The 55772-nt window shown below is 60.1% G+C and carries 58 protein-coding genes (2 of these 58 running past the window's edge); 8 read left to right on the top strand and 50 right to left on the bottom strand.

Annotated elements, in window-relative coordinates; translation table 11 throughout:
* Positions 1-310: the end of an NAD(P)-dependent alcohol dehydrogenase gene (locus AC3WP4_RS10540; protein ID WP_102614818.1), read on the top strand. The gene continues 743 nt to the left of window position 1, outside the view; the window shows 310 of its 1053 coding nt (coding positions 744-1053); the start codon falls outside the window, past its left edge; it ends in the stop codon at positions 308-310.
* Here the strand turns inward: AC3WP4_RS10540 and AC3WP4_RS10545 are convergent.
* From AC3WP4_RS10545 to AC3WP4_RS10570, 6 genes are all read right to left on the bottom strand, one after another.
* Positions 307-1110, bottom strand: coding sequence for an IclR family transcriptional regulator (locus AC3WP4_RS10545; RefSeq protein ID WP_074878932.1), 804 nt, complete (start codon positions 1108-1110; stop codon positions 307-309). The two genes, AC3WP4_RS10540 and AC3WP4_RS10545, sit on opposite strands and share 4 nt — an antisense overlap.
* A gap of 60 nt (positions 1111-1170) precedes the next feature.
* Complete coding sequence (locus tag AC3WP4_RS10550) at positions 1171-2481, bottom strand: MFS transporter (protein ID WP_102614819.1); 1311 nt, start codon at positions 2479-2481, stop codon at positions 1171-1173.
* 198 nt (positions 2482-2679) lie between these two features.
* Positions 2680-3828, bottom strand: a complete 1149-nt coding sequence (gene dgoD, locus AC3WP4_RS10555) for a galactonate dehydratase (protein WP_008152275.1) — start codon at positions 3826-3828, stop codon at positions 2680-2682.
* A gap of 46 nt (positions 3829-3874) precedes the next feature.
* The gene (locus AC3WP4_RS10560) at positions 3875-4495 is read right to left on the bottom strand and encodes a 2-dehydro-3-deoxy-6-phosphogalactonate aldolase (RefSeq protein ID WP_102614821.1); all 621 of its coding nucleotides are present in this window, start codon (positions 4493-4495) and stop codon (positions 3875-3877) included.
* Between the two features lie 19 nt (positions 4496-4514).
* Positions 4515-5507, bottom strand: coding sequence for a 2-dehydro-3-deoxygalactonokinase (locus AC3WP4_RS10565; RefSeq protein WP_102614822.1), 993 nt, complete (start codon positions 5505-5507; stop codon positions 4515-4517).
* Positions 5508-5698: 191 nt separating this feature from the next.
* Complete coding sequence (locus AC3WP4_RS10570) at positions 5699-6181, bottom strand: GNAT family N-acetyltransferase (protein WP_074878940.1); 483 nt, start codon at positions 6179-6181, stop codon at positions 5699-5701.
* 254 nt (positions 6182-6435) lie between these two features.
* On the opposite strand from AC3WP4_RS10570, the gene AC3WP4_RS10575 reads away from it, so the two are divergent.
* The 4 genes from AC3WP4_RS10575 to AC3WP4_RS10590 all read left to right on the top strand — a co-directional run bounded on the left by AC3WP4_RS10575 (position 6436) and on the right by AC3WP4_RS10590 (position 9215).
* Positions 6436-7089 carry an HD domain-containing protein gene (locus tag AC3WP4_RS10575; RefSeq protein ID WP_102614823.1) on the top strand — a complete coding sequence of 218 codons (654 nt, stop codon included), beginning with the start codon at positions 6436-6438 and terminating at the stop codon, positions 7087-7089.
* Between the two features lie 111 nt (positions 7090-7200).
* Positions 7201-8406, top strand: a complete 1206-nt coding sequence (locus tag AC3WP4_RS10580; protein WP_102614824.1) for an MFS transporter — start codon at positions 7201-7203, stop codon at positions 8404-8406.
* Between the two features lie 100 nt (positions 8407-8506).
* On the top strand, positions 8507-8761 hold the full coding sequence (locus tag AC3WP4_RS10585) for a hypothetical protein (protein ID WP_074878946.1): 255 nt from the start codon (positions 8507-8509) through the stop codon (positions 8759-8761).
* 73 nt (positions 8762-8834) lie between these two features.
* Positions 8835-9215, top strand: a complete 381-nt coding sequence (locus AC3WP4_RS10590) for a Rho termination factor N-terminal domain-containing protein (protein WP_074878948.1) — start codon at positions 8835-8837, stop codon at positions 9213-9215.
* 130 nt (positions 9216-9345) lie between these two features.
* On the opposite strand, the gene AC3WP4_RS10595 is transcribed toward AC3WP4_RS10590, so the two are convergent.
* The 27 genes from AC3WP4_RS10595 to AC3WP4_RS10725 all read right to left on the bottom strand — a co-directional run bounded on the left by AC3WP4_RS10595 (position 9346) and on the right by AC3WP4_RS10725 (position 34269).
* On the bottom strand, positions 9346-10275 hold the full coding sequence (locus AC3WP4_RS10595) for a PfkB family carbohydrate kinase (protein ID WP_102614857.1): 930 nt from the start codon (positions 10273-10275) through the stop codon (positions 9346-9348).
* Complete coding sequence (locus AC3WP4_RS10600) at positions 10268-11734, bottom strand: purine-cytosine permease family protein (RefSeq protein WP_102614825.1); 1467 nt, start codon at positions 11732-11734, stop codon at positions 10268-10270. The genes AC3WP4_RS10595 and AC3WP4_RS10600 overlap by 8 nt, the downstream gene beginning before the upstream one ends.
* 221 nt (positions 11735-11955) lie before the next feature.
* A complete protein-coding gene (locus AC3WP4_RS10605; protein WP_076028212.1) occupies positions 11956-12954 on the bottom strand; it encodes an ADP-ribosylglycohydrolase family protein in 999 nt (332 codons plus the stop codon).
* Positions 12951-13664 (bottom strand): GntR family transcriptional regulator, encoded by a 714-nt coding sequence (locus AC3WP4_RS10610; RefSeq protein WP_074878956.1) that lies wholly within the window; start codon positions 13662-13664, stop codon positions 12951-12953. The genes AC3WP4_RS10605 and AC3WP4_RS10610 overlap by 4 nt, the downstream gene beginning before the upstream one ends.
* A gap of 195 nt (positions 13665-13859) precedes the next feature.
* On the bottom strand, positions 13860-14828 hold the full coding sequence (gene araH, locus AC3WP4_RS10615; protein WP_033056977.1) for an L-arabinose ABC transporter permease AraH: 969 nt from the start codon (positions 14826-14828) through the stop codon (positions 13860-13862).
* Positions 14829-14837: 9 nt separating this feature from the next.
* Positions 14838-16382 carry an L-arabinose ABC transporter ATP-binding protein AraG gene (gene araG, locus AC3WP4_RS10620; RefSeq protein ID WP_074878959.1) on the bottom strand — a complete coding sequence of 515 codons (1545 nt, stop codon included), beginning with the start codon at positions 16380-16382 and terminating at the stop codon, positions 14838-14840.
* A gap of 65 nt (positions 16383-16447) precedes the next feature.
* A complete protein-coding gene (locus tag AC3WP4_RS10625; RefSeq protein ID WP_102614826.1) occupies positions 16448-17452 on the bottom strand; it encodes a substrate-binding domain-containing protein in 1005 nt (334 codons plus the stop codon).
* Positions 17453-17574: 122 nt separating this feature from the next.
* Positions 17575-18393, bottom strand: coding sequence for an SDR family oxidoreductase (locus AC3WP4_RS10630; protein ID WP_074878963.1), 819 nt, complete (start codon positions 18391-18393; stop codon positions 17575-17577).
* Between the two features lie 198 nt (positions 18394-18591).
* Positions 18592-19467 (bottom strand): SMP-30/gluconolactonase/LRE family protein, encoded by an 876-nt coding sequence (locus AC3WP4_RS10635; protein ID WP_102614827.1) that lies wholly within the window; start codon positions 19465-19467, stop codon positions 18592-18594.
* Positions 19468-19612: 145 nt separating this feature from the next.
* Positions 19613-20329 carry a FadR/GntR family transcriptional regulator gene (locus tag AC3WP4_RS10640; protein ID WP_008152308.1) on the bottom strand — a complete coding sequence of 239 codons (717 nt, stop codon included), beginning with the start codon at positions 20327-20329 and terminating at the stop codon, positions 19613-19615.
* A gap of 128 nt (positions 20330-20457) precedes the next feature.
* Complete coding sequence (locus tag AC3WP4_RS10645; RefSeq protein WP_008152312.1) at positions 20458-21018, bottom strand: DUF1285 domain-containing protein; 561 nt, start codon at positions 21016-21018, stop codon at positions 20458-20460.
* A gap of 16 nt (positions 21019-21034) precedes the next feature.
* Positions 21035-21643, bottom strand: coding sequence for a DUF4823 domain-containing protein (locus tag AC3WP4_RS10650; RefSeq protein WP_102614828.1), 609 nt, complete (start codon positions 21641-21643; stop codon positions 21035-21037).
* A gap of 275 nt (positions 21644-21918) precedes the next feature.
* A complete protein-coding gene (locus tag AC3WP4_RS10655) occupies positions 21919-22887 on the bottom strand; it encodes a GTP 3',8-cyclase MoaA (RefSeq protein ID WP_074878968.1) in 969 nt (322 codons plus the stop codon).
* A gap of 139 nt (positions 22888-23026) precedes the next feature.
* A complete protein-coding gene (locus AC3WP4_RS10660; protein ID WP_008152317.1) occupies positions 23027-23665 on the bottom strand; it encodes a TetR/AcrR family transcriptional regulator in 639 nt (212 codons plus the stop codon).
* Positions 23666-24007: 342 nt separating this feature from the next.
* Complete coding sequence (locus tag AC3WP4_RS10665) at positions 24008-24793, bottom strand: TatD family hydrolase (RefSeq protein ID WP_074878970.1); 786 nt, start codon at positions 24791-24793, stop codon at positions 24008-24010.
* 14 nt (positions 24794-24807) lie between these two features.
* On the bottom strand, positions 24808-25164 hold the full coding sequence (locus tag AC3WP4_RS10670) for a PilZ domain-containing protein (protein ID WP_074878972.1): 357 nt from the start codon (positions 25162-25164) through the stop codon (positions 24808-24810).
* Positions 25165-25206: 42 nt separating this feature from the next.
* Positions 25207-26196, bottom strand: coding sequence for a DNA polymerase III subunit delta' (locus AC3WP4_RS10675; RefSeq protein ID WP_102614829.1), 990 nt, complete (start codon positions 26194-26196; stop codon positions 25207-25209).
* Positions 26189-26821: a dTMP kinase gene (gene tmk, locus AC3WP4_RS10680; RefSeq protein ID WP_102614830.1), complete on the bottom strand. Its 633-nt coding sequence runs from the start codon at positions 26819-26821 to the stop codon at positions 26189-26191. The genes AC3WP4_RS10675 and tmk overlap by 8 nt, the downstream gene beginning before the upstream one ends.
* A gap of 19 nt (positions 26822-26840) precedes the next feature.
* A complete protein-coding gene (gene mltG / locus AC3WP4_RS10685; RefSeq protein WP_102614831.1) occupies positions 26841-28106 on the bottom strand; it encodes an endolytic transglycosylase MltG in 1266 nt (421 codons plus the stop codon).
* Positions 28107-28109: 3 nt separating this feature from the next.
* A complete protein-coding gene (gene pabC / locus AC3WP4_RS10690) occupies positions 28110-28925 on the bottom strand; it encodes an aminodeoxychorismate lyase (RefSeq protein WP_074878978.1) in 816 nt (271 codons plus the stop codon).
* Positions 28925-30169, bottom strand: a complete 1245-nt coding sequence (gene fabF, locus AC3WP4_RS10695; protein ID WP_008152330.1) for a beta-ketoacyl-ACP synthase II — start codon at positions 30167-30169, stop codon at positions 28925-28927. Before fabF ends, pabC begins: the two co-directional genes overlap by 1 nt.
* A 109-nt stretch (positions 30170-30278) precedes the next feature.
* On the bottom strand, positions 30279-30515 hold the full coding sequence (gene acpP / locus AC3WP4_RS10700) for an acyl carrier protein (protein ID WP_003442511.1): 237 nt from the start codon (positions 30513-30515) through the stop codon (positions 30279-30281).
* 191 nt (positions 30516-30706) lie between these two features.
* On the bottom strand, positions 30707-31450 hold the full coding sequence (gene fabG, locus AC3WP4_RS10705) for a 3-oxoacyl-ACP reductase FabG (RefSeq protein ID WP_074878980.1): 744 nt from the start codon (positions 31448-31450) through the stop codon (positions 30707-30709).
* 16 nt (positions 31451-31466) lie between these two features.
* Positions 31467-32405, bottom strand: coding sequence for an ACP S-malonyltransferase (gene fabD / locus AC3WP4_RS10710; RefSeq protein ID WP_074878982.1), 939 nt, complete (start codon positions 32403-32405; stop codon positions 31467-31469).
* Between the two features lie 125 nt (positions 32406-32530).
* Positions 32531-33541: a phosphate acyltransferase PlsX gene (gene plsX, locus AC3WP4_RS10715; RefSeq protein WP_074878985.1), complete on the bottom strand. Its 1011-nt coding sequence runs from the start codon at positions 33539-33541 to the stop codon at positions 32531-32533.
* A gap of 4 nt (positions 33542-33545) precedes the next feature.
* Positions 33546-33728, bottom strand: a complete 183-nt coding sequence (gene rpmF, locus AC3WP4_RS10720; protein WP_008152339.1) for a 50S ribosomal protein L32 — start codon at positions 33726-33728, stop codon at positions 33546-33548.
* A 13-nt stretch (positions 33729-33741) separates the two neighbouring features.
* Positions 33742-34269 carry a YceD family protein gene (locus AC3WP4_RS10725; protein ID WP_004371317.1) on the bottom strand — a complete coding sequence of 176 codons (528 nt, stop codon included), beginning with the start codon at positions 34267-34269 and terminating at the stop codon, positions 33742-33744.
* Between the two features lie 106 nt (positions 34270-34375).
* On the opposite strand from AC3WP4_RS10725, the gene AC3WP4_RS10730 reads away from it, so the two are divergent.
* Positions 34376-34954 (top strand): Maf family protein, encoded by a 579-nt coding sequence (locus AC3WP4_RS10730; protein ID WP_102614832.1) that lies wholly within the window; start codon positions 34376-34378, stop codon positions 34952-34954.
* A 247-nt stretch (positions 34955-35201) separates the two neighbouring features.
* On the opposite strand, the gene AC3WP4_RS10735 is transcribed toward AC3WP4_RS10730, so the two are convergent.
* The 3 genes from AC3WP4_RS10735 to rluC are packed head-to-tail and all read right to left on the bottom strand — an operon-like array spanning position 35202 to position 37827.
* Positions 35202-36191, bottom strand: a complete 990-nt coding sequence (locus tag AC3WP4_RS10735) for a S49 family peptidase (protein ID WP_074878989.1) — start codon at positions 36189-36191, stop codon at positions 35202-35204.
* A gap of 24 nt (positions 36192-36215) precedes the next feature.
* Positions 36216-36878, bottom strand: coding sequence for an HAD-IA family hydrolase (locus AC3WP4_RS10740; protein ID WP_102614833.1), 663 nt, complete (start codon positions 36876-36878; stop codon positions 36216-36218).
* On the bottom strand, positions 36865-37827 hold the full coding sequence (rluC, locus tag AC3WP4_RS10745) for a 23S rRNA pseudouridine(955/2504/2580) synthase RluC (RefSeq protein ID WP_074878993.1): 963 nt from the start codon (positions 37825-37827) through the stop codon (positions 36865-36867). Before rluC ends, AC3WP4_RS10740 begins: the two co-directional genes overlap by 14 nt.
* Positions 37828-38527: 700 nt before the next feature.
* On the opposite strand from rluC, the gene rne reads away from it, so the two are divergent.
* Positions 38528-41722: a ribonuclease E gene (gene rne / locus AC3WP4_RS10750; protein ID WP_102614834.1), complete on the top strand. Its 3195-nt coding sequence runs from the start codon at positions 38528-38530 to the stop codon at positions 41720-41722.
* A gap of 179 nt (positions 41723-41901) precedes the next feature.
* Here rne and AC3WP4_RS10755 read toward each other — a convergent pair whose 3' ends face one another.
* From AC3WP4_RS10755 to AC3WP4_RS10810, 12 genes are all read right to left on the bottom strand, one after another.
* Positions 41902-42492 (bottom strand): nucleotidyltransferase family protein, encoded by a 591-nt coding sequence (locus AC3WP4_RS10755; RefSeq protein ID WP_102614835.1) that lies wholly within the window; start codon positions 42490-42492, stop codon positions 41902-41904.
* Positions 42489-43472: an XdhC family protein gene (locus AC3WP4_RS10760; protein ID WP_102614836.1), complete on the bottom strand. Its 984-nt coding sequence runs from the start codon at positions 43470-43472 to the stop codon at positions 42489-42491. The genes AC3WP4_RS10755 and AC3WP4_RS10760 overlap by 4 nt, the downstream gene beginning before the upstream one ends.
* Positions 43472-45793, bottom strand: coding sequence for a xanthine dehydrogenase family protein molybdopterin-binding subunit (locus AC3WP4_RS10765; protein WP_102614837.1), 2322 nt, complete (start codon positions 45791-45793; stop codon positions 43472-43474). The genes AC3WP4_RS10760 and AC3WP4_RS10765 overlap by 1 nt, the downstream gene beginning before the upstream one ends.
* The gene (locus AC3WP4_RS10770) at positions 45790-46260 is read right to left on the bottom strand and encodes a (2Fe-2S)-binding protein (protein ID WP_074879003.1); all 471 of its coding nucleotides are present in this window, start codon (positions 46258-46260) and stop codon (positions 45790-45792) included. The genes AC3WP4_RS10765 and AC3WP4_RS10770 overlap by 4 nt, the downstream gene beginning before the upstream one ends.
* Positions 46261-46504: 244 nt before the next feature.
* The gene (gene murB / locus AC3WP4_RS10775) at positions 46505-47524 is read right to left on the bottom strand and encodes a UDP-N-acetylmuramate dehydrogenase (RefSeq protein ID WP_102614838.1); all 1020 of its coding nucleotides are present in this window, start codon (positions 47522-47524) and stop codon (positions 46505-46507) included.
* Positions 47521-47985, bottom strand: a complete 465-nt coding sequence (locus AC3WP4_RS10780; protein WP_074879007.1) for a low molecular weight protein-tyrosine-phosphatase — start codon at positions 47983-47985, stop codon at positions 47521-47523. The genes murB and AC3WP4_RS10780 overlap by 4 nt, the downstream gene beginning before the upstream one ends.
* Positions 47985-48749 carry a 3-deoxy-manno-octulosonate cytidylyltransferase gene (gene kdsB / locus AC3WP4_RS10785; protein WP_102614839.1) on the bottom strand — a complete coding sequence of 255 codons (765 nt, stop codon included), beginning with the start codon at positions 48747-48749 and terminating at the stop codon, positions 47985-47987. The genes AC3WP4_RS10780 and kdsB overlap by 1 nt, the downstream gene beginning before the upstream one ends.
* The gene (locus AC3WP4_RS10790; protein WP_007945752.1) at positions 48746-48931 is read right to left on the bottom strand and encodes a Trm112 family protein; all 186 of its coding nucleotides are present in this window, start codon (positions 48929-48931) and stop codon (positions 48746-48748) included. The genes kdsB and AC3WP4_RS10790 overlap by 4 nt, the downstream gene beginning before the upstream one ends.
* A 25-nt stretch (positions 48932-48956) precedes the next feature.
* A complete protein-coding gene (lpxK, locus tag AC3WP4_RS10795; protein WP_102614840.1) occupies positions 48957-49967 on the bottom strand; it encodes a tetraacyldisaccharide 4'-kinase in 1011 nt (336 codons plus the stop codon).
* Positions 49967-50398 carry an ExbD/TolR family protein gene (locus AC3WP4_RS10800; protein WP_074879013.1) on the bottom strand — a complete coding sequence of 144 codons (432 nt, stop codon included), beginning with the start codon at positions 50396-50398 and terminating at the stop codon, positions 49967-49969. The genes lpxK and AC3WP4_RS10800 overlap by 1 nt, the downstream gene beginning before the upstream one ends.
* On the bottom strand, positions 50395-51030 hold the full coding sequence (locus AC3WP4_RS10805; RefSeq protein ID WP_046054381.1) for a MotA/TolQ/ExbB proton channel family protein: 636 nt from the start codon (positions 51028-51030) through the stop codon (positions 50395-50397). Before AC3WP4_RS10805 ends, AC3WP4_RS10800 begins: the two co-directional genes overlap by 4 nt.
* A 98-nt stretch (positions 51031-51128) precedes the next feature.
* Positions 51129-53351 carry a DNA internalization-related competence protein ComEC/Rec2 gene (locus AC3WP4_RS10810; protein ID WP_102614841.1) on the bottom strand — a complete coding sequence of 741 codons (2223 nt, stop codon included), beginning with the start codon at positions 53349-53351 and terminating at the stop codon, positions 51129-51131.
* Positions 53352-53485: 134 nt separating this feature from the next.
* Here AC3WP4_RS10810 and AC3WP4_RS10815 point away from each other — a divergent pair, with 134 nt between their 5' ends.
* Complete coding sequence (locus AC3WP4_RS10815; RefSeq protein ID WP_074879019.1) at positions 53486-54004, top strand: DUF2062 domain-containing protein; 519 nt, start codon at positions 53486-53488, stop codon at positions 54002-54004.
* A gap of 82 nt (positions 54005-54086) precedes the next feature.
* On the opposite strand, the gene AC3WP4_RS10820 is transcribed toward AC3WP4_RS10815, so the two are convergent.
* Positions 54087-54866, bottom strand: coding sequence for an ABC transporter permease (locus AC3WP4_RS10820; RefSeq protein WP_074879022.1), 780 nt, complete (start codon positions 54864-54866; stop codon positions 54087-54089).
* A protein-coding gene (locus AC3WP4_RS10825; protein WP_074879024.1) for an ABC transporter ATP-binding protein crosses the window boundary here: on the bottom strand, positions 54863-55772 show its 3' portion. It continues 23 nt past the right edge of the window; 910 of the gene's 933 nt are visible here — the last part of the coding sequence; its start codon lies beyond the right edge, outside the window; the stop codon is at positions 54863-54865. Before AC3WP4_RS10825 ends, AC3WP4_RS10820 begins: the two co-directional genes overlap by 4 nt.

Here is a 55772-nt window from a genome sequence, read left to right on the forward strand (position 1 = left end):
ACAGCACGACCTCAATCCCTACCTCGATACGTTGCGTTTCGACGGCGTGCACATTCTGGTGGGCTTGATCGAGCCGGTCGATCCACCGGTCCACGCCGGCAAACTGGTGATGAGCCGTCGCGTATTGGCCGGCTCCCTGATCGGCGGCATCGCCGAAACCCAGGAAGTGCTGGATTTCTGCGCCGAACACAACATCACCTGCGACATCGAAATGCTCGACATCCGCCAAATCAACGAGGCTTACACCCGCATGATTGCCGGTGACGTGAAGTACCGCTTCGTGATCGACATGGCGACACTGAAAATTTAAACCTTCAAGCCAAGCTCTGCCGACAGCCGGGCCGTGACCCCTTTGATCAGGGGAATCAGCTCGGCCATTTTTTCCAGCGGCATGTACGGCACGGTGCTGGCGATGCTGATACCGGCGACGATGCGCTTGCTGGCATCGCGGATCGGCGCCGCCACGCAACGGATCGACGGTTCGTTATCTTCCAGATCGAAGGCGTAACCGCCCGCCACATACTCGACCATGCGCTGCTGGAACTGCTCCCAGGATTGCTCCGGGTGCTGCGGCCAGAACTGATTTTTCCCACCCACCGGCAAGCTGATTTCGTACAGCCGTTGCCATTCTTCCTGCGTGTCATCGAGCATCAGCGCCTTGCCGATCCCGGTGCGCGCCAACGGCATGCGATGGCCGACCCGCGAACGCATTTCCGGGCCATTGCGCCCCGGATTCTTGTGCAGGTACAGCACTTCGTCGCCTTCACGAATCGCCAGGTGAATGGTGTCGCCGGTCAACGCCGACAACTCATCCAGATACGGCCCGGCCAATGTGACCAGCGGCAATTCTTCACGTGCCTGGAAGCCCAGCTCGATCAACTTTGGTCCCAACAGATAACCGACTTGCGGCACCACGCGCAGATAACGCTCGTCCACCAGGCAGCTGGCCAGACGATGAGTGGTGCTGCGCGTGGTGCCGATCAGCCGGGCGATCTCCTTGAGATCGCGGGCACCGCTGGCCACGGCCTGAACCACACCCAAACCACGAAGCAGTGTCTGGGTGCCGGTCGGGGCGGCGTCCTTGGCGATTTTTGGGGCGTCTTCCTGCATATCCAGCCTTTACCGTTGAGCGAGTGAACGGGCGGCATTATGGTCGCCCGCATGCCGCCACTACAACTTGATACGCTCGACTTTGCCGACCAGCAAGATGTAGGAAAGCGCGCCAATCAATGCCAGAACCGAGATATAGGTGATCGCCGGAGCGAACGAATCACCGGTAGCCAGGAAACCGATGACGATCGGCGTGGTAATCGCCGACAGGTTGCCGATGAAATTGAACACCCCACCGGTCAACCCGAGTAAGCGCGCCGGGGCCAACGTTGACACCAGCGACCAGGTGATCGAAGCCAACCCGTTACCGAAGAACGCCAACGCGAGGAAGGCAATCACCAGCGGTGTCGACTCGACGAAGTTGGCGCCGATGATCGAGGTGGAAATCAGCAGGCCGCCAATGATCGGCAACTTGCGGGCGAAACCCACCGTGTAGCCGCGACGGATCAGCCAGTCGGAGAAGAACCCCGAACAGAGCACTCCGACGAAAGCGGCGAGAAACGGCAGCGACGCCAACAGGCCGGACTTGATGAAGTCCATGCCGCGATATTTCACCAGGTAGGTCGGGAACCATGTCAGAAAAAACCACAACGTCGAGTTGAGGCAGAACTGGCCGAGGTAGATGCCCCAGAGCTTGCGTTTGGTCAGTACGATGCCGAGGTCGATCCAGCTGAATTTGGCTTTGATTTTGGCTTGTTCAGCCTGGATATCCACCAGCCCGCCGCCCTCGCGGATCAGTTCGATTTCGGCGTCATTGGCGCCTTTGAAATCCCGTGGCTCGCGATACACCGCGTACCAGATCACTGCCCAGAGAATGCCCACCGCACCGGTGCTGACGAATACCATGTGCCAGCCATATTGATGCTGCAACCAGGCTAATACCGGCGTCAGGAATGCCAGGCCGACGAACTGCCCGGAGGTATAGAAACCAATAGCCGTGGCGCGTTCGCGCTCGGGGAACCAGGTAGTGACCACGCGGCTGTTGATCGGGTAAGCCGGCGCTTCCAGTGCACCGACTGCCATGCGCAACACGAACAGCGCGATGAAGCTGCCGGCGAAGCCGAGCATCACTGTGGCGATCGACCACAGCAGCAATGCGACGCTGTAAAGAATCCGTGGTGGAACCCGATCCACCAGCCAGCCGCCGGGGATTTGCATGGCGGCGTAGGTCCAGCCGAATGCCGAGAAGATCAGCCCGACGTGGATCGGATCGATGCCCAGTTCGCTGGTGAGTGCCGGGGCGGCGATGGACAGGTTGCTGCGGTCCAGGTAGTTGATCACCACGGTGATGAACAGCAGCACCATGATGAAAAAACGCTTGCGACTGGGCGTCACCAACGACGCCTGCCCGGTGAGGGTTTGCGGTTGCATGAGGAGTGCCTCTTCTTATGTTTATTGAGGTCGATGTGAAATCGGGGTTTGCCGCAAATCTCCCTGTCCATGGAGATCAAACTGTGGGAGCCAGCCTGCTGGCGATAGCGGTGGGTCAGTCACCAAGCATGCTGGGGGTGCCGACCAAATCGCCAGCAGGCTGGCTCCCACAGGGATTCGCGGTGGGTCAGGGGTAACTCACCACTCGGCAAAACTGCCATCGGCATGGCGCCAGATCGGGTTGCGCCAGCGGTGGCCGACGGCCGCACGTTCGATGACGTATTCCTCGTTGATCTCGATCCCCAGGCCCGGGCCATTGGGGATTTTCACGAAGCCTTTGTCGTAGTCGAACACCCGCGGATCCTTGACGTAATCCAACAGGTCATTGCTCTCGTTGTAATGAATGCCCAGGCTCTGTTCCTGGATGAACGCGTTGTAGCAAACCGCATCCAGCTGCAAACACGCCGCCAGTGCAATCGGGCCCAACGGGCAATGCAGCGCCAGCGCCACGTCGTAGGCTTCAGCCATGTTGGCGATCTTGCGGGTTTCGGTGATACCGCCGGCATGAGACGCATCCGGCTGAATGATGTCGACATAACCTTCGCTGAGCACACGCTTGAAATCCCAGCGCGAGAACAGCCGCTCGCCGAGGGCAATCGGGGTGCTGGTCAGCGGCGCCAATTCTTTCAGCGCTTCGTAGTTTTCGCTGAGCACCGGCTCTTCGATAAACATCAGTTTGTACGGGTCGAGTTCCTTCATCAGCACCTTGGCCATGGGCTTGTGCACCCGGCCATGGAAGTCGACGCCGATGCCGACGTTCGGGCCCACCGCATCGCGCACGGCGGCGACGTTGGCCAGGGCCAGGTCGACTTTCTCGAAGGAATCGAGGAACTGCAGTTCTTCGGTGCCGTTCATTTTCACCGCAGTAAAACCACGCTCGACCGCCTCTTTCGCCGCACGAGCGGTGTCCGCCGGGCGGTCGCCGCCGATCCACGAATAGACGCGAATCTTGTCCCGCACCTGACCGCCCAGCAGATCACTGACCGACACACCCAAGGCCTTGCCCTTGATGTCCCACAACGCCTGGTCGATACCGGCCAGCGCACTCATGTGGATTGCGCCGCCCCGGTAGAAACCGCCGCGGTAGAGCACGGTCCAGATGTCTTCGATGTTGCGTGGGTCTTTGCCGATCAGGTAGTCGGACAATTCTTCAACGGCGGCGGCGACAGTGTGGGCGCGGCCTTCGACCACGGGTTCGCCCCAACCGGTTACGCCCTCGTCGGTTTCGACCTTGAGGAAGCACCAACGCGGCGGAACGATGAAGGTGGTGAGTTTGGTGATTTTCATCTATTGCCTCTCTTATTAGATGCAGCGCTCGCAGCGCCAAAAAGTCTTAGCGAAGGGCTTTCCAGGCAGCCACGTAGGCCTTGGCATTTACCGCCACTTCCTCTGGCGTCATGCCCGGTTTGAACAACCCGGAACCGAGGCCGAAACCTTTGACGCCCGCCTCGATAAACACCTGCATGTTGTCCGGCGTGATCCCGCCGACCGGCGCCAGAATCGTTCCCGCTGGCAGCACCGCGAGCCAGGCTTTGACGACTGCCGGGCCCATCTGCTCGGCCGGGAACATCTTCAGCACGTCCGCCCCTTCGGCCAATGCCGCAAAGGCTTCAGTCGGCGTGGCCACACCCGGCGACAGGAACAACCCCGCCGCTTTCGCTGCGCGCAACACCTTGGCATCGCTGTGCGGCATGACGATCACCTGACCTCCCGCCGCTTTCACTTGCTCGACCTGCTCCGGCGTCAACACCGTGCCGGCACCGATCAGGCAATCGGCGGGCAAGGTACTGCGCAGGATGCGGATACTTTCGTACGGCTCAGGGGAATTAAGCGGCACTTCGATGACGCGAAATCCGGCGGCGTAAAGGACTTCGCCGATGGCTGCCGCTTCTTGCGGGCGCAGGCCACGCAAAATCGCGATCAGACCGTTTTGCGCCAATGCTTTCTTGAGCATGTCAGACCTCCAGTCAGGTTTAACGGGATGGGTTGGGTGTGATCAGTCCGGCGGCAACCGCCAACTGCCACAAGCCGCGTTCGGTGGCTTGCTCGGCCAGGGTCACCCGGGTAAAACCACAGGCCTCGAGCGCCCGGCTGTAGCGGGCACAGAGTTGGGCATTACCGATGAGGACGATCGAAGGCAGATGAACGCTGTTGCGTCGGCGACGCTGAACAATCGCCAACGCTGACAATTCATGGCCGATCAACAGGCCGGACAAGTAATCCGGTTGAGCGGTGGCGCCGAGTTCGCCAGTCAACCCAAGGCTGCGGGCACTGAACAATGTCGACAACGGCCCGATCTCGCCATCCGCCGACAGCGCCACCTGCACACCACGATCAAAGGCGTGGCCATCGAAGGACGCGCCCTTTTGCTGGGTGCGCCCCAAAATGCTGTGTTCGCTGAGCACGGCGAAGACTTCGCCGGTCATGAAGGTATCGAAATGCACGATGCAGCCGTCGGCCACTTCCACCCATTTCGAATGACTGCCCGGCAGGCCGATCAACAGATCACTACCCGCCTCGGCCGGTAGATTGTGCAGCACGCCAAGCACCTGAGTTTCTTCGCCGCGCATCACGTTGGGCAAACGCGAACGCTGAATCACGCCCGGCACGATGTGCACATCGACACCGCAAAGACTGCGAACCGTTTGTAGGGAGATTCCGAGATTGGCGACGTTCGCCGGCGTATCGCAGTAAGCCGTTTCACGCCAGCCTTGTGCGCTGCCGACCATGCCGCAAGCGATCACCGGCAAATCGGGCTGCGCGTCGAGCCAGTCACCGCAAGCCTCATCGAAGGCCAGTTCAAAACCGTCGGCACATTCCCGACCCGCGATCATTCGCGGCGTCCTGGGCAGCTGCATGATCCCCGACGACAGCGAACGCTGTTCGAGCACCTGGCCACCCGCGGCGAGTTTGTAAGCACGTAATGAGGTTGTCCCCCAATCGAGCGCGATCAATTGCGCCAGCATCGCTTCACCTGTTTTGTTTATTGGCAGTGAGTGAGCTGGACTATAAACCCGGACGCGCTTAAATCTCAATATATAAATATTGGTCCCATATGTTGAGACGAGATCAAAAAAAGATCGCCGCCTTCGGCAGCTCCTACAAATAGGTGTAGGAGTTGCCGAAGGCGGCGATCTTTAAAGGATGTTGCGTACGATCAATTGCCCTCGGCAAACTCCCGCAATACCGCCCCATCCATCCGATACCGAACCCACTCTTCCTGCGGCTGCGCACCCAAGGATTTGTAGAACTCGATCGCCGGTTTATTCCAGTCCAGCACGCTCCACTCGAACCGACCGCAATCATTGGCGCAGGCGATTTTCGCCAGGTGACGCAGCAAGGTTTTACCGGCGCCGCCGCCACGCTGATCAGGGGTGATGTAGAGGTCTTCGAGGTAAAGGCAGTTGCTGCCGAGCCACGTGGAATAGCTGAAGAAGAACACCGCGAAGCCAATCGGCAAGCCGTCGCGCAGGCAAATCAGGCCATGGGCGGTGGCGCCTTCGCTGAACAGGCTGCGCTCGATGTCGGCGACGCTGGCGATGACTTCGTGGCGGGCACGTTCGTAGTCGGCCAGTTCGGTGATGAACCCGAGGATTTGCGGTGCATCGCTCGGGGTCGCCGGGCGGATCTCGATCGTCATGGACGTGCCTTCGTCAAAAGTTGAAAACGCCATACTAAGTCCGCGAGCGGCGCTCGTCACACTGGAAATTCAAAGCTGATCCAAGGAGCATGTGTAGCAGCTGGCGAAGCCTGCGTTCGGCTGCGTAGCAGTCGTGAAACCTGAACACGCAGTTTTCCTGTAACACCGCATCGTCTGATTTCACGACTGCTGCGCAGCCGAACGCAGGCTTCGCCAGCTGCTACAGGGTTATGTCGCTGCTTAACAGGATGTTTATGAACACTGATGCTTTCGCGCCACTGCAACTTCTCGCTGCACAACTGCTGCCCCACGCGCTGGAGCCGTCGGAAGATGGTGCCCATGATCTTTCGCACTTGCAGCGGGTCTGGCACAACGTGCGTACGCTTCACGCTGAAGAAGGTGGCGATCTTGAGGTGCTGCTCGCGGCCGTGCTTTTGCATGATTGCGTGGCGGTAGAGAAGAACTCACCGCTGCGTTCTCAGGCGTCGCGGCTGGCCGCCGGGAAGGCATCGAAATTGTTGGCGGACATGGCCTGGCCAGACGTAAAAGTCAGCGCGGTTGCCCATGCTATCGAAGCGCACAGCTTCTCCGCCAACATCACGCCAACCACGCTCGAAGCGAAAATCATGCAGGACGCCGACCGCCTCGATTCCCTCGGCATGCTCGGCGTGGCGCGGACCTTTTACATCGCCGGACGTATGGGTAGCGCTTTGTACGACCCAGAGGATCCCGAGGCGAAGGACCGGGAATACGATGACAAACGTTTTTGCCTCGACCATTTCCAGACCAAACTGCTGCACCTGGCGGATGGGTTCCAGACGACCACCGGCCAAACTCTGGCGCGGATTCGTCATGAGCGGTTGAAGGGGTTCATGGTGTTGTTCAAGGAAGAAATCGGCGTCTGCTGAAGGCCTTACTCCGGCCAACACTAACCCTGAAATCAATAACCTCAGACCTAACATCGACGCCTTGCGTGATAGATAGATGAAGCTCTCTTCTATCGGGTCAAGGAACGCCTCATGTCTAGCGCAACACCCCAAGTCTCAAGCAGGTTGTTCGGCCTGTTTTGCCTGGCCAGCTATTTGCTGTCGCTGTCCTATGGCTCGACCTTTTTGCTGTCGCTGTTGATCGGTGCCCGCGGCGGTAACGAGCACGATGCCGGCAGTGTGATTTCGGCGGCGATGCTCAGTACGTTTGCAGCGGTGATCGTCTCCGGCCACTTGTCCGATTTGCTCGGCGCGGCGCGCTCGATTGCGCTGTTCGGCATTCTGCTGGTGGCCGCCAGCCTGGGCTTTGCCCTGGCGCCAGGCTTCGGCAATCTGCTGTTGTTTTTCGGGCTATTGCTGGGGCTGGGTTGGGGCGTGTTCTACACCCTCGGGCCGATCATCGTGGCGAGTCTGGTAACGCCTGCCCAACGCGCGAAATACTTTGCCCTGTTGTCGGGCAGCATGATGACCGGGATCGGCTGCGGCCCCTTGTTAGGCCGCGCCGCCAGTGCCCTCGGGTATCCGGTGACCGCGGCGTTTTACCTCGCGGCACTGGCCAGCCTGATCGGCGTATTACTGTTCTGGCGGTTGGATTCGCAGCTGAAAAAAGCGCCGGCCCACTCGGCAGCGGTGTCGCGAATTTCCTGGCGGGCAGCGGCGCAAGTGCTGTCGTCCAAAGCGGTATTCCCGATCATCATGGTCGGGCTTGGCGGTTGCGTTTTCGGCGGTCTGTCGAGTTTTCAAACCAGCTACGCTGCCGCGCGTTCACTCGACTATTCACTGTTCTTCCTCGGTTTCATGGGCGCTGCGATCAGCAGCCGCATGCTGATCGCCGGTTTCGTGGTCAAGCGCGACCCGTTCCGGGCGTCCTGCCTGCTGTCGGGCTTGATGATGGGTTCGATCCTGATGTTCGGGTTTGTCGTCGACGACGGATTCAGCTACGTGCTGGCGGCGGTGATGCTCGGGGTCGGTTACGGGCTGACCTATTCGGTGATCAACGGCCTGGCGGCCAACGAGACGCCGAACGGCACCACCGCGCAATCCTTGCTGCTGTTCAGCCTGTCCTACTTTATCGGCGTGTTTGGCTTTCCGTTGCTGGCCGGGAAAATCATCGTGGAACAGGGGATGGCGACGCTGTTGCTCACGGTGTTGGCGGTTGCTGTACTGAATTGGCTGATCAGCGTTGGCCGGCTGGCCTGGCGCCGAGCCGTTACCCGCAAAGTGTTGCAGCAGGCCTAGACCGTTCGTCGTTCATCAGGCACCAATCCAAATCGGGGGCGGACCAACTCAGGTAAGGACTCTATTAAATGGACCTATCCACACCCATCAAGAGGTAACCATGAACGTTGATAAAAACCTTGAGAAAGAAGTCCTGACCCGTCTGCTGCATGCCCATCCAAACGGTTTGGGCAAGGAGGTCCTGGACAATTACCGGGGGGAGAGAGTCGTGGCCAGCACCCTCGCCACGCTGCAGGATCGTGGATTGATCCAGCATGGTCATGTGATCTGCAACGAAGAGGGTGAGCATTCTTTGAATCTACCGATCAAGCTTAGTGCCGCAGGGGTTGAAGTGGCCCGCAAGCTGGACGTTTAGCAAGACGAATCAGATCGCAGTCGTGCGCGGCTGCGACCGTTTGACAGACTCTACAAGCAGCAGGAGAAATCCCATGCCTCGTGGAAGCAAAGACAAATACACCGCCGAGCAGAAACGCAAGGCCGAACACATCGAAGAAAGCTACGAGAACAAAGGTGTCTCGAAAGAAGAAGCCGAAGCCCGGGCCTGGGCGACCGTCAACAAGCAGTCGGGAGGCGGTGAGCGCAAAGGTGGGTCCGGACGCAAGAAACTGGCGAGTGCCAAGGCCGAAGATCGCCAGGAATCAGCTCGTCGTGCGGTGGCCAGCCGTGAAGGTCATTCGCGTAACAGCAAGGCTTCGCGCGAAACCCAGACCGTCGACAGCTTGATGAAAGAAGCCCGGGCGAAGAAGATTCCGGGTAGATCGAGCATGCGCAAGCAGGAGTTGATCGAGGCGTTGCGCAAGGCTGGGTAAGGTCAGGGTTTTTTGTTGAATTGGATGGCCCCATCGCGAGCAGGCTCACTCCCACACTGGATCTGTGAACGACACAAACCCCCTGTAGGAGCGAGCCTGCTCCGGGCGGCGTTCCGACGATGGCGGCCGATCAGGCACCGAACGTCCGGCTGATTAACGCATACACCTCAGCCGACCCCGGCGAAGTCGCCGGCCCCCATCGAGTCACCGCCAATGCCGCCGCCGCATTGGCCCGCCGTGCTGCTTCAAACGGTACCAATCCTTGCGCCAACCCAGCCACAAATACCCCGGCATGCGCATCCCCCGCGCCATTGCTGTCCACCGCCTCGACCTTGAATCCCGGCACGTGCTGGCAGTCTCCACGCTGGTTGATCCAGCACCCCTGCGGGCCGTCACGCACCACTATCAACACGTTGGCCGGCAGATGATCGGCCAACCGGTTCAAGGCTTCGACAATGTCCGACGCACCAGTAAACTTCAGCGCCTCGACGCTGTTGCTGGTCCACAGATCGATGCGCGCCAGCAAGGCTTGCATCAACGGCTCATCCGGCGAATCCACCAGCGGGCCCGGATCGAACACCACGTTGATCCCTCGCGGCAAATCCAGCACCCAATCCACCAGCGCCTGGGCTTTGCCGCCATGCAGCAGGCTGTAGCCGCTGACGTAGACATAGTCACCCGCCTCGGCCGGCACGCTGGCCAGATCCTCGGCCGTCAGCTCACCTTCGGCACCGATATAGGAAATGAAACTGCGCTCCGCCGAGGCTTCGGTCAACGCGACGCACAATCCCGTATCCCGTTCGGCGCGGTGAGTGATGCCAATCCGAATGCCTTCAGCCTTCATCGCTTCACGCGCCAGATCACCAAAACGCCCGGTGCCGTGACGACCGAGGTAAACCACCGGCAAGCCATTGCGCTGGGCAGCAGCCATCACATTGAAGCCGCCGCCAGCCTCGAAACTGGCAGATTGCGCCAGCACGTCACCGCCCGAATGCGGCAGTTTATCCACGGCCATGACCAGGTCGATCATGACCTGGCCGGTGTGCAGCAATCTAGGCATGAGCATTCTCAACTAACGCGGCGCGACGATCCTTGGCGCCGCCGAGTACACAGTAAATGCCACCGGCCACCAGGAACGTCACGATCCAGCCGAGGCCGTTATGACCCAGCCAGGAGTCGGACAGGAAGCCGCGGAACCACACGGTTTGTTCGGTCGTGCCTATGGTGGTGAAACTGAAGCCCAGCACGATTGCCAGCGCCCACGCACCAAAGGCGCGCCACTCGACACCGCCGCTGTACCAGTAAGCGCTGCTCGGGCTGACGTCCAGCAGGTCTTTGGGGCTGTAGTAATGACGATGGATCAGGTCAACGACGAAGATCCCGACCCACGCGGTGATCGGCACCGCCAGCAGTGAAATGAAAGTAATGAACGGGCCGTAGAAACTGTCGGCGATCAGCATGAAATAGATTGAACCGGCAAAAATCGCAACGATATCGACGACCACCGCGTAAACACGTTTGACCTTCAGGCCAAGGGTCAGCGTGGTCAAACCGGCCGAGTACACCGACAGGTTGTTCGACAGCAGCAACCCGCCGAACGCGGTGATCAGGTACGGCACGGCCATCCAGGTCGGCAGCATGTCGCGGATCGCGATGATCGGGTCGGTGGCCGAGGCCAGGTCATTGTTGCCCACTGACAGCAGGCCGCCGAGGGTGATCAGCAGCACCAGCGGAATCCCTGCACCAAACGCTGCCGACGCCACCAGGCGCACGGCTTTGACGCTGCGGTGCTGGTAGCGCGACATGTCGGCACCAGCGTTGGCCCAACCGATCCCGGTGCCGGCGGCCATGGTGCCGATGCCGATGATCATTGCGCTCAACGGTGCCGGCGTGGCGTTGAACACCGCGCTCCAGTCGATGGTGGCGCAGAGAAAGCCGCCGACCAGAATGTTCAGCGCACCGAACACGTAGGTTGCCCACTTCTGGATCACCAGCAAGGTGGCGTGACCGAGACCCGACACCGAGAGGGTCAGCAGCACGAAAATCGCAATGAAGATCAACGTCAGCACGGGTGCGCTTTTGGCTTCCACCGGCGAGCCGAACAGGATCGAGCACAGCGACAGCAACACGAACGCGGCGGTGGTGGTGTTGACGGTTTCCCAGCCCAGACGCGACATCAGCGAGACCAGGGTCGGGCCGATGTTGCCGCGTACACCGAAAATCGCTCGCGACAACGTCAGGCTCGGGGCGCGACCACGGCGACCGGCAATGGAGATGATCCCGACCACTGCGAAGGAACCGGCGGCGCCGAGGACAGCGACGATGATCGCCTGCCAGATCGCCAAGCCGCGAAAGGCTACAAGGGTCGCACCCAGCGGCAGGCCGAGGATGGAGATGTTGGCCGCAAACCAGACCCAGAACAGCTGCAGTGGATGACCGTTGCACTCCGCTTCCGGCACCGGCTCGATGCCTCGGGTTTCCAGTTGCCCGGCACTTTGCCCGGTGTTCGATGAACTCATGTGAAATGCTCCTGTTGCCTTTGTTGTGGTTGTGGGCAATTGCGGAAGACGACATAACATTTCGGCGGTCCTGGCCGTGTTTGTGCTTTCCGTTGCGGGTTATCAAATCAAGCAGGCGGCGCGCTCATCGCGAGCAGGCTCACTCCCACAGGTACGGCGTGTACCTCAAGGTTTGCACTATCCCTGTGGGAGCGAGCCTGCTCGCGATGGCGCCAGTGCTGTCAACGCAAGGCCAAGAGCCCCTGCACCAACGGTTCCAGCTCCAAGTCATTGACAGCTTTGACCTTGTCGATCATCGCCGCCGGCCAACTCTCAAGACCCAGGCAGGCCCCAAGCATGGCGCCGAGAATCGCCGCGATGGTGTCCGTGTCGCCGCCCAGGCTCGCGGCCATGCACAGCGCTTCGAACGCATTCATTTCACCAATGGCCACTTGCTGGGCCAGGGCAAACGAGACCACCACCGACTCCTGTGAAGCCACCGAAGTGCCGATCACGTCGTACATCAAATCCGCCAGCAATGCCTTGTCGCTGTCGACACTGATGGTCCGCGCCCAGCTGATGCGCGAGGCGATGCGTCCGCCCGCCACCCAGTTACCGTGGCCTTCAGCTTGCAGAGCGATTTGCTGGCCGAGGTTCAACGCCTCGCCCAGGTCCATGCCGTTGATACCGGCCGAGACCACCGCCGCCACCGCCGCCGCACTGGAAATGCCCAGCGTGGTGTTGTGGGTGACCTGGCAAGCCTGCACGACAGCGTTGATGAAACGCTCAGGGTTGGCGACATCCGCCGCAATCCCCACCGGCGTGATGCGCATCGCCGCGCCATTGGTGGTGCCGTAGCGCCCCGCTTCTTCCGGCGAGTGGCCGGCGAGGATCATCTCGATGGCACGTTTGGTCGAAGGGCCGAGCAAGTCTTGCGAGCCCTTGGCCTGCATCGCCGCTTCCCATTCGATCAGCCGTTGGGCGAGCAGCGCCGGTTCGATCCGACCCTCTCCCTCAACCAGCAGTTGGCCGACCAGAATCGCCTGTTCGGTGTCATCGGTGATCGAGCCTTTGAGCATGTTGGCGGCGATCGGTTGATCGGGGCCTGCGTCTTCCAGGCCAGTGATTTCGCCGAAGCGCACCTTGATCTCGGCACGGCTCAGGGATTGGGTCGGCATGCCCAGCGCATCGCCCAGGGCCAGTCCATAGAACGCGCCCAATGCACGATTGAGCGCGGTCACTTTGACTCTCCAAACTGCAGGTGCAAGCGAAAATGCACCGGGTCGAGCAAGCTTTCGACCTGTTCCATGAAGCGGTTTTTCCGGTCGTAGGTGGTGCGCAACGCCTTGAGGAACACCGTGCCCTCCGGACGACCGAGCAGTTCGGCGTCTTCGGCGTTCAACGGTTCGGCGCCGATCCATTGATCGCCGCGCTCGCCGATATAGCCGTAGGCGGCCAGGGTGATGGTCAGGGAGTTGTCGATAAGGCCGACCCGCGGCAGGCTTTCCAGGCCTCCGGTGGCGGGCATCAATGAGCGTTCAAGGGAGACCAGCTTGCCTTCGTTGGAACGACGGCGACGGTCGAGGGTGATGAATTGGTCGGTGCCGAAACGCGGCAACAGGTCAGGACGGGTGACCGCCTCCAGCCGCAGCACTTCGGTATTGATCAGCGCCCCGCTGTCGGCCAGGGCCTGGGCCCAGCCGCTGCGTTGATCGAGCACCACGCCGTCGAAGGTGACGATGGAGCCCACCCCGCTTTGCGTCGCGATGTAGTTGCGCCGTTTCAACTCAGCCAGGGCTTCGCGCAGCGTGCCGCGGCTGACTTTGAATTCTTGAGCCAATTGATGCTCGCCCGGCAACAGAAAACCGTCCTCCATGAGGCCGCTTTCGATGCGCCGGATGAGTTCGTCGACCACCCGTTGTTTCTTGTCAAATCGTACCTGTCTAATCATGTACAAAGAGATACTCGAAACGGGCTGGGGCGAGCAAGGAATATTTAGGGGAAATGACGGAAGGAATTACACATGATCGTTCCCACGCTCCGCGTGGGAATGCAGCCCGGGACGCTCCGCGTCCTGCCGAAGCGGACGCGGAGCGTCCATTGAGGCATTCCCACGCGGAGCCGGGAACGATCAGTTAGCGGGGGGTTAGCGTTGTTTGAGGCGGTCGATCACTACGGCCAGCAGCAAGATCGAACCGCGAATCACATACTGGTAGAAGGTATCAATATTCTTCAGGTTCATCGCATTCTCGATGATCGCCAGAATCAGCACCCCGGCAATCACATGCCGGATCATGCCGATCCCGCCGCTCAACGACACCCCGCCCAACACACACGCCGAGATCACCGTCAGCTCAAAACCCTGGCCAATCATCGGCTGGCCGGACGTCATGCGCGACGCCAGGATCACGCCGGCCAACGCCCCGATCAACCCGTGCACGGCAAAGATAATGATCTTGGTCCGGTCAACGTTCACCCCGGCCAGCAACGCCGCTTCCTGGTTGCCGCCGATGGCCATGGTATTGCGCCCGTAGGTGGTGTAATTCAGCAACCAACCGAAAAACAGAAAGCAGACGATGGTGATCAGGATCGGCACCGGCACACCCAACAACTGGCCATTGCCGAAGACGAAGAACTGCTCCTGCGACACGCCGACCGCTTTGCCGTTGGCGAAGATGTAAGCCAGGCCGCGAACGATCTGCATGGTCGCCAGCGTGGTAATCAATGCATTGACCCGCAGCTTGGCGATCACGATGCCGTTGATCAACCCGACGATCAGCCCCATGAACAGCGCCGCTACTACACCGAGAAACACGCTGTCGGTGTCGCGCATCACCACCGCTGCAACCACGCCGGCGCAGGCAATCACCGAGCCCACCGACAAATCGAAATGCCCGGACGCCAGGCAATACAACATGGTGCACGCGGCAATCCCCGTCGTCGAAATCGCCAATCCCAGGCCGCGCATGTTCAGTGGCGAGAGGAAGTTATCGATCAGCAAAGTGCAGAGCACGAAGATCCCGACGGCCGCCAGCAGCATCACCCAGTCATCGAGAAAGCGCCGCAGGTCCAGAGGTTTGCGTTGGGTGGGCAAAGCGTTGTTTTGGATTGTCATAGTCACCTCTCAGTTCGCCACGCCGTCAGCGCGTTGGCGCGGCAAAGCCAGTTGCAGCAGGTTGGATTCATTGGCCTCTGCGCGGGACAACTCGCCGCGCATTGCGCCTTCGCAGAGCACCAGGATGCGGTCGGAAATACCCATCACTTCCATCAGGTCGCTGGAGACCACGATCACCGCGATGCCGCTGGCGGCCAGGTTGTGGATGATCTGGTAGATCTCGGCTTTGGCGCCGATGTCGATGCCGCGAGTCGGTTCGTCGAGCAGCAGCACTTTCATCGGCATCGACAACCAGCGGCCGAGAATGGCCTTCTGCTGATTGCCGCCGGACAGGTACATGATTTTCTGCGCCGCGTTGGGCGTCTTCACTTTCAGCGCCTTGATCTGCTTGTCGGCGTTGTCCTTCTCCCACAAGCCGCGCAACAGGCAGCCGAAGGTGGAGTGGGTGCCGCGGGCGCTGATGTTGATGTTTTCGGCGACGCTGGCGAGCGGCAGGATCCCCTCTTTCTTGCGGTCCTCGGGGCACAGCAGAATCCCGGCGGCAATCGCATCGCGGGGTGAACGTAACTTCAGTTCATGGCCCCGCAACTCCAGGCGTCCGGCGGTGTTGCGCTCAAGCCCGCTGAGCATGCGGAACAGCTCGGTGCGACCGGCGCCGACCAAACCGAACAGCCCGAGAATCTCGCCTTTGTGCACCTCGAAACTCACCGGCTCACGCAAACCCGGCCCCAGCAAACCGTCGACCTTGAGCGCCACCGCGCCACGCTGACGGTGGCGGTAATCGTAGATGTCCTGAATGTCGCGACCGACCATGCAAGTCACCAATTGATCGTGAGTCAGTTCGCTCATGTCCTCGAACGTGCGCACGAAGCGACCGTCCTTGAACACCGTCACCGCGTTGCAGATGCGGAACACTTCTTCCATGCGATGGGAGACGTAAAGCACCACTTTGCCTTCGTCGCGCAGGCGACCGATGATCGCCATCAACCGATCGATTTCACGCGCCGACAGGCTGCTGGTCGGTTCGTCGAACGCGATCACATGCGCCCCTCGGGACAAGGCCTTGGCGATTTCCACCAGTTGCCGCTGCCCCAGGGACAGGCGCCCTACTTTCTCTTGCGGATCGATTTCATCGGCCAGGCCTTTGAGACAGGCCAATGCCTGTTGCCGCAACGCACCGCGATTGATCAGGCCGAAACTGGCCGGCAGATGACCGAGGAACAGGTTCTCTGCCACGGTCATTTCAGGGACCAGGTGCAACTCTTGATGGATCACGGCGACGCCACTGCCAATGCTGTCGGCGGTGGACTTGAAGACCATCACTTGCTCGCCGATCTGCAGATCGCCGCTGCTGGGGGTGTAAGCCCCGCCGAGGATTTTCAGCAGGGTCGATTTGCCGGCGCCGTTCTCGCCCATCAAGGCGTGAACCTGGCCCGGATGGGCGACGAAGCTGATGCCATCCAGCGCCTTCACCCCGGGAAAGGTCTTGCCGATCCCGTTGAAGCGCAAGCTGCCGCCGGTATTGTGTTGTTGTATTTTTGATTGCGCGTGCATAACCCACCTCTTCACACAGATCAGGCAGCCCCGTCGCCAGGGCCACCGATGAAATCAACCGCGCCTCAGTTCCAGAGGCCGATCTTTTCCAGTTCCTGCTTGAAGTTCTCGCGAGTGATCAGCGTTACGTCGTCCATCGCGGTGTACTTCGGCGGTTCTTTGCCGGTGGTGACCCACTCGTACATCATGCTGGCGGTGTTGTAGCCCTCGATGTGCGGGCTCGGCAGCATCGAGCCGAAGAAGCCGCTGTTGGCCTTCTCCAATTCGCCAATGGCGTCAGTGCCGTTGATGCCGATGCCGATCACGTTGGCCGCGGCAAAACCGGCGCTCTCGGTGGCGCGCACGCCGCCCAGCACGGTGTTGTCGTTCATGCCGCCGATGATCAGGTTTTTCGCCGCGCTCGGCAGTTTCACCAGTGCCGAATTGGTGGCGTCCATGCTGCCGGGTACGTCGAGGGTTTTCAGCGCCGAGAACAGGATGTGGTCTTTCGGCATGCCGGCGTCTTCCAGCGCTTTGACCGAACCGTCGGTGCGTTTCTTGCCGGTGTCGAGTTCGTTGAAGGTGTTGATCACCGCGTAGGTATCTTTCCAGTCCCAGCCACGTTTCTTCGCTTCAGTGGCCATGGCGTTGCCCTGTTTCTGGCCGACTTCGAACGCGGCCATGCCGAGGTACGGAACGTCTTCCATGAACTTGCCGCTGGCATCGACGAAGCGGTCATCGACGGCGATGACTTTCAAACCGTTGAGCTTGGCCTTGGCCATGATCGCCGGGCCCAGGGACACGTCTGGCGGGCAGATCACAAAGCCCTTGGCGCCGTTGGCGGCGAGGCTGTCAATGGCCGAGAGGGTTTTCTCGCCATCCGGCACGGCGATCTTGATGACGGTGAAGCCCCTCTCTTTCCCGGCCTTTTCGGCAAATGCCCATTCGGTCTGGAACCAGGGCTCTTCCGCCTGCTTGACCAGAAAACCGATTTTCACTTCCTCGGCCGCCAGCAACGAACTGCTCAGGCTGACCGCGGTGACCGCCAAAGCGGCACAGCACAGGGAACGGATCCCACGACGACGATTCATAAGCTGACTCCTTGTTATTTTTTTTGAGCGTTATTTGAAAGCCAATCAAACTGTGCAGCTAATAGTCATATCGTATGATGATTGGATTTCAGGCGTAGTTCCGCGCCTGAAATCCGATTGACTCAGTCGTGGTACATGACCGAGCGACCGCCATCGATGGTGATGCACGAGGCATTGATGAACGGCGCTTCATCGCTGGCCAGGAAAACGGCGGTCATGGCGACTTCGATCGGCTGACCGATACGACGTGGCGGGTGCAGATCGAACGCGCGCTGTCGCTCGGCATGCGGGTCGGCAAAACCGTTCCAGTAATCGACGTTCAATTGGGTTTCGATGTAACCCGGCGCGATGGCGTTGACGCGAATGCCCTTCGGCGCGTACTCGATGCCCAGGGCGCGGGTCAGGCCGAGCAAACCGTGCTTGGCCACCGGGTACGGGAAGCAGCCGGGAATGATGTGAGTGGAATGGGTCGAGGCGATATTGATGATGCTGCCAATGCCTTGCTCGATCATCTGCGGCAGCACCGCTTTGCAACCGTACCAGGCGCCATCGAGGTCGATGGCGAAGCAACGACGCCAGTCTTCCTCGGTCATTTCCAGCGGATCACGGAACACGTTGACCCCGGCGCAGTTGACCAGCACATCGATGCGACCGTGCAGCTCGATCGCCAGTCCGGCCATGGCGTGCAGGTCTTGCTGGTTGGAAACGTCAGCCTTGATTGCCTGCACATCAAAGCCTTTGTCCCGCCATTGAGCCGCGACTTTTTCGACTTTCTCACCCTGGATATCGCTGATGATCAGCTTGGCCTGCTGGGAAGCGAAGGTCGCGACAATCGCCTCGCCAATGCCCTGCGCAGCACCGGTCAGCAGCACCACCTTGTTTTTCAGGCGCTCACCCTTTGGTGGTTCGGGCACTGGTGGCAAGGAAAGAGGTTCAGCCATGGATCAAGACTCCTTTTTGAAGGCACGACAAAAACCGGGCATCTGTCGATGTCCGGTCAAAAGGCTTTTTGGAAAATCGCTGCATCACTTCACCTGTTTTGTTTTTTTAAGTGTGAGTGCGTGTAACTGATGGAGCCGACTATAAACCCGACCGCCAAATAATCTCAATATATAATTTTACATCCCATATTTTGGGATTTACCCCGCAAACCGTGTGCAGGCCTTTCCGGGCACATCGACTCGAACCGACAGCAACGCCCCGTCCAACGGATGATTGAGCGGGCTCGCAGCGCTGGTGATGTACAGGGTTTTGAAGTCTTCACCGCCGAATACGCAACTGGTGGGACGGCTGACGGGCAGTTCAATCACGCGATCGACCTGCCCGTCCGGGGTCAGCCTGAGCACACAGCTGCCATTCCAGCGGGCGTTCCAGATATAACCTTCGGCATCCATTGCCGAGCCATCCGGCTCGCCGCGCTCATGCGGCCCGAACCAGATGTGGGCCGGGTCGAGGCTGCCATCGGTGCGGATGAAGTACTGGTAGAGCGTGTTGTCGAGGCTGTCACCGAAATAGACGGTGGTCCCGTCGTCGCTCCACAGCAATGTGTTAGGGATGCCCAACCCTCGAAGCAACGGCGTGACCCGAGCATCTCGATCGATGCGAAACAGGCCACCGGAACGCCGGACGATAGGCACATCTTCACCCTGCTCGCCAATGTTGTTCTGCATGGTGCCGAGCCAGAGCCGGCCCTGAGCATCGCAGCGGGCTTCATTGGCGCGATTGCCGGGTTGCGGATCGGCGACGCAGAGCAAGGTCAATCGTGGCTCCAGGCCGGGGGAATCCAGATCGAGGCGATACACGCCGCTGTTCAACGTCACCAGCGCATCGCCGCTTTCGCAGGGAATGAAGGCTGACACGTGCTCGGGCATCTGCCAGATCTGCACGTTGGCGCCGATCAGCCGCAACGCCTGTTGACCGGCGATATCAACCCAGTACAGCGCCTGGGTCGGCGCATCCCAGAACGGACTTTCGCCCAGTCGTGCCCGGTGCTCGGTAACCGCGGTCCATTCCATGAAACCTCCTGCGTTGTTCTTGTTTTTTTGTGGGAGCGAGCCTTCTCCGGGCGGCGTTCCGACGATAGCGGTGTAACAGTCAACATTGATGCTGAATGTAATGCCCCCATCGCGAGCAGGCTCACTCCCACAGGGTTTTGTATTGTCAGCTGGCCTTCTTGTCAGCCATGACTTGCGGGTAGAAGCGCTTGATGGCCAGGTCGGCATTATCGATCAGGGTCATGCAGGCCCAGACTCCCCGCGCGGCATCCCGGGCGGCGATGGCCTCAGCCATGTCTTTGTGAATCGGCAGCGTGCGGCGCAGTTCGTCCGGGTCGGCGGCGGACACTTCGAAGGACACCGCCAGCAGCGCGCCGAGGGCCGGGACCATTTGTTCGATAAATTGATTGTGGCTGGCAGCGAGGATGCACTCGTGGAAGAACTGGTCGGCACGGTTGTAATCGATACCGCTGTCCACTGCCCGCTCCAATGCGTTGTAAGCCTGAAGGATGGCGTGAACCTGCTCGACGGTAGCGCGCTCGCAAGCCCAGCGTACGGCCATGGGTTCGATGGTGCGGCGCAGGTCGAGCAAGTCGTCGACGAAGTTTTCCGGCAAGCCGCTGCGCGATAGCCAGCCTACGACTTGCGGATCGAAGAGGTTCCAGCGGCGCACTGGCAGCACCCGCGTGCCGACCTTGGGCCCGACTTCGAGCATGCCTTTGGCGACCAGGGTTTTGATGGCTTCGCGGATTACGGTGCGGCTGACACCGAGCTGCTCGCCCAGGTCGGCCTCGACCTTGAGCGTCTCACCGGGTTTGACCTGCCCCGTGGCGATCCAGCAACCCAGCCAATCGACCGTCGACGCATGAAAACTGCTGGACATGGACACCTCGATTCAGGGACGGCACAAAGCCGTTCGCGATAGGTGCCTACGCTAATCATCATACGATTAGGTGTCAATTTGAATTTTCAGCGCCAACACACATCAAGCACGCACAGTTTTTTTCTGTTTTACGGCTCAAGCCCGATGGGGAAGAACTCGCCAGCGCTCCACACGCCTAACCAGCGCTGCCCGTCGATCTCGCGGGTGACGGCCAGCTCCACCAGTTGGTAGAACACGTTGCGGTGGATCAGAGCTTCGAGGTTGGTGCGCACATGCACGTAGGGCGCGGGTTCTTGCGTGACCGGGTCGATCACCACACGCATGGGGTGCTCGGGACCGGCCTCGGCGGTCTCGTCAACATTGGTGGTGAAGCGCAGGACCTGGGTTTCACCCTCGCCTTCGACATCCACGGCAATCGCCACGAAGGGCGCATCGTCGACCTTGATGCCAACCTTCTCGACCGGGGTGATAAGGAAGTAATCGTCACCATCGCGGCGGATGATGGTGGAGAACAGCTTGACCATCGGCTTGCGCCCGATCGGCGTGCCCAGGTAGTACCAGGTGCCGTCACGGGCGATACGCATGTCGATGTCGCCGCAGAAATCGGGGTTCCACAGGTGGACCGGCGGCAAGCCTTTGGTTTTGGGGATTTGCCCCAACAGGTCGTTGGCTTTTTGCGGGCCACTCATGGCGTTCTCCTTTGAATTACTGGTCGCTGAGCCCCAGTAGGCTGCGCGCGTATTGTTCCAGCGGCGGGCCCATCAGGTCTTCTGGCTTTTTGTCGTGGAACGTCAGTAAACCGCCACGACTCTTGATACGTGCAGTATCAATCAAATACTGGGTGCTGGTCTCGATCAACATGATCTGAATCACGCCACCATCGATACCGAGGCGATCCAGGGCTTCCTGATCGAGCCACTCGTCCGAGTTGCCGATACGGTCATCAGACTTGGCGAACCGGGTATAGAGCAGGTAATGGGCACCGGCGGCACGGGCTTCGCCCATGGCTTGATCAAGACCTTCCGGGGCACGGGCGCGGCGGACCATGGGGAAGTATTCGACAAAGCCATCGAAGGCGACTTCGGCAATCACGTTAGGTCGTGGGTAGACAGTACTGCCTGGCGGCACAAATGCGCCCTGGGCGATATAGACGAAAGAGTCCGGCTGGATGCGCAGGTTATTCACCCGGCGGCTGTCGCTATGGTCGAGCAGCCCCGCGTCGCTCATGTGGTAGCGAGTCCCTTCAGCCAGATCGCTGACATTCATGCAGCCACCAAGCGCCAAAACGGCCAGCAGCAAAACCAGGCTACGCATCCTACCCTCCAGAGGCCGGTGACGGAAAACCGGCGAATGGCCATGGGATGCAGCTTCCGCGCCAGCTCGGGAGAAACACAATCTCGTTGCAGCTGTCGAAGGACGCATTCGGTTTGTAGCAGCTGTCGAGCCTGCGAGGCTGCGTTCGGCTGCGAAGCAGTCGTAAAACCTGAACGCGCGGTCTTACTGACTAAAACACCGCATCGCCTGATTTCACGACTGCTTCGCAGCCGAACGCAGCCTCGCAGGCTCGGCAGCTGCTACAGGGATCGGGTTCAGCCGCCGATGATTTTCATGATGGTCGCGCCACCGGAGAACGCGACTTCCTGCTTATCGCCCAAGGCTTTCACCAGGAGTCTCTGTAAGGCGGGCAACGCTTGATGACGGGGCTTGTCCAGCAGGTCGCCGACATAGTGGCGGTTGCTCGACGACAGGCAGCCATGCAGCCAGCCCGTGGAGGACAGACGCAGCCGCGAACAGGTGCGGCAGAAAGGAACGCTTTCGTTGGCGATAACGCCGAAGTAGCCCTGCCCCGGAATTTCATAACGCACGGCGGTGGCATCTACCGGCGCATCGGCCTGCAGGTATTCGTAGCGCTCGCCGATCAGGCTCAGCAACTGCTGAAGGCTGACAAACTGCTGCAGGAACGCATTGGAGTCACTGGCCAGGTGGCCCATGCGCATCAACTCGATGAAGCGAAGCTCATAGCCGCGCTCCAGACAGTAATCGAGTAGCGGCATCACTTGATCGAGGTTCTGCCCTCGCAGCGGCACCATATTGACCTTGATCTTCAGGCCGGCGGCGCTGGCTTGATCCATACCGTCGAGCACAGTCGCCAGATCGCCGCCACGGGCAATGCTGCGAAAAGCGCTCGCATCCAGGGTATCGAGGGAAACGTTTATGCGACGAATGCCGGCATCCACCAGCAGTGGCAGCTTTTTTGCCAGCAGCTGACCGTTGGTGGTCAGGCTGATGTCCGCCAGGCCCATCTGCCCGACAGCGGTCATGAAGGTTTCGAGTTTGGGGCTGACCAGCGGCTCGCCGCCGGTGATGCGCAAACGCTCAATGCCGGCAGCTTCAATCAGATAGGCCACGCCACGCGCCATGGCCTCGGCCGACAATTCATCCTGCGCAGCGACCAACCGTTTGCCGTTGGGCACGCAGTAGGTACAAGCGTAATTGCAGGCTGAAGTCAGACTGATTCGCAAATTGCGAAAACGCCTGCCTTGACGGTCAACGATCATGGACTACTCCGGCGGAAGAATATTCGGACCGCTAAAACTTGACTCACAAATCAAGTTTTAGCAAGTCCTATGCCTGAGTATATTCCTGCGGTACTGCGCCACGTAGCGAAATCATGGCGCAATAAGGCAACTGAATGGTTCAGCTGCTCGGAGTGTCGGTATCGCGCTTGCGTTTGTTGCCCATGCGCACGCCGATGTCCATCAGGAACTGGAAGAAACCTTCCTGATCTTCCAGCACATTGCTCCAGAACGGCGAGTGATACAGCGCCACGGCGCCGTGCACCAGCGCCCAGGAAGCGCAGTAATGGAAATAAGGCGGTACGTCTTCGAGTTTGCCTTCGCTGATCCGGCCCTTGATCAGCAGGGTCAGACGCTCGAAGTTCGAGGCGCGGATCTTGTGCAGCTCCTCGACCATCTCCGGCACCTGATTGCCCTTGACCACCTTTTCTTCCAGGCGATCGAACAACCGATAGCGTTGAGGATCGCGCATGCGGAATTCGAAGTAGGCCCGGGACAGGGCTTCCTTGTCCTTGTCGACATCGGCTGAATGCAACAGCTCGTTCAAATCGCGCTCGTAATCGAGCATCAGGCGCAGATAGATTTCGGCCTTGGATTTGAAGTGCTTGTAGATCGTGCCTTTGCCGATACCGACGGCATCAGCAATCATCTCGACGGTGACACTGTCTTCACCTTGATCGAGGAACAGCTTGAGCGCGGTATCGAGAATTTCTTGCTCGCGGCGACGAAACTCACGGACCTTACGAGGTTCTTTATGCATAAGAAAAGGTCTGTAGGGGTCAAAATTCGAAGCCGCGTATTATGCCTAACTTGCGCAAAAATGCACGGATCATCCAACCATATATGTGTTTCTTGGTGAATTCCGCCAGTCTCGCAGATTAATGAGAACTCAACCGAAGCGCCCGTATTCCAAATTTGTTTAAAAACCGACGCCGCTAAACTGGACTCGGCGCGATACTGATCAATACTTCAACTGTCGGCGGGACATCTCCCCCAAGTGTTGCGCCGATATAGGTACCAACGGACCGCGTGCCTTTGTTTTACTCCTAATGGTCTTAACCCGGATTCACCCCCCAGAACCCGGGTTTTTTTTGCCTGCGATTTAGCCTTTCACATGTGCCAACGGAAACAGGCGCTTGAAGTTCTCGGTGGTTTGCTCGGCAAACCGCTCGTAGGGCTCACCTCGCAACATTGCCAGAAATTCCGCTACGTCGCGCACGTACTGCGGCAGGTTCGGCTTGCCGCGATGAGGGATCGGCGCCAGGTAAGGCGAGTCGGTTTCCACCAGCAAACGATCAGCGGGCACCTTGCTGGCTACGTCACGCAGGGCGTCGGCATTGCGGAAAGTGACAATCCCGGACAAGGAAATGTAATACCCCATGTCCAGCGCCGCTTTGGCCATGTCCCAGTCTTCGGTGAAACAATGCAGCACGCCCGCCTGGGGCAGCGCCGCTTCACGCAGGAGGTTCAACGTATCGGCGCGGGCACCACGGGTGTGGATGATCACCGGTTTGCCCGTCTGCTGTGCCGCTTGCAGATGCAGGCGAAACGACGCCTGCTGCAACTCTGCCGCTTCCGGTTCGTAGTGATAATCCAGGCCCGTTTCACCGATCGCGACCACACGCGGGTGATTGAGCTCGCGCAACAGCCAGTCCAGTGCTGGCGCGGCGCCCGGTTGCACGTCCAGCGGATGCACGCCAACTGAACAATCGACGTCGTCGTAACGTTCGGCCAGGGCTTTGACGTCGGCGGCATTCTCGACGCTGACGCCAATACACAGAAAGTGCCCTACCCCGCGCAGACGGGCCGCATCCAGCGCAGCATCCAGTGAGCCGTCGTGGGCGGCAAGGTCAAGGCGATCAAGGTGGCAATGGGAATCTACGAGCATAAAAGGGCTGCAACTTACATCGTATGAGTGGGACGGTCGGACTTGAGGGCTCCGGCCAGATGGGTTTCGATTCGACTGCGCGCGGTATTGTCGCCATCGTTGAATTGTACGCCGACCCCGGCGGCCCGGTTACCCTGCGCACCTTTTGGGGTGATCCAGGTGACCTTGCCGGCGACCGGAATCTTCTCCGGCTCGTCCATCACGCTCAACAGCATGAATACCTCGTCGCCCAACTTGTAACTCTTGTTGGTCGGGATAAACAGGCCACCATTCTTGATGAACGGCATGTAGGCCGCGTAAAGCACGGACTTGTCCTTGATCGTCAGGGACAAAATGCCGTTGCGCGGCCCCGGATTGACGAGTTCATTCATGCTGACCTCCGTTGCTGATGCTCAGAGTCTAGGCACAGACGGTCACTTCTGGGTAGGCAAACCTACCCATTGCACCAACAGCGCCTCCAGCAACAACACCCGGTTGAGGTTGGCTTTGCTCATCACTTTCTGGCGCTGGGCGAGGATCCAGTCCTGGATATTCAGGACTTTGTCCTGGCCGGCTTTCTGCGCCAGGTACTGAATCACCTTGCGCATGTCCGCCAGTCCCAGGCCTTCTTCATCCTGAGTCAGCTGATAGCGCAGGATCAGGCTCGACCAGTCGCAGAACCAGTCGAACAACAGCAACAGCGGAATTGCATTCCAGCCTTCGGCCAGTTGCGTCGGTGACTGTTGCTGCTTGAGCAATTTTTTCACGCCATCGACCACCAGCGCCCGCTGCTCGCGCACGCCCTGGGCCTGCAAGTTGACGGCGGCCAGTGGCGAACCGGCAGCCAGCGTCAGCAATTCGATACGCTCTTCTTCCCCACAGTCCGGCAAAGCCTTCGCCAGCCAGGCCAAACTCATGGCTTCGCTCGGCAGCGGACAGGCCTGCTGCTGGCAGCGGCTCTTGATCGTTGGCAGCAAACGACTGGCCTGGTGACTGATCAGCAGCAACACGGTATCACCGGAAGGCTCTTCAAGACTTTTGAGCAAGGCGTTGGCGGCGTTGACGTTCATCGACTCGGCCGGCTCGATCAGCACTACTTTGCGACCGCCCATCTGCGCGGTCTGAACCACGAAGCTGACCAGATCACGAACCTGATCGACCTTGATCGCCTTATCGGCTTCTTCCGGTTCCAGAATGTAGTTGTCTGGGTGACTGCCGGCCTTGAGCAACAGACAGGATTTGCATTCGCCGCAAGCATCGTGGGCGGGGCTCGGGCGCTGGCACAGCAAACTGGCCATCAAGCGCTCGGCGAGCGCGCGTTTGCCGATCCCGGCCGGGCCATGCAACAGATAGGCGTGGGCATGTTGCTTGCGACCGGCCAACTGCTGCCAAAGGCTGTCCTGCCACGGATAGGCTTCAGCCACGGGTCAACTCCAGCAGACGCGGCAGCAAGGCATCCAGCGCCTGCTGAACCTGCGTCAGCGGCTGGGCGGCATCGACCAGGACATAACGCGCAGGATCCGCCTCAGCACGCTTGAGGAAAGCACTGCGCACCGCATCAAAAAAGGTTCGGCCTTCGAGCTCGAAACGATCCAGACGACCGCGAGCGCTGGCGCGGGCCAGGCCCACTTCCACCGGCAGATCGAAAATCAACGTCAGGTCCGGGCGCAGATCGCCCTGGACGAAGGCTTCCAGCGTCGCGATGCGCTCCAGCGACAGGCCGCGGCCGCCACCCTGATAGGCATAGGTCGAATCGGTAAAGCGATCACACAGGACCACCGCACCGCGGGCCAGTGCCGGGCGAATCACCTCGGCCAGATGCTGGGCTCGCGCGGCGAACACCAACAGCAACTCGGTGTCGGGGTTCATGACTTCGTCAACCGGCGCCAGCAGCACTTCGCGGATTCGTTCGGCCAACGGCGTACCGCCTGGTTCGCGAGTCAGCACGACCTCGATACCCGCGGCGCGCAGGCGCTCGGCCAGGTATTCGCGATTAGTGCTCTTGCCGGCCCCTTCCGGGCCTTCCAGGGTAATAAACAAGCCAGTCACAGGCAGTCCTTAGTCAGGGTCATTGCGGGCTTTGCGGCGCGGCTGCATCCGGTTCGGGCGCGGGGGCAGCTGCGGGTTCTTGAGCGGGTTCTTGCGCCGGCTCCGGTGATGGCGAAGGCTCAGGCGCTTGCGATTCTGGTGGCGCCGCCTGAGCAGGCTCTTGCGGCGACACTTGCGGCACAGCCTCGAGGACTGTGTCGGGTGAAGCAGCCGGAATCGGTGCCTGCTCATCCATCGCCTCTGGCGCCGTGGTCGGCGCCGGGCTGGAGCGGTAGTCTGCACGGCGCTTGATCTGGAACTCCCGCACAGCGTTATTGTGCGCGTCCAGATCATCGGAGAACACGTGGCTGCCATCACCACGCGCAACGAAATAGAGGCTATTGCCCGGCACCGGATTCAGCGCTGCATGAATCGCTTCGCGGCCGACCATGGCGATCGGGGTCGGCGGCAGTCCCGAAATCACGTAGGTGTTGTACGGCGTCGGTTCCTTGAGGTGGGCACGAGTCAATTTGCCGTTGTAACGATCACCGAGGCCGTAGATCACGGTTGGATCAGTCTGCAACAACATGCCCATTTCCATGCGCCGCACAAACACGCCAGCGATTTGCCCGCGCTCCTGCGGCACGCCGGTTTCCTTCTCCACCAGCGAGGCCATGATCAGTGCCTGATAGGGCTCGGTGTACGGCACGTCAGCGGCGCGCTGGCTCCATTCCTTGGCGAGGACTTCGTCGAGGCGGTCGTAGGCTTTTTTCAGCAGTTCGACATCGGTCATGCCGCGCACGAAGCGATAGGTGTCAGGGAAGAATCGCCCTTCCGGAAAAATCCCGCTGTGGCCGAGTTTGTCCATCACCTCGCTATCACTCAAACCGTCGAGGGTCTTTTCGAGTTTTTCATCCTTGGCCAGAGCAGCGCGGACCTGATGAAAATTCCAGCCTTCGACCAGCGTCAGGCTGTACTGAACCATTTCCCCGCGTTTCCACAGGTCAATCAGGCCTTCGACGGTCATGCCGGGCCGCATGCGGTACTCGCCCTTGTGCAACGGTTGTTTGGCGAGATTGAAGCGCCAATAGACCCGCAGCCAGAAAGCGTCCTTGATGACGCCATCGGCTTCGAGTCGATAGAAAGTGCGGGTCGGTGTCGTGCCTTTGGGCACTTCCAGCAGCTCTTCCTGGGTGATGTTCAGCGGCTGTTCCAGCGCCGAATGAATTTTCCAGGCAGAAGCGCCCAGACACAGCCCTGCCAGAACCAGTCCGGTTTCCAGCAGCAGCAACAATTTACGTCTCACGTATCAAGCATCCAGTAGCGCGCGGGCAATGGTTTGGAGTTTACGGGTGAGCGGCCCAACCGGCCAGCTTAGTGCGGCATAGGCGCGCACCGGCCAAACGCCATACACGCTGTTGCAGACAAAGACTTCATCAGCCCATTGCAGCTGATCGAGGGTGATATCGGTGATTTGTGTGGCGATCCCCAATGACTCGGCTTGAAACAATAATTCGGCACGCATCACACCAGCCACGCCGCAGCGCTTCAAATCAGCCGTGATCAGCACGCCATCGCGAATCAGGAACAGATTGCTGAACACGCCTTCAATGACACGTCCGGCCTGATCGAGCATCAAGCCTTCGGCATGATCGGTGTCTTGCCATTCGGAGCGGGCGATGACCTGCTCAAGACGGTTCAGATGCTTGAGTCCGGCGAGCAGAGGCTGTTTGGAAAGCCGCGTCGCACAGGGAAACAGGCGAACGCCCTGCTCCGCATGGGCAACAGGATAAACCGCAGGAGGGTTGCCGAGCATGATGCGGCGCGCCTGGGCCGAAGGATCGGGCGCATAGCCGCGCGCGCTTTCGCCACGGGTGACGATGAGCTTGAGCACACCTTCGCCCAACGCTTGGGCGTAGGTCAGTAATTCTGTGCAGACAGCCGGGTGATCGAGATTGATTGCCAACCGCTGACAACCCTTGACCAGGCGCACCAGATGCCGATCCAGCAGCACCGGGCTGCCGTTGTGTACGGCGATGGTCTCGAACAGACCATCGCCGTAAGCCAGGCCGCGATCCTTCAGCGACAAAGCGTCAGCCGGCTGACCGTCGACCCAGCTGTCCATCAGTCAGCGAACCGACGGAACACCAGCGAGCCGTTGGTACCGCCAAACCCGAAGGAGTTGGACAGCACCACGTCGATATCCATATTGCGCGCGGTATGCGGTACGAAATCAAGGTCGCAACCTTCGTCCGGCTCATCAAGGTTGATGGTCGGCGGTGCTACCTGGCTGTTGATCGCCAGCACACTGAAAATCGCCTCGACCGCGCCCGCCGCACCCAACAGGTGACCGGTCATGGACTTGGTCGAACTGACTGCCAGCTTGTAAGCGTGATCGCCGAATACCGACTTGATCGCACAGGCTTCGGCAAGGTCGCCCGCCGACGTCGAGGTGCCGTGGGCGTTGATGTACTGAACCTGATCGCCGTTGATCCTGGCATCGCGCAGCGCATTGGTGATGCAGCGGGCAGCACCCGCGCCATCCGCTGGTGGCGAAGTCATGTGGTAGGCATCGCCACTGGTGCCAAAGCCGATCAGCTCGGCGTAGATCGTCGCACCGCGGGCCTTGGCGTGTTCCAGCTCTTCCAGAACCAGAGCGCCGGCACCGTCGGACAGCACGAAGCCATCACGGCCCTTGTCCCATGGACGGCTGGCGCGGGTCGGTTCGTCGTTGCGGGTCGACAGTGCACGGGAGGCACCGAAGCCGCCCATGCCGAGGCCGCAAGCGGCCATTTCAGCGCCGCCGGCAATCATCACGTCGGCTTCGTCGTACATGATGTTGCGTGCCGCCATGCCGATGCAGTGCGTACCGGTGGTACATGCGGTGGCGATGGCGTAGTTAGGTCCCTGTGCGCCCAGATGGATGGACAGGAAACCGGAAATCATATTGATGATCGAGCCAGGCACGAAAAACGGAGAAATCCGTCGTGGGCCGGAATCATGCAGCGTGCGGCTGGTTTCTTCGATATTGGTCAGTCCGCCGATACCCGAACCCATGGCCACGCCGATGCGCTCACGGTTCGCGTCGGTGACTTCCAGACCGGCATTACGAACTGCCTGAAAACCTGCGGCCAGACCGTACTGAATGAACAGGTCGAGCTTGCGAGCTTCCTTGACCGACAGGTATTCCTCGACATTGAAGCCCTTCACCGAGCCGCCAAAACGGGTGGAATAGGCAGAAAGGTCGGTGTGTTCGATCAGACCAATGCCACTGCGGCCAGCCAGAATGCCCTGCCAACTGCTCGGCACATCCGTGCCCAGTGGCGACAACATACCCATACCGGTGACTACGACGCGTCTACGCGACACAGCACTCTCCTTTTTTCAAATGACGACTTTGCATCAGGCCTAAAGAAAAAACCGCACGCCGTGATGGCAGTGCGGTTTTTCCATGACAGCAAGCAACGATTACAAGCTATTAAGCCTGGTGGTTAGTAACGTAATCGATTGCGGCTTGTACAGTAGTGATCTTCTCAGCTTCTTCGTCAGGGATTTCGGTCTCGAATTCCTCTTCCAGAGCCATCACCAGCTCAACGGTGTCAAGGGAGTCGGCACCCAGGTCTTCAACGAAGGAAGCAGTGTTGACCACTTCTTCTTCTTTAACGCCCAGTTGCTCAGCAACGATTTTCTTGACGCGCTCTTCGATGGTGCTCATACCTTGTTTTCACTCCTAATGGACAAATTCAGGCAGCTGGCCAGTGGGTAAGTGTATAGAAAGACTTTTCAGTTTTTCAACTGAAAGCTTCACTCCTCAAACCCGACGACCCTCTGCCTATAAATAGATTGCAGCTTTATAACGGATTTTAGACAGCTCGTATGACATTTTTTTGAAGCAATCCGTCACATTTAACTCATGTACATCCCGCCGTTCACCGGGATTGTAGCCCCAGTAACGTAAGCCGCACCGTCGGATGCAAGAAAAGCGACCACAGACGCGATCTCTTGAGCTTGCCCCAGACGGCCCAGCGGAATCTGCGTCTGCAAGGCTTCACGCTGTGCCTCAGGCAATTCGCGGGTCATATCGGTGTCGATGAACCCAGGGGCCACCGAGTTTACCGTAATCGAACGCGAACCGACTTCACGCGCCAGGGAACGACTGAAACCTTCCAGACCGGCCTTGGCGGCTGCGTAGTTTACTTGGCCTGCGTTGCCCATGGCACCCACAACCGAGCCAATACTGATAATTCGTCCCCAACGGGCTTTGGTCATGCCGCGCAAAACGCCCTTGGACAGGCGAAACAGACTGTTCAGGTTGGTATCGACGACATCATGCCATTCGTCATTTTTCATCCGCATTATCAGATTATCGCGGGTGATACCGGCATTGTTGACCAGGATCGCCGGCGCACCGAACTGCGATGTAATGCTCGCCAGTACTGCCGCAACGGATTCGTCGCTGGTGACATTGAGTTCCAGGCCAGTGCCTTGAATCCCGTTTTCCGCCAGGGTTGCCGCAATGCGCTCGGCACCCGAGGCAGACGTCGCAGTGCCGATAACGATGGCGCCCTGACGACCCAATTCCAGGGCGATAGCCTGGCCGATACCGCGGCTCGCGCCAGTGACCAGTGCAACTTTACCTTGCAGACTCATGCAGGCTTCTCCTGATTCAGGCCAACGCTGCGCGAGCGGCAGCGAAGGCGTCGGGGGTATTGAGGTTGGATGTCGACACGCCTTCGGCGCAACGCTTGTTCAGGCCAGCCAGCACTTTGCCCGGGCCGCACTCGACCAACTGGGTAGCACCTTTGGCGGCCAGCGCCTGAACCGATTCGACCCAGCGTACAGGCTTGTAGAGCTGCTCGAGCAGATCGCGCTTGAGGGTTTCCAGATCGGCCGGCACACTGGCGCTGACGTTCTGAACCAGCGGAATCTGCGGCGCCTGCCAATCGATCGCTGCGATCGACTCGGCAAAACGCTCGGCCGCCGGACGCATCAACTCGCAATGAGACGGCACGCTGACCGGCAACGGCATGGCGCGCTTGGCACCACGAGCCTTGCAGCCTTCGATGGCGCGCTCGACCGCAGCCTTGGCACCGGCGATGACTACCTGGCCTGGCGAGTTGAAGTTGACCGCACTCACCACTTCGCCTTGCGCCGCTTCGGCACAGGCTGCCAGCACATCCGCATCGTCCAGACCGAGAATGGCGGCCATGCCACCTTGCCCGGCCGGAACGGCTTCCTGCATCAACTGACCACGGCGTTCAACCAGCTTGACCGCGTCGCCCAGGCTCAGGCTGCCCGCAGCGACCAGAGCACTGTATTCGCCCAGACTGTGCCCGGCAACATAAGCCGGACGCGCACCGCCTTCAGCCAGCCACAGACGCCACAAGGCAATCGAGGCGGTCAGAATGGCCGGCTGGGTTTTATCGGTTTGATTGAGTTGCTCTTCCGGCCCTTGCTGGGTCAGTACCCACAGGTCGTAACCCAGAGCATCGGAAGCTTCTTTGAATGTTTCGAGGACAACCGGATGTTGTGCGCCCAACTCGGCCAGCATGCCGAGGGACTGCGAACCCTGTCCCGGAAAGACGAATGCGAGGGAAGCAGACATGTAACAAGCCCCTAATGATCTTGTCGTCGGATAATTGACGTCCCGCAGGAGGGACGCAAGAAACTGACAGTTGGATGGCAAATTGAACTGAGCGGTCACATTTAAGCATTGTCCGACGAAAACGCCTAAAGCAACAAATCCTCAAGACGACCGTGAATGCGTTCCGGCAGGTTTTCCTGAATCTCGATCAAGGCACGCTGAATCGCACTCTGGAAGCCCTGAACCCCCGCCGAACCATGGCTTTTCACCACAATCCCCTGCAATCCGAGGAAACTTGCGCCGTTATGCCGCGCAGGCGCCAGATCAGCTTGCAAGCGTTTCATCAGCGGCAAAGCCAGAGCACCGACCACTTTCGACGCAAGATTTTTCTTGAACAAGGCTTCGATGCGCGCGGCAATCATGGTCGCCAGGCCTTCGCTGGACTTGAGCAGGATATTGCCGACAAAACCGTCACACACCACCACATCCGCCTCGCCACGGTACACACCGTCACCCTCGACAAAACCGATGTAGTTGATACCACGAGCACTTTGCAACAATGTTGCAGCCAGCTTGACCTGCTGATTACCCTTGATGTCTTCAGTACCAATGTTCAACAGCGCCACTCGCGGACGAACAATGCCCAGGGTTTCCGCCGCCACCGACCCCATCACAGCGAACTGCAATAGATGCTCGGCACTGCAATCGACATTGGCACCCAGGTCGAGCAACTGGCAATAACCCTTCTGCGTCGGAATCGCCGCCACCATTGCCGGCCGATCAATGCCCGGCAAGGTCTTGAGCACAAACCGCGACAACGCCATCAGCGCACCGGTATTGCCGGCGCTGACACAGGCCTGCACCTTGCCGTCTCGCAGTAATTCCAGCGCCACGCGCATCGACGAGTCGGGCTTGCCGCGCAGGGCCTGGGCAGGCTTTTCGTCCATGGTGATGACTTCGGACGCCGGCACGATCGACAGGCGCGAGCGATCCACAGCCGATTGGCCAGAGAGCAATTCTTCAAGAAGGGAGGGTTGACCGACGAGGGTCAGGTGCAGCGAGGGCGTAGCAGACAGGCAAGCAAGGCTGGCCTGAACAATGCTGCGGGGACCGAAGTCCCCGCCCATTGCGTCAATCGCGATGACTTGAGCAGACAAGTGATTACTCGTCAGCGCCCTTGTCGATCACTTTACGGCCACGGTATACGCCTTCTGGCGATACGTGGTGACGCAGGTGAATTTCACCGGTGGTTTTTTCTACAGACAGAGTGCTTGCCGTCAGGGCGTCGTGCGAACGACGCATGTCACGGGCAGAGCGGGATTTTTTGTTCTGCTGAACAGCCATAATTGATTAACTCCTAAACGTTTGGGTCACGCTTTAACTGCGCCAATACACTGAACGGGTTGGACCGCGTTACCTCGTCCTCGCTCGGTTCGGGCTCATCGAGACCCGCCGGCTGCTGGCATTCTTCCGGATGATGAGCAGGCACAATGGGCAAGGCGAGCAAAAGCTCCTCCTCGATCAGTGACTGCAGATCCAATGGATCTTCGCCCAGTTCCAGCACGTCATAACCTTTCGGCAACGACTGGGTATTCGCACCCTCCTTCACCACAGCATAACTGCATTCGCTATGGATCGGCAGGGTGACCAGCTCAAGACAACGCTGGCAAACCATTTTGACTTCGGTGTCGATAAAACTGTGGATTACCACAGACTTACGTTCATCTCGTTCAAAAACGAATTTAGCCTGCACCGTACCGACAGTGTCGGAAAGCGGGTCGCAGAGTCTCTCCAAATCGGCCAGCAGCAGTTCACCTTGAAGGGTGGTGCCACGATCAGCCAATTTGCGCGGGTCAACGTGAGGTGGAATCGGGTCATTCAACATAGGCGCAGCATTATAGGGATGCCCCCAGCCATGTCAAAGGAAATTCAGCCCTGTCCGTCACTTGCAAGCCTCCGTTAGAATTCGCGCCTGCCTTTTGGAGATGCGCATGCTGCCTTTATTACTCGCTTCAAGCTCGGTTTATCGCCGGGAATTGCTGGCCCGCCTGCAGCTGCCGTTCACCTGCAGCTCGCCGGATATCGACGAAAGCCACCGATCGGGTGAGTCTGCCGTCGAGCTGGTAAAGCGTCTTGCAGAGGAAAAAGCACGCGCGCTGGCCAGCAGTCACCCCGCCCACCTGATTATCGGCTCCGACCAGGTTGCGGTGCTCGGCGAGCGGATTATCGGCAAACCGCACACCCTCGAAAAGGCCCGCGAACAATTGCTGGCGTCTAGCGGTGCCAGCGTGACCTTCCTTACCGGCCTGGCCCTGCTCAACAGCCAGACGGGTGAATGCCAGGTCGACTGCGTGCCGTTCACCGTACACATGCGCTCGCTCGATCAGGCGCGCATCGAACGCTACCTGCGCGCCGAACAGCCCTACGACTGCGCTGGCAGCTTCAAAGCCGAAGGTTTGGGGGTGAGCCTGTTTCAAAGCACCGAAGGCCCTGACGCTACCAGCCTGGTCGGCCTGCCCTTGATTCGCCTGGTGGACATGTTGCTGGCCGAAGGTGTGCAAATCCCCTGACCACCCTGTAGCTGACGAAGCCTGCGTGCGCGCAACCTACTGAACACCGCAATTGTGTAGCAGCTGGCGAAGCCTGCGTTCGGGTGCGCAGCGCTCGCAAATCCGGATTGCACGGTCTATCTGAAAGGTTGCGGCGCATGGTTTGGCGAGCGCTGCGCACTCGAACGCAGGCTTCGCCAGCTGCTACAGGGATCGTGCAGACATTAAAAAACCGGCCACTTGGGCCGGTTTTTTATGCCGAAGGCGATCAGCGCAACGAAGGCCCCTGGAAGCCCATCCACATCGCCAGATGCTCAGCCACACTGGCACCGAGTTTTTTCGAGAAGCGGTCGAACGGCGATTCCTGAACGGTGAAATCCACCAGCTCTTTCTCGCCGATCACGTCACGTGCCACCGAACTGGCATTCCCCAAACCATCGATCAGACCCAGCGGCAGCGCTTGCTCGCCCGACCAGACCAACCCGGAGAACAACTCTGGATGTTCCTTGTCCTTGAGACGGTCGCCACGACCTTTCTTGACGCTGCTGATGAACTGCTGATGAGTGGTATCGAGCACACCCTGCCAGAACCGGGTTTCTTCAGGCTTCTGCGGCTGGAACGGATCAAGGAACGATTTGTGCTCGCCCGAGGTGTAAGTACGACGCTCGACACCCAGCTTCTCCATGGTCCCGACAAAGCCATAACCGGCTGCGGTCACACCAATGGAACCCACCAGGCTCGCCTTGTCGGCATAGATCTGATCCGCCGCACTGGCGATGTAGTAAGCACCGGAAGCACCCAAATCCGAGATCACCGCGTAAAGCTTGGTGTCCGGATGCAGGCCGCGCAAACGACGGATTTCGTCATAGACGTAGCCTGACTGCACCGGACTGCCACCCGGACTGTTGATTCGCAGGATGACACCCTTGACCTTCTTGTCTTCGAACGCTGCACGCAGGCTGCCGACGATGTTGTCAGCGCTGGCAGGCTCCTTGTCGGCGATCATGCCGGTCACGTCGATCAGCGCGGTGTAGTTGCCACTGAGGGTGGCGGCTTTCTCCATGTCCATCAGGGGCGTGAACAGGACCAACGCGCCAAACAGGTACACAAAAGTCAGCAGCTTGAAGAAAATCCCCCAGCGACGGGACCGGCGCTGCTCCTGCACGCTGGCCAGCATGGTCTTTTCCAGCAGCTTCCAGCTTTTCTCGTCACCGCTCTCTACGCTTGCCTTGGCGGGCGCTTTCCATTCGTCGGTCATGACATTTACCCCAGCAAAAACCTGTTAAACCCGCTGACTCAGCCAGGCATGCAATTCTGAAAAACGATCAATGGCCAGTGTCGGCCCGAATAATTTCAACGCTTCGATCGATTGCGCGCCGTAGCTGACGGCCACCGAATCCATGCCCGCATTGCGCGCCATCTGCAAGTCAAAGGACGAGTCCCCCACCATCAACGCCTGCTCCGGGCGAACCTCACAGTGAGCGAGGATCTGCTCGAGCATCAGCGGATGGGGCTTGCTGGCGGTTTCGTCGGCCGCGCGGGTAATGTCGAAATAATCTTCCCAACCGTGAGACTTCAACACCCGATCCAGCCCGCGACGAGCCTTGCCGGTCGCGACCGCTAAGTGATAACCCTCTGCACGGAACGCCTCCATCGACTCGACCACCCCTTCGAACAACGGCGAAGGCACGGCTTCCGAGGCAATGTAGTGATCAGCATAGTGCTGACGGAAGGCCACCAATTCGTCGTCGCCGATTTCCGGATACAACGTACGAATCGCCTCCGGCAAGCCCAGACCGATGATCCCCTTGACAGCAAAATCATCGCGCAACTGAAAACCGGAGCGCTCGGATGCGACATGCATCGACTCGACAATTCGACCAATGGAGTCGGCGAGCGTGCCGTCCCAATCGAAAATCAGCAGCTTGCAGTCAGATGGGTGCACTCAGGCGCTCCACAGTTTTGGCCCACATCTCGTCGACTGGCGCCTGCAACTTCAGCTCACCGCCATCCGGCAGCGGCACAGTCAGCAGGTAGGCGTGCAGGAACAGGCGCTTGCCGCCCAGGTCACGAATCTCTTTGCTGAAGCCTTCATCGCCGTACTTGGTGTCACCGGCAATGCAATGCCCGGCGTGCAAGGTGTGAACGCGGATCTGGTGAGTCCGGCCAGTGATCGGCCTGGCTTCGATCAGGGTAGCGAAGTCGCCAAAACGACGCAGGACCTTGAACACGGTCACGGACTCTTTGCCCTCCTCCTCGTCAACTTCGACCATACGCTCGCCGGAGCGCAGATTGCTCTTGCCCAGCGACGCCCGGACTTGCTTGATCGAGGCCGCCCAGTTGCCGCGAACCAGCGCCATGTAGCGCTTGTCGACGCCATCGCCACGCAATGCCGTGTGCAAGTGACGCAGCATGCTGCGCTTCTTGGCGATCATCAGCAGGCCGGAGGTGTCACGGTCGAGACGGTGAACCAATTCGAGCTCCTTGCAATCGGGACGCAACTGACGAAAGGCTTCGATCACCCCGTAAGTCAGTCCGCTGCCACCGTGGACCGCAATGCCGCAAGGCTTGTTGATCACGATCAACGCCTTGTCCTCGAACACAATCGAGGCTTCGAGGCGCTGTAGCAGGCCTTGTGCCAGCGGTACCGGTTCGTCGCGCTCAGGCACGCGAACCGGCGGCACGCGCACGATATCGCCCGCCTGCAGCTTGTATTCGGGCTTGATCCGACCTTTGTTCACTCGCACTTCGCCTTTGCGCAAAATGCGGTAAATCAAGGTCTTGGGCACGCCTTTGAGCCGAGCGAGAAGGAAGTTGTCAATTCGTTGGCCGGCATATTCCGGCGAGACCTCCAGCAGTTGTACGGCTGGGGTCGAAGGGGCTGTAGTCGTCATGGCGCGGATGATAACAATTTTTTATGGAATTGAAGCACTTAATCATTGCTGCTATAGTCGCGAACGCCGCCAAAAGTGGCCTGGACAGCGGACTAACGGTCAAAAACCGGCCCTGACCAACGCAATTCACGAGGACGAGAGGCCGTCCTACGAGGCTTTCGCTACGAAACGGTAGAGTTTGCAGTTGTAACGAGCGCAGGTGACATGAGGCCTGAAGCATGCCGCAAAGCAGAGTTTTCACTCGCCTTGCGAGCAAATATTCATGGCCAGTTCACAAAGTGCAGTCAGCTACGAACAAACCCGAGCGAACGCTGCGGAAACAACGCCTAAATTAGCCATGATGCGTGACCTCCCCTTTCGGAGCTCACGGTAAATGCCAACCCGCTGCGGATTCTGCGCGCGGCAGCACCCGAATTATCAGGGATACGTGTAGGGTGGAGATGCACAACCGCTGGACTGTGTAGCAATAGGCTTTATCAAGACGCTTCATCTCGTCCACAGCCGCTGGTTGATTCCTCCTCCTGACTGAGTGCTTAAGTAGCCACAGCAAGCAGGACGCGTACGTCGCGACGCCGGCCCAATTGGTCGGGGTTCGCTAGACACTGGAGTGTCCAACCACTCCTGACGCACCTGACACCGACCATGAGAAGTCGTGTGTGCCGAACGCCGTTTCCGGCAGCCCGGAAACCGACGGTACTACATGAAAAGAATGCTGATTAACGCAACTCAACCCGAAGAGTTGCGCGTTGCACTGGTAGATGGCCAACGCCTCTACGACCTGGACATCGAATCCGGTGCACGCGAGCAGAAAAAGGCCAACATCTATAAAGGCCGGATTACTCGCATCGAACCAAGCCTGGAGGCTGCCTTTGTCGATTTCGGCTCTGAGCGCCACGGCTTCCTGCCCCTCAAAGAAATCTCCCGCGAATACTTCAAGAAAGCCCCCGAAGGCCGCGTCAACATCAAGGACGTCCTGAGCGAAGGCCAGGAAGTCATCGTTCAGGTCGAAAAAGAAGAACGTGGCAACAAGGGCGCAGCCCTGACCACTTTCATCAGCCTGGCCGGTCGTTACCTGGTTCTGATGCCGAACAACCCGCGTGCCGGCGGTATTTCCCGTCGCATCGAAGGTGAAGAGCGCAACGAACTGCGTGAAGCCCTGAACGGCCTGGTTGCCCCAGCCGACATGGGCCTGATCGTTCGCACTGCCGGCCTTGGCCGCAGCAGCGAAGAAATGCAGTGGGACCTCGACTACCTGCTGCAACTGTGGACCGCCATCAAAGAAGCCTCGCTGGATCGCTCCGCGCCGTTCCTGATCTACCAGGAAAGCAACGTGATCATCCGCGCCATCCGCGATTACCTGCGCCAGGACATCGGCGAAGTGCTGATCGACAGCGTTGAAGCACAGGACGAAGCCCTGACCTTCATTCGCCAGGTGATGCCGCAGTACGCCAGCAAGATCAAGCTGTACGAAGACAGCGTTCCGCTGTTCAACCGTTTCCAGATCGAAAGCCAGATCGAGACCGCTTTCCAGCGCGTCGTTGAACTGCCTTCCGGTGGCTCCATCGTTATCGATCCGACCGAAGCCCTGGTGTCCATCGACATCAACTCGGCGCGCGCCACCAAAGGCAGCGACATCGAAGAAACCGCTCTGCAGACCAACCTTGAAGCCGCCGAAGAAATCGCCCGTCAGTTGCGCTTGCGCGACATCGGCGGCCTGATCGTCATCGACTTCATCGACATGACCCCTGCCAAGAACCAGCGCGCCGTGGAAGAGAAAGTCCGCGAATGCCTGGAAGCCGACCGCGCTCGCGTGCAAGTCGGTCGCATCTCGCGCTTCGGCCTGCTGGAAATGTCCCGTCAGCGCCTGCGTCCATCCCTGGGCGAAAGCAGCGGCATCGTTTGCCCGCGTTGCAACGGCACCGGCATCATCCGTGATGTTGAATCGCTTTCGCTGGCGATCCTGCGCCTGATCGAAGAAGAAGCCCTGAAAGACCGCACCGCCGAAGTTCGCGCCCAGGTGCCGATCCCGGTCGCCGCGTTCCTGCTCAACGAGAAACGCAACTCGATCACCAAGATCGAACTGCGCACCCGCGCCCGCATCGTCATTCTGCCGAACGATCACCTCGAAACGCCGCACTTCGAAGTGCAGCGTTTGCGCGATGACAGCCCGGAAGCCGCGGTCGGCCAGTCCAGCTACGAAATCGCTGCTGCCGCTGCCGAAGTCGAAGAAGTCCAGCCAGCCGCTGCGACCCGCACCCTGGTTCGCCAGGAAGCCGCGGTCAAGACGGCTCCGGCTCGCGCCAACGCTCCGGTTCCGACCGAAGTCGTCGCTGCCCCACCTGTTGCCGCACCGGCCGCCGCGCCAGAGCCAAGCCTGTTCAAAGGCCTGGTGAAGTCGCTGGTCAGCCTGTTCGCGACCAAGGAAGAGCCTGCTGCTCCGGTGGTGGTTGAAAAACCGGCGACCACCGAGCGTCCGGCCCGCAACGAAGAGCGTCGCAACGGCCGTCAGCAGAGCCGCAACCGTAATGGTCGCCGCGATGAAGAACGCAAGCCTCGCGAGGAACGTGCACCGCGTGAAGAACGCGCACCGCGTGAGCCCCGCGAAGCCCGCGAAGAAACGCCAGCAGTAGCAGTCGCCCGCGAAGAACGCGCTCCACGTGAAGAGCGCGCACCACGCGCCCCGCGTGAAGAACGTGCACCGCGCGCTCCTCGCGAAGATCGCAAGCCACGTGGCGATCGTGAAGAGCGTCCGGTCCGTGAACTGCGCGAGCCTCTGGATGCCGCTCCGGCCGCCGCTGTTACCGCTGAAGAGCGTCCAGCCCGCCAGCCACGTGAAGAACGTGCTCCACGCCCACCGCGTGAAGAACGTCAGCCACGTGCCGAGCAAGCCGCCGCAGTAGCTGAAGAAGAACTGGTTACCAACGAAGAGCAACCGCAGGAAGACGGTCAGGATGGCGCCGAAGGCGATCGTCCACGCCGCCGCTCCCGTGGCCAGCGTCGTCGCAGCAACCGTCGTGAGCGTCAGCGCGATGCCAACGGTAATGTGATCGAAGGTTCGGAAGAATCCGAGTCCGCCGAAGGTAACGAAGCGGCTGAAACCAGCGAAGCCCCAAGCGCTGCCGATCTGGCCGCCGGCCTGGCTGTTACCGCAGCTGTTGCCAGCACCGTGATCAGCGCTCCAGCCGAAGCACAGGCTAACGAGCAAGCCGAACGCGCGACTGCCGCCACCCTGGAAACTGCTCCAGTGGAAGCGCCAGTGGTTGAAGCAACGACTCCGGTCGAAGCCACCGCTGCTCCGGAAATCGAAGTGGCTCCGGTTCGTGAAGCACAGCCTGTCGTTGAAGCTGCCGCTGAGCCAGTGGTTAGCGCAGAACCGGTTGCCGAAACAGCCAGCGAAACAGTAACCGAAGCTGTCCGTGAAGTTCGCGAAGAGCAAACGGCGTTCAACTGGGTTGCCGAGCCACCTGTCGCCGAAGCGCCGGAAGCCGAAGCCATGGTGTCCGAGCCAGTGGTTGCTGCTGCAGAGCCTGCTCCAGTGGTTGAAGCACCGGTTGTTGCCGAAGTGGCCGCACCGCAAGTCGACGCCGCCCCTGTCAGCGCCCTGACGCCAAGTGGCCGTGCGCCGAACGACCCACGTGAAGTGCGTCGCCGCAAGCGTGAAGAGGAGCGTCTGCAGAAGGAAGCCGAACTGGCTGCCGCTGCTGCTCCGGCTGCTGCCGAACCAGCACCGGTTGTCGCTGAAGTCGTCGAGGCAGCACCTGCCCCGGCTGCTGAAGTCGCTGCTGCTGAACCTGCCGCATCGGCGATCGACGAAGCACCGCGCTCCGTTCAGGAAGCGGTAGAGCAACACGAACAAGCCCTGGAAAAAGAACACGAGCCTAAACCTCTCGTCTGATTCCATCGGCTAATAAAAAGCCCCGCCTGGTGATCCAGGCGGGGCTTTTTTATGTCCATGAACATCCCCCTCTGTGGGAGTGAGCCTGCTCGCGATGGCGGTTTAACATTCGATATTTATGCACGCTGATCCAACGCTATCGCGAGCAGGCTCGCTCCCACAGGGAATCTGTTCCAAGGCTACTTGAAGGTCAACTTCTCTGGCACATCCACATCCCACAACACCCCGGGATCGTCCACGGCTACCTCGACCACCCGGGCCTGCGCAAACAACGCCTTGGCGCCTCGATCACCGGACAACGCCATCAACGCGGCACCAAAGCTGCGCCCAAATCCCACCGGATGCCCATACTCGTCTTGATGCACCGGAACACTGACGGCGTCATCAGCAATCCCCGCCACCACCTGCTCAATACTCGATGGAAGGATGAACGGCATATCCCCCAGCACGATCAGCCAGCCACCGAGCTGCGGACAGGCCGCTACCCCGGCCGCGATGCTGTCGCCCATGCCGGTCGATTCAATCAGCACGATTTCGCAACCATAAGCCTTGGCCATGCGGGTCACCTGCGGCCGATCCACAGTGGTCACCAGGACGCGCTTCTCAAGGGACGCCGGCAAATTCACCAGCACTTGCTCGATCATCGAATGCACAGCGCCGTCGCGCCCCGTGCAATCCGCCACCAGCTTGTCCCGCTCGACACCGGCCTCCTGTCGAAACCGACGGCCCTGCCCTGCTGCCAGCACAACGACGCCGATGGGTTCGCTCATACCACCTCCTGCAACAGCTTCTTCTGCTTGAGCTCGACACCGTTCTTGATCGCGACGATTTCGGCCAGCAGCGACAAGGCGATTTCCGCCGGCGTGTGGCTGCCAATGTGCAAACCGATCGGGCCGTGCAACCGAGCGATAGCCTCTTGTGACAAGCCTAGCTGAGCCAGATTGTCCCGGCGCTTCAAGCTGTTGACCCGCGACCCCAGCGCACCGACATAAAACGCCTTGGAGTCCAAAGCAGTGAGCAGCGCCATGTCATCGAGGCGAGGATCGTGGGTCAGGGCGACAATGGCGGTGCGCTCGTCAGTCTGGATGCTGAGCACCGCTTCATCGGGCATGCCCGAAACAAAGCGCCCGTGCTGCTCTTCCCAGCCATAAACGAACTCGGAACGCGGATCGCAGATCAGCACTTCGAAATCCAGCAGCCGCGCCATCTCGGCGACATACCGGGACAACTGCCCAGCACCGATCAGCAACAGCCGCCAACGGGGGCCGTAAATGGCCCGCAATGTCTTGCCATCGAACGTCAGCACATCCGTCTTGTCAGCCGGTTGCAGCGTGACTTCACCCGTCTCGACCCTGAGCGAGCGAGCCACGATTTCATGCGCCTCGCAGCGCGCCAGCAACTCGGCGACCCAGGCCGGATCGCCGACCCGTTCCTCGGTCAGGCGCAGGGTGCCGCCGCACGGCAAACCGAAGCGTGCCGCCTCCTCACGGGTGACGCCGTAAGTGATCAACTGCACCGGCGGCCCAGCGGCGGGAATACGACCGTCGTGCAGCCGCGCGATCAAATCGTCTTCGACACAACCACCGGACACCGAACCAATCACCACGCCATCTTCACGCAAGGCCAGCATGGCGCCAGGTGCCCGCGGCGCGGTGCCCCAGGTCTGGACCACGCTGTACAACACCACCCGCTGACCGGCGCGGCGCCATTCGAGCACGCTGCGCAGGACGTTCAGATCGACGCTGTCCATCAGGCTTGCGCCTTCTGCCAACCTTGCAGCTGATAGCGAACCGGCAGGTTGCGGATGCGTTTGCCGGTGGCGGCAAAGATTGCATTGCACAGCGCCGGCGCAATCGGCGGCACGCCGGGTTCACCTACCCCGCCCAACGGCACATTGCCTGGCGGCGTGACCAGATGCACCGCAACTTCCTTCGGCGCCAGGGATATGCGCGCCACTTCGTACATGTGGAAGTTGTCCTGCTGGACCTTGCCGTCCTTGAAGCTGATTTCCCCCAGCACCGCGTTGCCCAGGCCCATGACACAGGCGCCTTCGAACTGCGAGCGAATCCGCTCGGGGTTGATCTGCGGTCCGCAATCCACCGCGATGTCAGCCTTGTGCACGATCAGCGTGCCGTCGTCTTTGACTTCGACCTCGATCACCGCCGCCACATACGTCACGAAGCTGTAATGCACCGCCAGGCCCAGGCCTCGGCCCTTGGGCAACTCACGGCCCCAACCGGCGGCCTTGGCAGCGGTTTCCAGTACCGCGCGCATCCGCGCGGTGTCGATCGGATAACGCTCGGGGGATTCGCCGTAGTTCCACTCTTCACTCAAGGTGCGCGGATCGATCTGCCGGTCCGGGCCAAGCAATTTGATCTGGTACTTGAGCGGATCCTGGCCGGCCTTGTGCGCCAGTTCATCGACAAAGCTCTGAATCGCAAAACCGTGAGGAATGTTCGACACCGAGCGATACCAGCCGACCCGGGTATGCACCGTCGCTTCGGGGTTTTCCAGGCGCACGTTGGGAATCGCGTAAGCCATGTTGGTGAAACCCATGCCCAGTTCGAAGGCCGCCTCGTGGTTCATGCCCGGCGCGAACAGCGCGGTGATGCTCGGCGCCACGGTGCGGTGCAACCAGCCGGACGGCAGGCCGTCCTTGTTCAGGCTGGCTTTCAGGTACTCGGCGGATACCGTGTGGAAATAGGAGCAGTGGATGTCGTCTTCACGGGTCCATTGCACCCGCACGGCCTTGCCGGGGAACTCCTTGGCGAGGATGGCTGCTTCGATGATGAAGTCCGGTTTGGATTTACGCCCGAAACCGCCGCCCAGCAAGGTGACGTTGAAGGTGACGTTATCGAACGGAATGCCGAGGCGCTCGCCAATACGTTCGCGAGTGACTTGGGGGGCCTGGCTTGGGGCCCAGGCTTCGCACACACCGTCCTTGAAGCGGGCGATGGCGACCATCGGCTCCATGGGTGCTTGCGTGAGATGCGGCAGGTAATAGGAGGCCTCGACCGTGTTGTCGGCACTGCTCATGGCTTCGTCGATATTGCCGGTATTGCGCACCACTTTGCCGGGTTTGAGCGAGGCATCCTCAATTTCCTTGCGGTAGGCGATCGAGTCGTAACTGGCGTTGGGGCCATCGTCCCACTCGATTTTCAGCGCTTCGCGGCCCTTGATCGCCGCCCAGGTATTACTGGCGACCACGGCCACGCCGCCCAGCGGTTGAAACTCCAGCGGCAGTGGCCGATTTTCGATCTGAATGACCTTGATCACGCCCGGGACTTTCATCGCGGCGCTGGAGTCGACGGACTTGACCTTGCCGCCGTACACCGCAGGGCGCGCAATGGTGGCGTAGAGCATGCCGTCGAAATGCACGTCTGCACCGTAAATGGCGCGACCGTTGACGATGTCGACACCGTCGATGGCCTTGGCGCCTTCCTTGCCGATGTAGCGGAATTCCGACGGTTGCTTGAGTCGCAGGCTGTCACGCGCCGGCACTGCCAACGCACCGGCAGCGGCGGCCAAGGCGCCGTAACCCAATTCACGGCCGGTCGGTTTATGGATGACTTTATGCAGTTGCGCATGGCATTCGCCGACCGGCACTTTCCACTGTTCGGCAGCGGCTTGTTCAAGCATGGTCCGTGCCGCGGCACCGCATCGACGCATTGGTTCGTACCAGTGGCGCATGCTGCGCGAGCCATCGGTGTCCTGGTTGCCGAAGCGCACTTCATCGCCCGGCGCCTGTTGCACCTTCATCATCGCCCAGTCGGCTTCCAGTTCATCGGCCACCACCATCGTCAGGCTGGTGCGCACACCCTGGCCCATTTCCGAGCGGTTGCAGACCACGGTCACCTTGCCGTCAGCGGCGATGCTGACGTACACCTTGGGATCATCGATCCAGCCGTTGGGCATGCCATCGGCGCCGAATTTCTTGTCTTTCTCGGCGGCGAAAGCGTCTTGCCAGCCCCAGCTCGCCGCTAAAACCAATGCACTGGTGGCACCAACGCCTTTGAGGAAACCGCGGCGACTGAAGTTGCTCAGCGCGAAATCATTCGGTAACTGACTCATGCCTTGGCCTCCTTCAGGTGAGTGGATGCCTGGCGGATGGCGGTTTTGATGCGGTTGTACGTGCCGCAGCGGCAAATATTGCCGACCATTGCCTCTTCGATCTGTTCGTCGCTGGGGTTCGGGTGGGTCTTGAGCAGCGCCGTGGCGGACATGATCTGCCCGCCCTGACAGAATCCGCACTGGGCCACGGCAGTGTCGAGCCAGGCTTGCTGGACGACTTGCCCGACCGGATCGGCGTGCAGGTTTTCGATTGTAGTGACGTTCTGCCCGACCACCGAACCGATCGGCGTGATGCAACTGCGCGCCGGGGCGCCGTCGATATGAATGGTGCACGCGCCGCACAGGCCCATGCCGCAGCCGAATTTGGTGCCGTTGTAACCGGCCACGTCGCGGATTGCCCAGAGCAGCGGCATGTCCTCGGTGACGTCGAGTTGATGGTCTTGACCATTGAGCTTCAGGGTAATCATGGGCACGCCCGCATAGTTATCGGTTATGGGGTCGAGCAATCTGCCGCCAAAGGTTGGCGGTTGGCATCACGCAGATCGGCTCAGGCTAAATGGGCTCTCTTATGCGGACGGTAGCGTCTGCATCGGGCCTTTGGTGGAGCAAACGTTTGCATCGTTAGGTGGCTAAGTTAACCCAGCATTAACAAAAAAGCCCTGCACCGTTAAACGTGTGCAGGGCTTTGAGATCAGTCTTGAAAGCGTAGCCTCAATACCGATTGGGCTCCATTTCCAGATCGACATGAAAACGTTCTGAAATGTCTTTCTGAATGCGTTGCGCCAGGTTCAGCAATTGCAGGCCCGTCGCGTTGCCGTAGTTGACCAGCACCAATGCCTGCAATTTATGCACGCCGGCATCGGCTTCACGGAAACCTTTCCAGCCGGCCCGCTCGATCAGCCACCCCGCCGCCAGTTTCATCTGCCCGTCGGGTTGCGCGTAGGCCACCAGATCCGGGTATTCACCTTTGAGTTGCGCGACGAGCGCCGCTGGCACCAACGGATTCTTGAAGAAGCTGCCGGCATTGCCGAGCACTGCCGGGTCCGGGAGCTTTTCGTTGCGGATACTGCAAATCGCCTGGCTGACATCGGTGGCGGTCGGGTGATCGATACCTTGCTCGGTCAGGCGCTGACGCACCGGGCCGTACTCCAGATGCAGGTGCGCGGCGCGGTCCAGGATGAAACGAACCCGCAGGATCAACCAACGCCCCGGTTCCTGTTTGAACAGGCTGTCGCGGTAGGCGAAGTTACATTCTTCCAGAGTGAAATCCCGCAAGTCGCCGGTCTGGCGATCCAGCGCGGTCAGGCCGGCGAACACGTCCTTGATCTCCACGCCATAAGCACCGATGTTCTGCATCGGTGCCGCGCCGACGGTGCCGGGAATCAGGCTGAGGTTCTCCAGCCCCGACAACCCTTGCGCCAGGGTGTGCTGCACGAACGGATGCCAAGGCTCGCCGGCCTCGGCTTCAATAACGACCTTGCTGCCATCATCGCTCAGGATGCGAATCCCGCGGGTGGCCATGCGCAGCACCAGCGACTGGATATCGGCCGTTAGCAGCAGGTTGCTGCCACCACCAATCACCAGCAACGGCACGTCATGCTCCACCGCATAAGCCAGGGCTTCACGCACGTCGGCATCGTTATGAGCCTCGGCAAACAGCCGGGCCTGAACGTCGACGCCGAAGGTGTTGAACGGCTTGAGCGAAACCCGGGGTTGGACCTGCAAACTCATAACCGCCCCTTCAATTCGATCACCAGCAAATCACTGGCGCGCTCGATCAGGTCCAGCACCTGCTCAAAACCTTGGTCGCCGTCGTAGTACGGATCCGGCACTTCATCGATTTCCGACTGGTACCGCCGCAAAAACAGGTCCAGCTCGGCTTTGCCCTTGGCCGGTTGCATGGCCTCAAGATTGCGCAGGTTGCTGTGGTCCATCGCCAGAATCAGGTCGTAGGTGGCGAAATCGGCGCGGGACACTTGCTGTGCGCGCTGGGCGGACAGGTCATAACCGCGCAGCCTGGCTGCCGCCTGGCTGCGCTTGTCCGGCGCCTTGCCGACGTGCCAGTCACCGGTACCCGCGGAGGCGACTTCGATTTGATCGGCCAGCCCCGCCTCGCGCAGTTTGTGTCGCAACACGCCTTCGGCCGTGGGTGAACGGCAGATGTTGCCCAGGCAGACAAACAAAACCCGCATCAGGCCTCCAGCAGGCGACGAACGCGCTCAAGGTCTTCGATGGTATCGACGCCGGTCGGCGGTGCGATCAGCGCGTCGGCGACGTGAATCCGCACGCCATGCCACAGGGCACGCAGCTGTTCCAGGGATTCAGTATTTTCCAGCCAGCAAGGTCCCCAGCTGACAAAGTCATGCAGGAAACCGGCGCGGTAAGCATAGATGCCGATGTGGCGGCGATAGGGCACGCCTTCCGGCAATTGCTCACGGCTTTTGGCGAATGCGTCCCGGGCCCACGGCATCGTGGCACGACTGAAGGTCAGTGCCAGGCCATTAAGGTCGCTGACAACCTTGACCACATTGGGATTGAACAGGGTTTCCACATCTTCGATCGGCTCGGCCAGCGTGGCCATGCGCGCTTCGGTGTGGGCGGCCAGGTTGGCAGCCACCTGGTCGATCACACTCGGCGGGATCAGCGGTTCGTCACCCTGGACGTTGACCACAATGGCGTCGGGCGCCAGACCCAGTTTCGCGGCGACTTCAGCCAAGCGGTCGGTGCCGGAATTGTGATCTTCGCGGGTCAGCACCACTTCAGCGCCAAACCCTTTGCAGGCCTCGACGATGCGCGCATCGTCAGTGGCCACCACCACGCGCTGCGCACTGCTTTTGCTCGCCTGTTCCCAGACGTGCTGGATCATCGGCTTGCCGGCGATCAGCAACAGCGGCTTGCCCGGCAAGCGAGTGGAGGCGTAGCGCGATGGAATGACAACGGTAAAGGCTGTGGTCATTTATCCAGACGCTCGTCGGTGGTCAGGGTGCGGGCTTCGGTTTCGAGCATCACCGGGATGCCGTCGCGAATCGGGTAAGCCAGGCCTGCGCCCTTGCTGATCAGCTCGGTTTTGTCGGCACTGAGCTTGAGCGGGCCTTTGCAGACCGGGCAAGCGAGGATATCGAGCAATTTGGTGTCCATGAGCATTCCCTGGATAAAAACGGATTTAAGGCAAAAGACGAGCCGGCAACAGGCGCATCAGCTGCGTATCGAACCAGGCCACGAAGGCCGGCGATGGCGCAGCATCGACCGCCAGGTACCACCAATCGGCGGCGGCGAAGGCACGGCACTTCACCGCGTCCTTTTCGGTCATCACCAACGGCAATGACGGTGTGAAATTCAAGGCCTGCACGCTGTATTCGGCGTGGTCGGCAAACGCATGCGGCACCGGCTGCCAGTGTAGCGTTTCGAGGGTTGTGAAGAAACGCTGCGGATTGCCGATCCCGGCCACCGCGTGCAGCGCCTGCCCAGCGGGGAAGTGGTCGAGGGGACGTCGCTCGCCGCTGCGCAGATTGATCAATTCGGTGGGTTGAAGCTGGAAGGCGAAACCGCCGTCGCGATCGGCAGCGGCACCGTTGTAGAGCACCGCGTCGACACTTTGCAGACGCTCGGCCGGCTCACGCAACGGCCCGGCGGGCAGGCAACGCTGGTTGCCCAGGCCGCGGGCGGCGTCGATCAGCACCAGTTCAAGGTCGCGGGCCAGACGGTAATGCTGCATGCCGTCGTCGGACAGGATCAGGTCCAATGGCTCATTCGCCAGCAGCGCTTTGACGGCGCTGCTGCGGTCCGGGTCGATCATCAACGGAACGCCGGTGCGCTGGACGATCAACAGCGGTTCGTCACCAGCGATATCGGCGCTTTGATCCGCCTCGACTCGCCACGGCAATTGCGGTGGCTTGGCGCCATAACCCCGACTGACCACCCCGACCCGCAAACCGCTGCGCTGGCAGTGCTGGATCATCCACAGAATCAGCGGCGTCTTGCCGGTGCCACCGACGGTAATGTTACCCACGACGATCAGCGGCACCGGCGGTTGATAGATCTCTCCCTCACCCGCCAGAAAACGCTTGCGCTTGTTCATGACCACGCGCCGATACAGCCACTCCAGCGGCTGCAACAGCTTCAGGGCCGGATGACCCTGGTACCACGCGGCGAGCAAGCGATCGGACATGGCCATCAGGGCGCGGGCGGCGCCGCCTCGACTGTGGTCATGCGCAGGTGGCTGAAACCGAGTTTACCGGCGGCGTCCATAGCTGTGATGACGGACTGATGCTGGGCCTTGCCGTCGGCGCTGATGGACAGCGGCAGGTTGGTGTCGCCACTGGATTCTTTCTGCAGTGCGTCCATCAGGGTCGCCAGGTCGTTCTTGGGCAAGACCTGATTATTCACCGAGATGGCGCCTTCGGCACTGATGGCAACGTCCAGGTGTTTGACCTGCTGGTCTTCGGCCGGCGAACCGCTGACTGCTTCCGGCAGATCCACGCGCAACTGGGTTTCTCGGGTAAAGGTGGTGGTCACGACGAAAAACAGCAGCAGGATAAACACCACGTCGATCAGAGACGCGAGGTTGATGTCTACCGTTTCCCGCGGTTTGCGGCGGAATTTCACGCTTTGCCCCCATTCAGGTCAACATCACGGTCACCCTGTACCACCTCGACCAGTTTGATCGCTTCCTGCTCCATGCCCACCACCAGTTCATCGATCCGGCGTTGCAGGAATCGATGGAAGAATACGGCCGGGATACCGACCATCAGGCCCGCCGCCGTGGTGATCAGCGCTTTGGAAATACCGCCAGCCAGCACCGCAGCATTGGTACCCATGCCTGTGCCCATGAACGCGCTGAAAATGTCGATCATGCCCAGCACCGTCCCCAACAGACCCAGCAACGGAGCCATGGCAGCAATGGTGCCCAACGCATTGATGTAGCGTTCAAGCTCGTGGATGACCCGTGCGGCAGCCTCTTCGATGCACTCTTTCATGATCTCGCGACCATGCTTGGAGTTCGCCAGGCCAGCGGCGAGGATTTCGCCCAACGGCGAGTTGGCGCGCAATTCCTTGAGTTTTTCTTTATTGAGTTGCTTGTCCTTGATCCACACCCAGACTTGCCCGAGCAAATGCTCCGGGGTCACACGGCTGGCTCGCAGGGTCCAGAGACGCTCGGCGACGATTGCCATGGCCGCGATGGAACTCAAAATGATCGGCAGCATCATCCAGCCGCCGGATTTGACTAATTCCCACACAGTGACAGCCCCCTCGAAAAAGTGCGCCACTCTAACATAGGGGGTGAGCGCACCGAAGACCGTGATGTCGCATCCGCTCGGGGTTTAACAACCCCGGTTCAGTGCGCAGAGCGCCAGAAGCGCCGTTCTTGACGCATCGTCCACGGCGGTTTGAAACGTCCCAGTTGCAGACGGATGGCACCCTGCTCGGCGCTGTCATAAATCGACAGGCCGCGTTTTTGATAACGCGCGACGACCGTAGGATGGGGATGACCGAATGAATTGCCGTGACCGCGGGAAATCAACACTGCTTTGGGTTGCAGCCCGCTAAGCAACGCCATTGAAGACGAACTGCGACTGCCGTGGTGCGGTGCCTGCAACCAGTCAGTGGTGACGGCCAGTGGACTGTCGAGCAGTGCCCGCTCGGCGGCGGCGTCTATATCACCGGTCAATAACAGACGCTCACCATTGGCTTCAATTTGAAGGACACAGGATTTTTGATTGCTCTCGCTGGCCGAAGGCCATTGCCAGAGCTGGAACCTGACATCATCCCAGACCCATTGCTTGCCGCTCTCGCAGCCCTGCGCCTGTAACTCCGTCGGCAGCGCCTGGGGATCGCCACTGACCACCCGTTTTACCGGCAGACCATCGGCCACGGCCCGGGCGTCGCCTGCATGATCGGCGTCGGCATGGCTGATCAACATCAAATCGAGCCCCTCCACGCCCAGCTTGCGTAATGCCGGCAGCACCACCCGCTCGCCCAGGTCGAAATCGCCGAATCGTGGCCCGGTGTCATACAACAGTGTGTGATGACGGGTGCGCACCAGGATCGCCAAACCCTGGCCGACATCCAGCTGCCAGACTTCGGCAATGCCTTCAGGCAAGACTTGCCGGGGCGGAAAAACCAGCAACAGCAGCATCGGCCAACCCAGCGCGCGAAACGGCACACCCCGAGGCATTAATAGTAGAAACGCACCGAGTGTGCCGACTGCCCAAATCCACAACGGGATGGCCATCGGCACCCACGCGGGCAAGTACCCGGCCATCAGCGTCAGGCCCTTGAACAAGAGGTCGATCAGACCTCCTGCCAGCCACAGCAACCCTTCGCCCACATAAGGAAGGGGTAAAAACAATGTGCCCAGCAATGCCACGGGCAGCACGACCAGGCTGATCCACGGCACCGCGAGCAAATTGGCCACCGGCCCGCTGAGACTGATCGGCAACCCGAGCACCAGCAGCAACGGGCACAGGCCAATCGCGATCAGCCATTGGGCGCGGGTCCAGGTTTGCCACCAACGCCATGGGCCCAGACGCCCCCCGAAGGTGAAGATCAACACCGCCACTGCCGCGAACGATAGCCAGAAACCCGGTTGCAGACTCGCCAGCGGATCCAGCAGCAAAACACCGTCGAGCGCCAGCAACAACGGCCACCAGGCGCCGAGATGACGAAATCGCAGGCGCCACAACAGCACCAGGCCGATCATCACGCAGGCCCGCCGCACCGGCACCTCGAAACCGGCCAGCAGCCCGTAACCGAGAGCGGCCGCGAATGCGAGCCCACAGGCCCACGGCAGCCAAGGCAAGCGTTTCGGCCATAGGCCATAGCGGGCCAGCGCGGCGATCAACAGGTACACCAGCCCTGCCAACAACCCGATGTGTTGGCCGGAAATCACCAACAGATGGACGGTGCCGGTGTCTTGCAGCACCTGCCAGTCTTCGCGACTCAGCCCGGCGCCATCCCCCAGCACCAACGCCGTCAACGCTCCCGTTCGCCCCTGGGCATCCACGGACTGCAAGCGCTGACGGACGCCGTCGCGCCAGGCCCATCGGGTTTCCTTGAGCCGTTCGCCAGCCTTGACCGTCCCGGTCGCACCGATGCGTTGCGCCAACAGCCAGGCGTCGTAGTCGAAGGCATGGGGGTTGAGCAGCCCCGCAGGACGCTTCAACTTGACCGCCAGTCGCCAATGCTCGCCGCTGTTGACCGGCGACCCGTCATACCAGGCCAGGCGCATCAGTTGCGGTACCTTGCCGTGTCGCGACCGGGCGTCCGCCAACTCGAAACGCACGACGGCCTCATTGTTCTGCGGCAATCCCGTCACCCGGCCTTCGACCCAACGGGTTTCGCCATCGAGGCTCGTCGGCAATCGATCATCCAGCGCCCACTGCCCATTCGCGCCCGCCCAGCTGAAGCCGAACAGGAAAAAAGCCAGTGGATAGCTGCGAAACGGCAGCAACATCAAACCGATGACCGGTAGCAACATCAATAACCAGACCGGCGGTAATACCGGTAAAAAACGCAGGATCAACAGACCCAACGCCAGCGCCATCATCCCTGTGCGCATACGCCCGTCCTTGAGAGTCACCTCTTAGGCATAGCCGGCTATCGCACCGCCATCGTTATTAATTGTCACAAAGTCTGAATGGGCGGTTCATAGAATCCAGACATACTTGCCGCCTTAACCGACCGAGAAGCCTTATGCCCCGGCGCTTATTCAAACGTTACATGCCAGACCCGGTCAGCATCAGGGAACACAAGTCCTTACGCTTTCTCGGCACCCTGCTGCATGACCCGAACCTCTGGCACCTCAACCGCCATTCCGTCGCACGGGCCATGGCTGTTGGCCTGTTCGCGGCGTTCCTGCCGATTCCCTTGCAGATGCTGCTCGCCGCCATTCTCGCCATCATGGTGCGCGGCAACATGCCGATTGCGGTGAGCCTGGTCTGGCTGACCAATCCAATCACCATGCCGGCGGTGTTCTTCTGCACTTACCAGACCGGTGCCTGGCTGATGGACGTTCCCACCCGCCATTTGCCGGACGAGCTGACCTGGGAATGGATCAGCGGCGAACTCTCGACGCTTTGGCAGCCGTTCTTGCTCGGCTCGGTGGTGACGGGACTGGTGCTCGGCGCGCTCGCGTATTGCCTGACCATGATGTACTGGCGCTGGTGGGTCGGAAGGCAGTGGCGGCGGCGTCAGAAAAAACGGATGCAGTAAACGCAAAACGGCCTCCACAGTGGGAGGCCGTTTTTTTTTGCGGTGTCGGGGCTTGCTCGCGAAGCAGACGACGCGGTCTCGATCAGGTACGCATCCCGCGACCACTGACCAGCAGCCGTGCGCAACCGATGTACAGCACAACGGTCGCGATCAGCATGAAGGTGATCGCCACGCTGATTCTGATGTCCGAAACGCCAAGAATGCCGTAACGGAAGGCGTTGACCATGTGCAGCACCGGGTTGGCCAGCGACACGGTCTGCCAGAACGGCGGCAGCAAGGAAATCGAGTAGAACACCCCGCCCAGGTAGGTCAGCGGTGTCAGCACAAACGTCGGGATGATCGAGATGTCATCGAAGTTGCGCGCAAACACGGCGTTGATGAAGCCCAGCAGCGAGAAGATCGTCGCCGTCAGCACCACCACCAGAATGGTCACGCCCAGGTGATGCACCTGCAACTCGGTGAAGAACAGCGACAGCAACGTCACGATGAGCCCGACCATCAAGCCGCGCAGCACACCGCCCAGGGTGTAGCCGATCAGAATCGTATGCGGCGACACCGGCGACACCATCAATTCTTCGATGGAACGCTGGAACTTGCTGCCGAAGAAACTCGAGACCACGTTGCCGTAGGAGTTGGTGATCACCGACATCATGATCAGCCCCGGCACGATGTACTCCATGTAGGTGAAACCACCCATGTCACCGATCTGCCGGCCGATCAGATTGCCGAAGATCACGAAGTACAGAACCATGGTGATGGCTGGCGGCAGCAGCGTCTGCGGCCAGATCCGGGTAAAGCGCCTGACCTCTCGGTAAACGATGGTGTTGAGGGCAACGAGGTTGGGTTGCAGCTCGGAACTCATACCGCCACCTTCGACAGATTTTTCTCCACCAGGGACACGAACAACTCCTCGAGGCGATTGGTTTTGTTACGCAGGCTCAACACTTCGATGTTCTGCTGCGCCAATTGGGTGAACAGCGCAGTGATGCCCATGGCCTTGTCGACCTGAACTTCAAGGGTGTGGCTGTCGAGCAGCTTGGTTGGGTAACCGAGCAACTGCGGCGCAGTTTGCAGCGTGTTTTTGAGGTCGAGCAGGAACGTTTCCACATGCAGTTGGCTGAGCAACTGTTTCATGCTGGTGTTCTCGACGATGGTGCCGTGATCGATGATGCCGATGTTGCGGCACAACTGCTCAGCCTCTTCCAGGTAGTGGGTGGTGAGGATGATGGTGATGCCTTTCTTGTTCAGCTCGGTGAGGAACGTCCACATCGAACGACGCAGTTCGATGTCCACACCCGCCGTCGGTTCGTCGAGGATCAACAGGCGCGGTTCGTGAACCAGCGCACGGGCAATCATCAGTCGACGCTTCATGCCGCCGGACAGTGAACGCGACGGCGTATCGCGCTTGTCCCACAGACCCAGTTGGGTCAGGTACTGCTCGGCGCGTTCCTTGGCGATTTTCGGCGGAATGCCGTAATAACCGGCCTGGGTCACCACGATGTCGAAGGTTTTTTCGAACTGGTTGAAGTTGAATTCCTGGGGCACCACGCCGATGCAGCGCTTGAGCTGCGCAGGATTCTTGTCCAGGTCGTGACCGAAAACATTTACCGTCCCGCTGGTCTTGTTCACCAGGGTCGAGAGAATGCCGATGGTCGTGGATTTGCCGGCGCCGTTGGGGCCGAGCAAGGCGAAAAAGTCACCTTCGGCGACGTCCAGATCGATACCACTCAAGGCCTGGAAACCGTTGCCGTAGGTTTTGGTTAGCTGC

It is taken from the genome of Pseudomonas sp. FW305-20, from assembly GCF_058788075.1.

Bases quoted from the DNA above. Each gene is read 5' to 3' on its own strand.
- AC3WP4_RS10760 (WP_102614836.1), bottom strand. From the start codon at position 43,472: ATGGACAGCGTCGATCTGAACGTCCTGCGCAGCGTGCTCGAATGGCGC.
- AC3WP4_RS10725 (WP_004371317.1), bottom strand. From the start codon at position 34,269: ATGTTGAATGACCCGATTCCACCTCACGTTGACCCGCGCAAATTGGCT.
- AC3WP4_RS10810 (WP_102614841.1), bottom strand. From the start codon at position 53,351: ATGCGCACAGGGATGATGGCGCTGGCGTTGGGTCTGTTGATCCTGCGT.
- AC3WP4_RS10755 (WP_102614835.1), bottom strand. From the start codon at position 42,492: ATGAGCGAACCCATCGGCGTCGTTGTGCTGGCAGCAGGGCAGGGCCGT.
- araG (WP_074878959.1), bottom strand. From the start codon at position 16,382: ATGCACGCGCAATCAAAAATACAACAACACAATACCGGCGGCAGCTTG.
- AC3WP4_RS10635 (WP_102614827.1), bottom strand. From the start codon at position 19,467: ATGGAATGGACCGCGGTTACCGAGCACCGGGCACGACTGGGCGAAAGT.
- AC3WP4_RS10820 (WP_074879022.1), bottom strand. From the start codon at position 54,866: ATGAGTTCCGAGCTGCAACCCAACCTCGTTGCCCTCAACACCATCGTT.
- murB (WP_102614838.1), bottom strand. From the start codon at position 47,524: ATGAGTTTGCAGGTCCAACCCCGGGTTTCGCTCAAGCCGTTCAACACC.
- araH (WP_033056977.1), bottom strand. From the start codon at position 14,828: ATGACAATCCAAAACAACGCTTTGCCCACCCAACGCAAACCTCTGGAC.
- rpmF (WP_008152339.1), bottom strand. From the start codon at position 33,728: ATGGCTGTTCAGCAGAACAAAAAATCCCGCTCTGCCCGTGACATGCGT.
- AC3WP4_RS10585 (WP_074878946.1), top strand. From the start codon at position 8,507: ATGAACGTTGATAAAAACCTTGAGAAAGAAGTCCTGACCCGTCTGCTG.
- AC3WP4_RS10590 (WP_074878948.1), top strand. From the start codon at position 8,835: ATGCCTCGTGGAAGCAAAGACAAATACACCGCCGAGCAGAAACGCAAG.
- AC3WP4_RS10655 (WP_074878968.1), bottom strand. From the start codon at position 22,887: ATGATCGTTGACCGTCAAGGCAGGCGTTTTCGCAATTTGCGAATCAGT.
- AC3WP4_RS10730 (WP_102614832.1), top strand. From the start codon at position 34,376: ATGCTGCCTTTATTACTCGCTTCAAGCTCGGTTTATCGCCGGGAATTG.
- AC3WP4_RS10625 (WP_102614826.1), bottom strand. From the start codon at position 17,452: ATGAATCGTCGTCGTGGGATCCGTTCCCTGTGCTGTGCCGCTTTGGCG.
- AC3WP4_RS10640 (WP_008152308.1), bottom strand. From the start codon at position 20,329: ATGTCCAGCAGTTTTCATGCGTCGACGGTCGATTGGCTGGGTTGCTGG.
- pabC (WP_074878978.1), bottom strand. From the start codon at position 28,925: ATGGACAGCTGGGTCGACGGTCAGCCGGCTGACGCTTTGTCGCTGAAG.
- acpP (WP_003442511.1), bottom strand. From the start codon at position 30,515: ATGAGCACCATCGAAGAGCGCGTCAAGAAAATCGTTGCTGAGCAACTG.
- AC3WP4_RS10630 (WP_074878963.1), bottom strand. From the start codon at position 18,393: ATGGCTGAACCTCTTTCCTTGCCACCAGTGCCCGAACCACCAAAGGGT.
- dgoD (WP_008152275.1), bottom strand. From the start codon at position 3,828: ATGAAAATCACCAAACTCACCACCTTCATCGTTCCGCCGCGTTGGTGC.
- AC3WP4_RS10610 (WP_074878956.1), bottom strand. From the start codon at position 13,664: ATGATTAGACAGGTACGATTTGACAAGAAACAACGGGTGGTCGACGAA.
- AC3WP4_RS10560 (WP_102614821.1), bottom strand. From the start codon at position 4,495: ATGCTCAAGAAAGCATTGGCGCAAAACGGTCTGATCGCGATTTTGCGT.
- AC3WP4_RS10580 (WP_102614824.1), top strand. From the start codon at position 7,201: ATGTCTAGCGCAACACCCCAAGTCTCAAGCAGGTTGTTCGGCCTGTTT.
- AC3WP4_RS10780 (WP_074879007.1), bottom strand. From the start codon at position 47,985: ATGCGGGTTTTGTTTGTCTGCCTGGGCAACATCTGCCGTTCACCCACG.
- AC3WP4_RS10790 (WP_007945752.1), bottom strand. From the start codon at position 48,931: ATGGACACCAAATTGCTCGATATCCTCGCTTGCCCGGTCTGCAAAGGC.
- AC3WP4_RS10570 (WP_074878940.1), bottom strand. From the start codon at position 6,181: ATGACGATCGAGATCCGCCCGGCGACCCCGAGCGATGCACCGCAAATC.
- fabG (WP_074878980.1), bottom strand. From the start codon at position 31,450: ATGAGTCTGCAAGGTAAAGTTGCACTGGTCACTGGCGCGAGCCGCGGT.
- AC3WP4_RS10765 (WP_102614837.1), bottom strand. From the start codon at position 45,793: ATGAGTCAGTTACCGAATGATTTCGCGCTGAGCAACTTCAGTCGCCGC.
- AC3WP4_RS10550 (WP_102614819.1), bottom strand. From the start codon at position 2,481: ATGCAACCGCAAACCCTCACCGGGCAGGCGTCGTTGGTGACGCCCAGT.
- AC3WP4_RS10815 (WP_074879019.1), top strand. From the start codon at position 53,486: ATGCCCCGGCGCTTATTCAAACGTTACATGCCAGACCCGGTCAGCATC.
- AC3WP4_RS10645 (WP_008152312.1), bottom strand. From the start codon at position 21,018: ATGAGTGGCCCGCAAAAAGCCAACGACCTGTTGGGGCAAATCCCCAAA.
- lpxK (WP_102614840.1), bottom strand. From the start codon at position 49,967: ATGGCCATGTCCGATCGCTTGCTCGCCGCGTGGTACCAGGGTCATCCG.
- AC3WP4_RS10670 (WP_074878972.1), bottom strand. From the start codon at position 25,164: ATGAATGAACTCGTCAATCCGGGGCCGCGCAACGGCATTTTGTCCCTG.
- AC3WP4_RS10600 (WP_102614825.1), bottom strand. From the start codon at position 11,734: ATGAGTTCATCGAACACCGGGCAAAGTGCCGGGCAACTGGAAACCCGA.
- kdsB (WP_102614839.1), bottom strand. From the start codon at position 48,749: ATGACCACAGCCTTTACCGTTGTCATTCCATCGCGCTACGCCTCCACT.
- AC3WP4_RS10650 (WP_102614828.1), bottom strand. From the start codon at position 21,643: ATGCGTAGCCTGGTTTTGCTGCTGGCCGTTTTGGCGCTTGGTGGCTGC.
- AC3WP4_RS10545 (WP_074878932.1), bottom strand. From the start codon at position 1,110: ATGCAGGAAGACGCCCCAAAAATCGCCAAGGACGCCGCCCCGACCGGC.
- fabD (WP_074878982.1), bottom strand. From the start codon at position 32,405: ATGTCTGCTTCCCTCGCATTCGTCTTTCCGGGACAGGGTTCGCAGTCC.
- AC3WP4_RS10595 (WP_102614857.1), bottom strand. From the start codon at position 10,275: ATGCCTAGATTGCTGCACACCGGCCAGGTCATGATCGACCTGGTCATG.
- rne (WP_102614834.1), top strand. From the start codon at position 38,528: ATGAAAAGAATGCTGATTAACGCAACTCAACCCGAAGAGTTGCGCGTT.
- AC3WP4_RS10660 (WP_008152317.1), bottom strand. From the start codon at position 23,665: ATGCATAAAGAACCTCGTAAGGTCCGTGAGTTTCGTCGCCGCGAGCAA.
- AC3WP4_RS10770 (WP_074879003.1), bottom strand. From the start codon at position 46,260: ATGATTACCCTGAAGCTCAATGGTCAAGACCATCAACTCGACGTCACC.
- AC3WP4_RS10665 (WP_074878970.1), bottom strand. From the start codon at position 24,793: ATGCTCGTAGATTCCCATTGCCACCTTGATCGCCTTGACCTTGCCGCC.
- rluC (WP_074878993.1), bottom strand. From the start codon at position 37,827: ATGACGACTACAGCCCCTTCGACCCCAGCCGTACAACTGCTGGAGGTC.
- AC3WP4_RS10735 (WP_074878989.1), bottom strand. From the start codon at position 36,191: ATGACCGACGAATGGAAAGCGCCCGCCAAGGCAAGCGTAGAGAGCGGT.
- AC3WP4_RS10565 (WP_102614822.1), bottom strand. From the start codon at position 5,507: ATGCTGGCGCAATTGATCGCGCTCGATTGGGGGACAACCTCATTACGT.
- AC3WP4_RS10575 (WP_102614823.1), top strand. From the start codon at position 6,436: ATGAACACTGATGCTTTCGCGCCACTGCAACTTCTCGCTGCACAACTG.